Source organism: Albidovulum sediminicola, from assembly GCF_025751575.1.
In the GTDB taxonomy this organism is placed as follows: domain Bacteria; phylum Pseudomonadota; class Alphaproteobacteria; order Rhodobacterales; family Rhodobacteraceae; genus Albidovulum; species Albidovulum sediminicola.
Genome location: NZ_JAOWLA010000007.1, coordinates 170,499 through 215,929, shown reverse-complemented (window position 1 = coordinate 215,929; position 45,431 = coordinate 170,499). Strand labels below are relative to the sequence as shown.

The 45,431-nt window shown below is 66.6% G+C and carries 41 protein-coding genes and 1 pseudogene (1 of these 42 only partly in view); 16 read left to right on the top strand and 26 right to left on the bottom strand.

Annotated elements, in window-relative coordinates:
* Nucleotides 1-245, top strand: a pseudogene (locus OE647_RS09635) (hypothetical protein); the annotation flags it as partial.
* Nucleotides 246-396: 151 nt separating this feature from the next.
* Here the strand turns inward: OE647_RS09635 and OE647_RS09630 are convergent.
* The 3 genes from OE647_RS09630 to OE647_RS09620 are packed head-to-tail and all read right to left on the bottom strand — an operon-like array spanning nucleotide 397 to nucleotide 3,841.
* Nucleotides 397-1,674 carry a glycosyltransferase gene (locus OE647_RS09630; protein ID WP_263721519.1) on the bottom strand — a complete coding sequence of 426 codons (1,278 nt, stop codon included), beginning with the start codon at nucleotides 1,672-1,674 and terminating at the stop codon, nucleotides 397-399.
* Nucleotides 1,671-2,732 (bottom strand): glycosyltransferase 61 family protein, encoded by a 1,062-nt coding sequence (locus OE647_RS09625; RefSeq protein ID WP_263721518.1) that lies wholly within the window; start codon nucleotides 2,730-2,732, stop codon nucleotides 1,671-1,673. Before OE647_RS09625 ends, OE647_RS09630 begins: the two co-directional genes overlap by 4 nt.
* On the bottom strand, nucleotides 2,729-3,841 hold the full coding sequence (locus OE647_RS09620; protein ID WP_263721517.1) for a DegT/DnrJ/EryC1/StrS family aminotransferase: 1,113 nt from the start codon (nucleotides 3,839-3,841) through the stop codon (nucleotides 2,729-2,731). The genes OE647_RS09625 and OE647_RS09620 overlap by 4 nt, the downstream gene beginning before the upstream one ends.
* A gap of 476 nt (nucleotides 3,842-4,317) precedes the next feature.
* Here OE647_RS09620 and OE647_RS09615 point away from each other — a divergent pair, with 476 nt between their 5' ends.
* Entirely contained in the window at nucleotides 4,318-6,195 is a 1,878-nt protein-coding gene (locus OE647_RS09615) for a PhoX family protein (protein ID WP_263721516.1), read from the top strand.
* 148 nt (nucleotides 6,196-6,343) lie between these two features.
* On the opposite strand, the gene OE647_RS09610 is transcribed toward OE647_RS09615, so the two are convergent.
* Nucleotides 6,344-7,522 (bottom strand): nucleotide sugar dehydrogenase, encoded by a 1,179-nt coding sequence (locus OE647_RS09610; RefSeq protein WP_263721515.1) that lies wholly within the window; start codon nucleotides 7,520-7,522, stop codon nucleotides 6,344-6,346.
* Between the two features lie 201 nt (nucleotides 7,523-7,723).
* On the opposite strand from OE647_RS09610, the gene OE647_RS09605 reads away from it, so the two are divergent.
* The gene (locus tag OE647_RS09605) at nucleotides 7,724-8,770 is read left to right on the top strand and encodes a radical SAM protein (RefSeq protein WP_263721514.1); all 1,047 of its coding nucleotides are present in this window, start codon (nucleotides 7,724-7,726) and stop codon (nucleotides 8,768-8,770) included.
* 16 nt (nucleotides 8,771-8,786) lie between these two features.
* On the opposite strand, the gene OE647_RS09600 is transcribed toward OE647_RS09605, so the two are convergent.
* The 3 genes from OE647_RS09600 to OE647_RS09590 are packed head-to-tail and all read right to left on the bottom strand — an operon-like array spanning nucleotide 8,787 to nucleotide 11,172.
* Nucleotides 8,787-9,722, bottom strand: coding sequence for a hypothetical protein (locus OE647_RS09600; protein WP_263721513.1), 936 nt, complete (start codon nucleotides 9,720-9,722; stop codon nucleotides 8,787-8,789).
* Complete coding sequence (locus tag OE647_RS09595) at nucleotides 9,719-10,141, bottom strand: hypothetical protein (protein ID WP_263721512.1); 423 nt, start codon at nucleotides 10,139-10,141, stop codon at nucleotides 9,719-9,721. Before OE647_RS09595 ends, OE647_RS09600 begins: the two co-directional genes overlap by 4 nt.
* Entirely contained in the window at nucleotides 10,138-11,172 is a 1,035-nt protein-coding gene (locus tag OE647_RS09590) for a glycosyltransferase (RefSeq protein WP_263721511.1), read from the bottom strand. Before OE647_RS09590 ends, OE647_RS09595 begins: the two co-directional genes overlap by 4 nt.
* A 174-nt stretch (nucleotides 11,173-11,346) precedes the next feature.
* Here OE647_RS09590 and OE647_RS09585 point away from each other — a divergent pair, with 174 nt between their 5' ends.
* From OE647_RS09585 to OE647_RS09575, 3 genes are read left to right on the top strand one after another with little or no spacing between them, the layout of a single operon-like run.
* Nucleotides 11,347-11,724 (top strand): hypothetical protein, encoded by a 378-nt coding sequence (locus tag OE647_RS09585; protein ID WP_263721510.1) that lies wholly within the window; start codon nucleotides 11,347-11,349, stop codon nucleotides 11,722-11,724.
* 12 nt (nucleotides 11,725-11,736) lie between these two features.
* Nucleotides 11,737-12,249: a hypothetical protein gene (locus OE647_RS09580; protein ID WP_263721509.1), complete on the top strand. Its 513-nt coding sequence runs from the start codon at nucleotides 11,737-11,739 to the stop codon at nucleotides 12,247-12,249.
* Nucleotides 12,250-12,268: 19 nt separating this feature from the next.
* Nucleotides 12,269-14,464, top strand: coding sequence for a glycosyltransferase (locus tag OE647_RS09575; RefSeq protein ID WP_263721508.1), 2,196 nt, complete (start codon nucleotides 12,269-12,271; stop codon nucleotides 14,462-14,464).
* Nucleotides 14,465-14,468: 4 nt separating this feature from the next.
* Here OE647_RS09575 and OE647_RS09570 read toward each other — a convergent pair whose 3' ends face one another.
* Together OE647_RS09570 and OE647_RS09565 are read right to left on the bottom strand one after the other, a co-directional pair.
* Nucleotides 14,469-15,773, bottom strand: coding sequence for a glycosyltransferase family 2 protein (locus OE647_RS09570; protein WP_263721507.1), 1,305 nt, complete (start codon nucleotides 15,771-15,773; stop codon nucleotides 14,469-14,471).
* Nucleotides 15,766-17,562 (bottom strand): glycosyltransferase family 2 protein, encoded by a 1,797-nt coding sequence (locus OE647_RS09565; RefSeq protein WP_263721506.1) that lies wholly within the window; start codon nucleotides 17,560-17,562, stop codon nucleotides 15,766-15,768. The genes OE647_RS09570 and OE647_RS09565 overlap by 8 nt, the downstream gene beginning before the upstream one ends.
* 154 nt (nucleotides 17,563-17,716) lie before the next feature.
* On the opposite strand from OE647_RS09565, the gene OE647_RS09560 reads away from it, so the two are divergent.
* Nucleotides 17,717-20,740: a caspase family protein gene (locus tag OE647_RS09560; protein ID WP_263721505.1), complete on the top strand. Its 3,024-nt coding sequence runs from the start codon at nucleotides 17,717-17,719 to the stop codon at nucleotides 20,738-20,740.
* Nucleotides 20,741-20,761: 21 nt separating this feature from the next.
* Here OE647_RS09560 and OE647_RS09555 read toward each other — a convergent pair whose 3' ends face one another.
* From OE647_RS09555 to OE647_RS09535, 5 genes are all read right to left on the bottom strand, one after another.
* Nucleotides 20,762-21,445 carry a fumarylacetoacetate hydrolase family protein gene (locus tag OE647_RS09555; RefSeq protein WP_263721504.1) on the bottom strand — a complete coding sequence of 228 codons (684 nt, stop codon included), beginning with the start codon at nucleotides 21,443-21,445 and terminating at the stop codon, nucleotides 20,762-20,764.
* Nucleotides 21,446-21,531: 86 nt separating this feature from the next.
* On the bottom strand, nucleotides 21,532-22,533 hold the full coding sequence (locus tag OE647_RS09550) for a glutathione S-transferase family protein (protein ID WP_263721503.1): 1,002 nt from the start codon (nucleotides 22,531-22,533) through the stop codon (nucleotides 21,532-21,534).
* 11 nt (nucleotides 22,534-22,544) lie between these two features.
* Complete coding sequence (ygiD, locus tag OE647_RS09545; protein ID WP_263721502.1) at nucleotides 22,545-23,369, bottom strand: 4,5-DOPA-extradiol-dioxygenase; 825 nt, start codon at nucleotides 23,367-23,369, stop codon at nucleotides 22,545-22,547.
* A gap of 51 nt (nucleotides 23,370-23,420) precedes the next feature.
* Nucleotides 23,421-23,843, bottom strand: coding sequence for a DoxX family protein (locus OE647_RS09540; RefSeq protein ID WP_263721501.1), 423 nt, complete (start codon nucleotides 23,841-23,843; stop codon nucleotides 23,421-23,423).
* 24 nt (nucleotides 23,844-23,867) lie between these two features.
* Nucleotides 23,868-24,443: an NADPH-dependent F420 reductase gene (locus OE647_RS09535; RefSeq protein WP_263721500.1), complete on the bottom strand. Its 576-nt coding sequence runs from the start codon at nucleotides 24,441-24,443 to the stop codon at nucleotides 23,868-23,870.
* A gap of 127 nt (nucleotides 24,444-24,570) precedes the next feature.
* Here OE647_RS09535 and OE647_RS09530 point away from each other — a divergent pair, with 127 nt between their 5' ends.
* Nucleotides 24,571-25,467, top strand: coding sequence for a LysR family transcriptional regulator (locus tag OE647_RS09530; RefSeq protein WP_263721499.1), 897 nt, complete (start codon nucleotides 24,571-24,573; stop codon nucleotides 25,465-25,467).
* A gap of 58 nt (nucleotides 25,468-25,525) precedes the next feature.
* Here OE647_RS09530 and OE647_RS09525 read toward each other — a convergent pair whose 3' ends face one another.
* Together OE647_RS09525 and thyX are read right to left on the bottom strand one after the other, a co-directional pair.
* Nucleotides 25,526-27,538 (bottom strand): DEAD/DEAH box helicase, encoded by a 2,013-nt coding sequence (locus tag OE647_RS09525; protein WP_263721498.1) that lies wholly within the window; start codon nucleotides 27,536-27,538, stop codon nucleotides 25,526-25,528.
* A 161-nt stretch (nucleotides 27,539-27,699) separates the two neighbouring features.
* Entirely contained in the window at nucleotides 27,700-28,605 is a 906-nt protein-coding gene (gene thyX / locus OE647_RS09520) for an FAD-dependent thymidylate synthase (RefSeq protein ID WP_263721497.1), read from the bottom strand.
* 154 nt (nucleotides 28,606-28,759) lie between these two features.
* On the opposite strand from thyX, the gene OE647_RS09515 reads away from it, so the two are divergent.
* Genes OE647_RS09515 through OE647_RS09505 form a run of 3 tightly spaced genes read left to right on the top strand, consistent with a single transcriptional unit; the run spans nucleotide 28,760 to nucleotide 30,557 of the window.
* Nucleotides 28,760-29,188 carry a VOC family protein gene (locus tag OE647_RS09515; RefSeq protein WP_263721496.1) on the top strand — a complete coding sequence of 143 codons (429 nt, stop codon included), beginning with the start codon at nucleotides 28,760-28,762 and terminating at the stop codon, nucleotides 29,186-29,188.
* Complete coding sequence (locus OE647_RS09510) at nucleotides 29,155-29,865, top strand: DUF1194 domain-containing protein (RefSeq protein ID WP_263721495.1); 711 nt, start codon at nucleotides 29,155-29,157, stop codon at nucleotides 29,863-29,865. The genes OE647_RS09515 and OE647_RS09510 overlap by 34 nt, the downstream gene beginning before the upstream one ends.
* Nucleotides 29,862-30,557: a DUF1194 domain-containing protein gene (locus OE647_RS09505; RefSeq protein WP_263721494.1), complete on the top strand. Its 696-nt coding sequence runs from the start codon at nucleotides 29,862-29,864 to the stop codon at nucleotides 30,555-30,557. Before OE647_RS09510 ends, OE647_RS09505 begins: the two co-directional genes overlap by 4 nt.
* 45 nt (nucleotides 30,558-30,602) lie before the next feature.
* Here OE647_RS09505 and OE647_RS09500 read toward each other — a convergent pair whose 3' ends face one another.
* From OE647_RS09500 to OE647_RS09490, 3 genes are all read right to left on the bottom strand, one after another.
* Nucleotides 30,603-31,100 carry a winged helix DNA-binding protein gene (locus OE647_RS09500; RefSeq protein ID WP_263721493.1) on the bottom strand — a complete coding sequence of 166 codons (498 nt, stop codon included), beginning with the start codon at nucleotides 31,098-31,100 and terminating at the stop codon, nucleotides 30,603-30,605.
* A gap of 75 nt (nucleotides 31,101-31,175) precedes the next feature.
* Nucleotides 31,176-31,451, bottom strand: coding sequence for an FAD assembly factor SdhE (locus OE647_RS09495; RefSeq protein WP_263721492.1), 276 nt, complete (start codon nucleotides 31,449-31,451; stop codon nucleotides 31,176-31,178).
* A complete protein-coding gene (locus OE647_RS09490; RefSeq protein ID WP_263721491.1) occupies nucleotides 31,448-31,843 on the bottom strand; it encodes a helix-turn-helix domain-containing protein in 396 nt (131 codons plus the stop codon). The genes OE647_RS09495 and OE647_RS09490 overlap by 4 nt, the downstream gene beginning before the upstream one ends.
* An 83-nt stretch (nucleotides 31,844-31,926) precedes the next feature.
* On the opposite strand from OE647_RS09490, the gene OE647_RS09485 reads away from it, so the two are divergent.
* The 3 genes from OE647_RS09485 to OE647_RS09475 are packed head-to-tail and all read left to right on the top strand — an operon-like array spanning nucleotide 31,927 to nucleotide 34,263.
* Nucleotides 31,927-33,129, top strand: coding sequence for a pyridoxal phosphate-dependent aminotransferase (locus tag OE647_RS09485; RefSeq protein ID WP_263721490.1), 1,203 nt, complete (start codon nucleotides 31,927-31,929; stop codon nucleotides 33,127-33,129).
* Between the two features lie 44 nt (nucleotides 33,130-33,173).
* Nucleotides 33,174-33,797, top strand: coding sequence for a class I SAM-dependent methyltransferase (locus tag OE647_RS09480; RefSeq protein WP_263721489.1), 624 nt, complete (start codon nucleotides 33,174-33,176; stop codon nucleotides 33,795-33,797).
* Nucleotides 33,798-33,855: 58 nt separating this feature from the next.
* Complete coding sequence (locus OE647_RS09475) at nucleotides 33,856-34,263, top strand: hypothetical protein (protein WP_263721488.1); 408 nt, start codon at nucleotides 33,856-33,858, stop codon at nucleotides 34,261-34,263.
* A 4-nt stretch (nucleotides 34,264-34,267) separates the two neighbouring features.
* On the opposite strand, the gene OE647_RS09470 is transcribed toward OE647_RS09475, so the two are convergent.
* The 3 genes from OE647_RS09470 to ppk2 all read right to left on the bottom strand — a co-directional run bounded on the left by OE647_RS09470 (nucleotide 34,268) and on the right by ppk2 (nucleotide 37,339).
* Nucleotides 34,268-35,632 (bottom strand): MATE family efflux transporter, encoded by a 1,365-nt coding sequence (locus OE647_RS09470; protein ID WP_263721487.1) that lies wholly within the window; start codon nucleotides 35,630-35,632, stop codon nucleotides 34,268-34,270.
* A gap of 46 nt (nucleotides 35,633-35,678) precedes the next feature.
* A complete protein-coding gene (locus tag OE647_RS09465; RefSeq protein ID WP_263721486.1) occupies nucleotides 35,679-36,212 on the bottom strand; it encodes a GNAT family N-acetyltransferase in 534 nt (177 codons plus the stop codon).
* 134 nt (nucleotides 36,213-36,346) lie between these two features.
* The gene (gene ppk2, locus OE647_RS09460; protein ID WP_263721485.1) at nucleotides 36,347-37,339 is read right to left on the bottom strand and encodes a polyphosphate kinase 2; all 993 of its coding nucleotides are present in this window, start codon (nucleotides 37,337-37,339) and stop codon (nucleotides 36,347-36,349) included.
* 241 nt (nucleotides 37,340-37,580) lie between these two features.
* On the opposite strand from ppk2, the gene OE647_RS09455 reads away from it, so the two are divergent.
* The gene (locus tag OE647_RS09455) at nucleotides 37,581-38,225 is read left to right on the top strand and encodes a glutathione S-transferase family protein (protein ID WP_263721484.1); all 645 of its coding nucleotides are present in this window, start codon (nucleotides 37,581-37,583) and stop codon (nucleotides 38,223-38,225) included.
* Nucleotides 38,226-38,236: 11 nt separating this feature from the next.
* Here OE647_RS09455 and OE647_RS09450 read toward each other — a convergent pair whose 3' ends face one another.
* Entirely contained in the window at nucleotides 38,237-38,830 is a 594-nt protein-coding gene (locus OE647_RS09450) for an SAM-dependent methyltransferase (protein ID WP_263721483.1), read from the bottom strand.
* Between the two features lie 123 nt (nucleotides 38,831-38,953).
* Between OE647_RS09450 and parE the strand changes: the two genes are divergently transcribed.
* Nucleotides 38,954-40,909 (top strand): DNA topoisomerase IV subunit B, encoded by a 1,956-nt coding sequence (gene parE, locus OE647_RS09445; RefSeq protein ID WP_263721482.1) that lies wholly within the window; start codon nucleotides 38,954-38,956, stop codon nucleotides 40,907-40,909.
* 803 nt (nucleotides 40,910-41,712) lie between these two features.
* On the opposite strand, the gene OE647_RS09440 is transcribed toward parE, so the two are convergent.
* The 3 genes from OE647_RS09440 to OE647_RS09430 all read right to left on the bottom strand — a co-directional run.
* On the bottom strand, nucleotides 41,713-43,722 hold the full coding sequence (locus OE647_RS09440) for a putative 2-aminoethylphosphonate ABC transporter permease subunit (RefSeq protein WP_263721481.1): 2,010 nt from the start codon (nucleotides 43,720-43,722) through the stop codon (nucleotides 41,713-41,715).
* Nucleotides 43,715-44,845, bottom strand: a complete 1,131-nt coding sequence (locus OE647_RS09435; protein ID WP_263721480.1) for a putative 2-aminoethylphosphonate ABC transporter ATP-binding protein — start codon at nucleotides 44,843-44,845, stop codon at nucleotides 43,715-43,717. The genes OE647_RS09440 and OE647_RS09435 overlap by 8 nt, the downstream gene beginning before the upstream one ends.
* Before the next feature lie 73 nt (nucleotides 44,846-44,918).
* Nucleotides 44,919-45,431, bottom strand: the 3' portion of a protein-coding gene (locus OE647_RS09430) for a putative 2-aminoethylphosphonate ABC transporter substrate-binding protein (RefSeq protein WP_263721479.1). It continues 510 nt past the right edge of the window; 513 of the gene's 1,023 nt are visible here — the last part of the coding sequence; its start codon lies beyond the right edge, outside the window; its stop codon occupies nucleotides 44,919-44,921.

Genomic DNA, 45,431 nt, shown 5'->3' with positions numbered 1-45,431 from the left:
CGCGCTTCGTCGAACACCTCCGGGAACGGTTCGTCGAACCTATGCGCATGGCACGGCACGAACATGACCACCGTGAAACCGACGACTACGCGGAAGAGTTCATCCGCGCCGTGATGCAAATTGGAGACCTTCCCCCCGCAGCGGGGCCTGACGCCGCGCGATCCGGAAAGCTCCGCGCCAGCCCCATTGCCCAAACCGCCCAAACCAGCAATACTCGAACACGATGTCTTGCTCTCGCTGGGTGAAAGTTGGGCACAACGCCAGCGGCTACCAAAACTCCATCGCTTTCGCGCGGGCGGCTCGGCAAGTGCGCTAAACGCTCTCCATAAAAGTCGTGCAAGTCCAGAAATCGATCTTAAGACTACTGGCTGTGTCAGTAGTGCTTCATTCGCAAGGTCACTCCCGCGACGTCACCTTGGCGAGTTCAGTTGAGCGATCATCAAATGCACCGGAGTCCTCGGCCCGGAGAGCGGCGGCCTCCGGCAATCGGCTGCTGCGGATCAGATGCCGCACCCGATTTCGGAACGTTTCCTCGAACACATTGCTGAGCGCGAAGTCGCGCGCGCGTGCCGCATGGCTGGCAATTTCCGCGCGGTTGGCCGCCAGGCGCGCGATTTCTGCGGCAAGTCCCTCGGCATCAAACAGCGGGACGATCCAACCCGTTCCCGACTCGCGCACGATCCCCTGGAATGCTTCGTTGGCATAACCCGCGATCGGCACACCGCAGGACATCACCTCGGGATAGGTGCTGGAGGGATCACCCTGCACATGGCAGCAGACGAAAAGGTCCGCGTTTTCCATGAGATAGGGAATCCATCCGGATCGGAAATCCAGCGCCCCCCGCAAGAACACCCGATCGGAGAGCCCCTGGTCCCGGATCATCGCAGCGAGCGTGTCCTTCAACGGGCCGGTGCCGAAAATGTCGAGTTGGAACGGTACGCCCAAACGGCTCAGGGTCGCGGCGACTTTCGGCAGTTCCAGGACACCCTTCATGGGCAAGAGCCGACCGCCAAAGACCAGTCGCAGGGGCTGTCCCTGTTGAATGCCGTCGAGTTTCCGCTTCAAGGCGTCTGAAGAAATGACCTCGTCGCGACGTACGCGGTTGTCGAAAAACAGCATGGTGTTCCGGTTGAGCCCGGCATAGGCCTCGAAAGTCGGTGTCCCGCTGCACTGCAGCCCAGTCGCGTCTCGCAAAAGACGGCGACGGATGCGTTCGTTCCGCCACAGCCAGACGGCACGGCGCAAACGGATGACCGGGTTGGAGACTTCGGAACCCAGAATCTGGAGGTCGGTGCGCAGGGTATATTCACTGACGAAAATGATGGGCACGCCCAGCTTGCGGCACAGGTCGGCCGCCTCCGCCTCTTCGCGGCTAAGATAGGCGAGTACCGCGGCCGCGGAGGCGAGCCTTCGGGCCAACCCTTCGGTCGTATCCGGGCGCAACTCCAGCCCGGTTTCGGCGTCGCCCGGAAAGTACTCCACGGGATCCATGTCCGTGATTGGGTCCGACGACAGCCTGGCCAGCGTGGTCACCGGCCCGGGCCAAGTCCGCGCGTACTCCGCCACGCCCCCCATGTATTTCTCGGTTAGCACAAGGCCGCCGCGGGGTCCGCGTTGCGCCGAAACCGCGGGCAGCATGATCAGTTCGCGGCTCCGGTCGGGTAATGAATTCATGCCACCAGCTCCAGCACCCGCTTCAACTCTTCCAGATCGGCGCGAAATCCGCCCTCGGCCGGGTGGGCCACAAGGAAACCGAAGGCCATTTCCATGCGGTCGGCATACTCCTTGTAAGGCAGGGCGAACCTGTCGGGCGGCTGGATGACCACGAAGGCGCCTTTGTCGGCCAGAGAATAGATCGCGTGGGCCAGGTGGCTGCCTTCGACAGCGACGACAACGCGGGCGTCCAGCGCACGCGCCGAGATTTCAGCTGGCTCCATCCCGGCCGGATCGATGATGTCGAACCCCAAGCCGGCCAGCATCGATGCGACCTCGGCCTCATTGACCAGCGTCCGGCTCTCGCCGTCCGTACCACGCATGAGGAAAATGCCCGGAGCCGGACGATCGGGCCGGCTGTCTTGCAAAGACGCGCGCATCCTGCGGCGCAGTTCGGCATAGCGGGCGGCCTTAAGCGAATTCTGGGCGAAATCGACGTAAAGCGTCAGTTCCTTGATCGCCGCGTGAACAGGCAGATCGGGCGCTGGCAGGTCCAGAAGCGCGCGATATCCCGCCGCGTGGCGCATCGGCTTTCCTGGCGCGCCCAGTCGCGGCGCGTCGGAGTCGGGCAGCATCTCCAGCGGAAGATTGTCCTGCAGGAAGTTGCCGAAGTAGTACGCCCCGGACCAGGTCATCGCCAGATGCGCCACCTCGTAATGCTGGCGCGAAGGCAGATTGAGCAGGTTGAACTGCGACTCGCCCAAGCCGATGGGGTAACGAAGCCCCTTGCAATAAAGAAACCCTCCCGCCAGAACGACGTCGCGCAGCACGACGGCGCGGCTTGCCGCGTGCGTGACCGACCGGCCTTCGAGCAGAACTTGCTCGGTTTCCCAGTCGCGCCAGGGCGAGAGCGCCGTGACCCGGTCGAGCGCCCCGGGGCAATAGACCGCAGGGGGGCAGGATGTTGTCTCTTCCGGGCAGAGTTCGCGGGTCTCGACCGCGACCTCCGCAAGCGACTGGCCGCGCCCATGCAACACGCGATGGATTGCCCAGGGGAACATGGCGCGGTTCAGGGTCATGGTGCCGACACCAATCCAATGATGCGGTCCTGATCCGCCTCCGCGAGGTCGGGATATAGCGGCAAGCACAGGATCTCGCGCGCCGCCCGGCGCGCCCGTGGCAATTCGCCAGCGGAGGCTGACGGCAATTCGCAGTACATCGGCAAGTCCGCGATCGGCGGATAAAAGTAGCGGCGGGCAAATATTCCCTCATCGCGTAGCCGCTCGTAAAGCCCGTCTCGGGAAAGCGGGTAGTCCGGGCTGACCAGGATCGGGAAGGCATAGGCGTTCCGGCCCGGGATCGCGGGATCGCACAGGCAGGTGATGCCGGGCAGATCTTTCAGGCGCGCCCAGTACCTCGACGCCACGACCTTGCGCGCGTCCAACGCAGCATCCATCCGGGGCAGAAGCGCCAGTCCGAAGGCCGCGTTCAACTCGCTCATCTTGCTGTTCAGGCCGACCGAAGTGACCGTGGTTTCATCGACAATGCCGAAGTTACCCATCAGGTCGATGGCATCCTTGGTCGCTGCGTCGGGGCAAATGATTGCCCCCCCCTCGCAGCTGTTGAAGACCTTGGTGGCGTGGAAACTCAGAACCGACAAGTCCCCCACCGCGACCAGGGGCTGGCCGTCGTGGCGCACGGCAAAAGCGTGGGCCGCGTCGTAGATCAGGCGCAGGCCGTGGCGGCGTGCGATGTCGCCCAACGCATCGGTGTCACAGGGCTGGCCGTAGCAGTGCACCGCCAGGATTGCCTGGGTGCGCGGTGTGATACGGGCCTCGACCGCGGCCGGGTCGACGTTCAGCGTCACCGGGTCAACGTCAGCAAAGACGGGCTCCGCCCCCGCCCAGCGGATCGCATGGCTGGTGGCAACGAACGAGAAAGGGGTGGTAATGACCTCGCCGGTTATGCCGAAGTGCCGAAGTGACAATACCAACGCCATCGAGGCATTGTTCACGATCGAGATGTGCTCAACCCCAAGGTATTCGCCCAGCGCGGCTTCGAATCGCCGAAGCATCGGGCCGTTATTCGATAATATCCGCGTACTCCAGATGTCCTCCAGCAAGGACAGGAAGTCCGGCAGATCAGGCAGCACAGGCCTGGTAACATAGATTGGGCGCGCATATTTCATTCGGGCACTCGTGACCTAAAGGGAACATTGAACAAAATGCTCGCCGGCCGATCGACCCCGGCACTTCGAATCTAACCGACCTTGCGGCGCCCCTCCAAGGAAATGTTCATCTTGCTCTGCCCTGCGGCGCGCGCTTCGGACGTGTCCGATGAGGTTTTGCGCCTCGCCTTTGCCGGCTCTCACGGGTGTAGACGGCGGTCTCAGGGGAACCGTTCCCAGATCCCGCGCCCTGCATTTCTCGCGTTGTAGCGTGTGAGGCGCCCTCCGGCAGGTCGCCCACCATCAGCGCGTGCCACCGCATTCCGACACCGCGCGGACGCCATCTGCGTCCTGCGTGAATCCGGGGCTGCTGGCGGCGCTTTACGCAAGGTTCACCCCGACGTCACAAAAACCGTGCAAAATGTCGCTATCTGCGGCCACAGCGCCTCTGCGAACGGGGGGCTCCAGATGCATCCAAGCCGATTGGGGGTTAACCGATGGCACTCAAGACAACGACCCGCGCCACGCTGCTCGGTGCCTGCGCCATGGCCGCGCTGAGCACGGCGGCAGGCGCACAGGCAATCAGCAACGTTGAATGGATCGGCTCCGATCCCTCGACCACCGCCGAGCAGCTCTCGGACATGTGGACCAATGCCAAGGTCAAGGTGACCTATGATGACGGCAGCACCAATACCTCGGAACTCGGCTACGCAATGCTGATGAGCAGCGAGACCGTCGTGGGCAACAACGCGAGCGCCTCCGGCGTGATCTACGACAAGTACATGACCCCGATTGCGGACCCGACCGCCAATGGCAAGCCGGTGACGCTCGAGACGCCCGATGGCACCATGCTCGCCAATATCGCGGGGAAGATCTACCATCTGTCGAACTGGGAATATGACTGGCTGCTTTCCGATGGCAGCGACTCCTCCGAGGTCATGGGGCCGATCCTGCCCTCCTCCGTCACCCTGACCGAGCTCAGCCAGGATGCCGAGGGCACGCTGACGCCGGTGGCCCAGTACCCGGTCGATTTCTCCGCCGTTGGCGGTCTTGCAGTGTCGTGCAACGCGACCGTCACGCCTTGGGGAACCTTCCTCACCTCGGAAGAAAACTACGACGCCGACGCGCGCCAGATCGAAGCCAACCGCGCCATAGATCCGACCGGCATGTCGGACGTGCTGCGCGGCATCACCAAGTACTACAACCACGGCGTGCCATCGAACCCCTATTACCGCGGCGTCATCCCGGAGGTGAAGGTTGCGGCCGATGGCTCGACGAGCGTGGTCAAGCACTACGCCATCGGCCGAGGCACCTACGAAATGGTGCAGATCATGCCCGATCAGCGCACCGTGATCGGCAGCCATGACGGCACCAACGAACCCCTGACGCTGTTCATCGCGGACCGTGCGGGCGATCTTTCCGCCGGCACGCTTTACGCCGCGAAGTTCGAGCAGGAGAGCGCCGAGAACGGCGGTGCGTTCGCGCTGAGCTGGATCAGTCTCGGCCATGCCAGCGACGACGAACTCAAGGCGCTGGTCGAGGGCGAAATCAAGTTCTCGGATATCTTCGAAACCGCCGACTCCGCCAAGGACGGCTTCACCGAGATCTTCGTCGACAGCGACAAGAACGCGCAATACCTGAAGGTCAAGAACCCGGTCGCCGCGGCATTCCTGGAAACCAAGCGCTATGCCGGCATGCTTGGCGCGGCCACCGAACTGCGCAAGTCCGAGGGCATGGCGCTCGATCCGGCGACCTCCACCGTCTACCTGGCGATTTCGGACATCGGCAAAGGCATGGAAGAGGGCAAGGGTTCCGGCGTCGGCGGCGACCAGATCCGCGTCTCGGGCATGAAGTCGGGTGCGGTCTATGCGCTCTCGACCGCTGGGGGTCAGGCAGACAGCGATGGCAGGGTGATCGACAGCGGCTTCGTGCCGGTCTCCATGGCTGTTCCCGCCGGTCTGATGGGCAGCGATCTCGCCGAAGTCGACGCTCTGGGCAACAAGGCGCATCCCGATGCGATCGCGAACCCCGACAACCTCTACTGGTCGGCCGCCTACAACACGTTGTTCATCGGCGAGGACTCGGGCATGCACATGTCCAACGTTCTCTGGGCCTGGCAACCGGGCATGTCGGCGCCGGTGCGGCTGCTCAACGCTCCGGCGGGCGCAGAACTGACCGGTCTGCGGGTGATCGAAAACATCGGCGGCTTCGCCTATGCCACGACCAATGCGCAGCATGTGGGCGACTTCGAGCCGGGCGATAACGCCGTGCTGCAGCAGGCGGCTGAACTGATCGCCACCAAATGGAACGGCGGTCACAAGGCCCCGCTCGGCTATGTGACCGGCTTGCCGGCCGCCTCGGGCCTGCTCAAGTGATCCAAACGTCATGCACGAACGGAGGGCCGGGCCTTGTGCCCGGCCTCTTTGCTGGCGCCGGCATCTTCGACTGAACCGGACCCAACCGTCCCGCCGCGCCCCGACACCAAGCCCTACCCCCGGCCGCGGCAGCGAGAAGGTTACAGGCCTAGCCTGGACGTACGGTTTGCGCGGCAAGATCGCGGGTGAAGACCCGGTCCGCGACATCGGCCAGATCCGCGTGAAATCGGTTGGCGACGATCACGTCGGCCCGGGCCTTGAACTCCGCCAGCGTGGCGACAACGGGCGCGCCCAGGAAGGACACGCCAGAGAAGGTCGGCTCATGCACGATCACGCCGACCCCCCGGTCCATGAGCCGCCGCACGATCCCGGCGGTCGCACTCTGGCGCCAGTTGTCGGAACCTTCCTTCATGACGATGCGGTAGATGCCGACCACGCGCGGGCGGCGCTCAAGGATCGCCTGGGCGATGAAATCCTTGCGCATCCGGTTCGCCTCGACCACCGCCCCGATCAGCTTCTGGGGAACCTCCTCATAGTTGGCAAGCAACTGCCGGGTGTCCTTGGGCAGGCAGTAGCCACCATAACCGAAGGAGGGATTGTTGTAGTGATCCCCGATCCGCGGGTCCCCGCTGACCCCTGCCACGATCCGGCTCGCGTCCAGACCGTGCGACAGCGCGTAGCTGTCAAGCTCGTTGAAGAAGGCGACCCGCATGGCGAGGTAGGTGTTGGAGAAAAGCTTGACCGCCTCGGCCTCATCCGGATCGACCAGCAGCACCGGCGCGGCGCGGTCGGCCGAGGCCTCCCGCAGCAGGTCGGCGAAGCGGCTCGCCCGGTCGCTACGCTCGCCCACCACGATGCGGCTGGGGTGCAGGTTGTCGTGAAGGGCACGCCCCTCGCGCAGGAACTCCGGGCTGAAAAGAATCCGGTCGCTGCCAAGGCGCTGGCGCAGGGCCCGGACATGGCCCAGGGGCACGGTCGAGCGGATCACCACCAGCGCCTTCGGCGCCATCGCCAGGACATCACGGCAAACCGTATCGACCGAGGAGGTGTCAAAGGCGTTCGACACCGGGTTGTAGTCGGTCGGCGTGGCGATCAGCACATAGTCCGCCCCCCGCGCGGCGGCCTCAAGATCGGTCGTGGCCCTCAGGTCCAGCGGCCGGTTCGCAAGATGGTCCGCAAGCTCGGGATCGCCGGTGGGGCTTTGGCGCGCGTTCAACGTTGCGACCCGCCGGGGGTCGATGTCGACGCCCCAGACCTCATGCCGCTGCGCCAGCAAGACGGCGTTCGCCAGGCCGACGTGGCCCAGCCCCACCACTGCGATCTTCATGCCCCCTGCCCTTTCCCGATGGCTGGCCACCCTGAACGACTTTGGGCCATCGCGGTGGCTGGAATCAACCGCTTGTCGCCCGCACCGATGGGGCCCTGCGCGCCGCGCCCAAACCGGGTCGCGCATTCTTGCGGCGCGTCGGGGTCGCGCGTAACCTTCCCCTGCGGCCACGGCAGGCCAAGGCACAGGGGGCACAGGCAGATGCAGCACGGCGCGCCAGACCGGCTTGCCCGCTACGCGGAGGTCAGGGTGCTGCATCTTGAACCGACCTCACGCTGCCAGGCGGCCTGCCCGATGTGCGGGCGCAACCAGGACGGCGGCAAGCTGCATGACGGTCTGACGCTTGAGGAAATCTCGGGCGCACAGTTCCGCGACTGGTTTCCCGCTGACTTCCTGACCCAGCTCGACCGGGTGTTCCTTTGCGGCAACTTCGGGGAGCCGATCCTCGCGCGCGACTGTCTAGAGATCCTCGCCCACTGTCGCGCGGCCAGCGCCGGGCTGAAGCTGGGGCTCAACACCAATGGCAGCGCCCGGGGGCCGGAGTTCTGGCAGGCGCTTGCGCGGCTGGGCGTGCGGGTGACCTTCGGCATCGACGGCACGACTGACGCATCCCACCGGCGGTACCGGCGCGGCACCGACCTGGACCGGATCCTCGCCAACGCCGTGATCTTCATCAAAGCCGGCGGCCAGGCGGTCTGGGATTTCATCGTCTTCCGCCATAACGAACATGAGGTCGCGCAGGCCCGCGCGCTGGCAGGCACGCTCGGCTTCGCGGAGTTCCGGGTCAAGCCGACCGCGCGTTTCGGCGCCCCCTGGTTCGACGTGCGCGACGAAAGCGGCGCCGTGGTGGACCGGCTGGAACCGAGCCTTGGCCATCACGAACCGCCCGGCGCCCCACGCCGGCCCGACATCCGGGCGCGCCGCATCGACTGTGACGTGGCCCGGCAACGGTCGGTCTATGTCTCCGCCGGCGGGATGGTGTTTCCCTGCTGCTTCCTCGGCCAAAGGCTGATCGACATTCCGGCACCGGACCGGCCCGAGGGACCGCCGGAATCGCGCCAGGCGGAGATCCTGTCCTTCGCGGCCGTGCTCGACAGGATCGGCGCGCGGAACCTGGACCTACGGTCCACGGACTTGCGCACCATCCTCGACCTCCACCTGCCCGCGTTCGAGCGGCACTGGCATGCCGGCGCGGGGCGACTGCTGACGTGCGCGAAAATCTGCGGCACGCACGAGCTTTGCGGCTAGATCCGGCCGGGCGGAGCTACCGGGGGCCGATCCGGCCAATTCTGGGCGGCGGCACATAGGCCTCTCGGGCGGCGCGTGAGCCTTCCTCATCCAGTTCGGACAGGGCAAGGCCAAGCTCCTGGTTCAGGCGGTCGATCAGCCTGACACCCGCATCGGCGAAGGCGCCGGGCCGCGCCTCGAACCGGGCAGCTTCATCGCGCCACAGCGCGGCGATCCCGTCGTAGTCGGACACCAGCGCCATATCCATCCGGTCCAAGGCCGCCATCGCGCAACCAAGGCGCGCGCCGTGGATCGCCCAGGCGCCATTCTCGACATCCGCGCCCACCATGCACCAGATCCTCAGCCGCTCCAAGTTGTCGGCCGAGACATGACGGCGCAACGCCTCCGCCGTCCCCATGTCAGGGCAATCGGAAGGCGCAGGACTGCCCGGTGGCCGGGCAAGCCGCGCCCCTTCGCGGAAGCCTGCGCGAAAGGCGTGCAGGGCCGTTCCCGTCACCGAGGTGCGCGACGGAACGCCCGAGGCCAGCACATAGGGCATCCGCTCGAAAAAGTCGGAGGAGGCCCCGGGCGTACGCAGCGGATCATGCGCCCGGATTTCCCGCAGTGCGGCACGCGGCCAGATCTTGATGCCGCCATTGCCATAGGCCAGCCCGTTATGGGCGATGCGCGCGGAAAATGAGATCACCGCATCCAACTCCGGCGCATTGATCTGCAACCGCCGGGTAAAGAACGTGCTGTCGGTCACGAAGTTGTCGCCGTCGACCGTGACGACCTGTGGCGTCCAGCCAAGGTCGCCCGCGCGGTTGTAGACGGCGTCCAACCCCTTGACCCCATGCACCCGGCCCGCGCGCGGCACGAGCGACTGCAGACGGCGAAAGTTCTCCTCCGCCTCCGGCTCGTCGTAGCTGAGGAAGATGACGGCGATGCGCGACAGGTCGATCAGCAGGCTCATGGCAAATCCAGGGGCGTGCCGTCGGGCGAAAGCGCGGATATGCCGCGTGCGTTCCATTTCCGCGCGATTGCCCGGAACCTGTCGCGGCGGTAGCGGTCCCAGTCGAGGTCCGGCGCAAGGCCCGCACAGGCGGCCGCGTCGGGGACGACCTCCACGATCGCGCCGCTGGCGCGGAACGGGGCGAGATCGAGCGTATCGGTGACGAAGACCGGGATCAGCCCAAGCTCGGCCAAGACCCCGGTCGCGGTGGGGATCAGCGCGCCGATGAAGCCCGCGTCCCGTCCGGTCACATCGACCAGGTGAAAGGCCGGCGCCTTGCCGGCGGCAACCGATGCCTGGACCAGCCGCGCCTCAGGCCGGAAGGGATAGGCGCGCGCCTCCTCCTCCGGGGTTGCGGTGGGCTTGGTCGGCTCGCTCATGGTGCGGCGATCCGCGCGGCGTCAAGCCGGCCGGGCAGGCGGCGGTGGGACAACATCCCGTAGACCGCGCGCCAGAGTGGCCCGATCGTCGACCAGTCGCGGGCAAGGCCGGCCCGCGCCGCCGCGGCCCCACGCCCGGCCCAGACACGCCGCCCTTCCCGCACCGCTTCGCCAAGCGTCGCGGCCATGGCGCCGTCGTCCTGCGGATCATAAAGCCGGCCGGTGACGCGGTCTGTCACCACCTCACGCAAGCCCGGAAGCGCAGGGCCGATCACGGCGCGGCCAAGCCCGAAGGCCAGGTGCGCCGCGGCCGAGGTCAGGCAGCTTTCATAGGGTAGGACGACCGCATCCGCGGCCGCGAAGTAAAGGCCCAGGCGGTCATCGGGCACATGCTCCGCGACACGGATCACGCGCGGGTCATCGGCAAGATCTGGCGCCTCACCGGGCGCCGCCGCGCCGACCACGAGGACGCGGACCAGCGGGTTTTGCGACCGCAAAAGCTCATCGACCGCAGCGCCGGTCCTCAGGTTCGCTCCCTGGCGGCCGAACAGAAGGAAGACATGGTGATCGGGCGCCAGGCCCAGCAGGCTGCGCGCGGCGGCGCCCGGCCATTCCGGGTAGCGCCGTCCATAGGTTCCTTGCCCGATCACCAGGGACTTGCCAAGCTCCGCCTGCCCGACCTCGACGGCGGCCTCCAGCGCAGCGGGCGAATGGAAATGAACGGCCGAGGCCATCGCGGTCAGATGCGGAACGATCTCTGCATGCAGCGGGCGAAAGCGCGGCTCGCGCGGCCAAAGCTCATGCCGCGTCCAGACGAGCGCCCCGCCCGCGGCCAGGAAGTCGTCCAGATCGTCCAGCAGGCGCTGCGCGCCAATGCGGGGATCGCTGCCGGGCGGCAGGCTGCAAAACGGCTCATCCTCCCAGTGCAGATGATAGACGACAGGCTGGGAGGACGCCCGCTGCACGGCCGTCGCCTCGGCGATCGGCGTGGCCTTCATCACCACGCCGGGGCCGACGGCGTCGCGAAGCAAGTCCTGATAAGGATTGAGATTCGTGCGATCGAAGCCGAAATGGACGCGGGGCCCTGAATCCGTTCCTGCCAACTTTTCAACTCGCCCGATAGCCGATGTCATGTTATGGATAGACCTGCGGCGCGAACCTGTCCACCGGGCGCGCCGAGTTGATGCGTTCGAGGGGGTAGGCTGGTGATCCGCGGGATTCACGGCAAGTTGGCGAGCATCTTCGCGGTCCTGATCGCGGCGGTCATGGGCACAGGCGCGCGGGCGGAACAGGCGCCGCCGTTCGCAACCCCGGCGCAAGCCCGCGCCTATCTGAGCCAGAACCCCGATGGCCCTTGGGCACAGGCCGCCTTCCGCGTCATCGCGCTGGCAAGCATCGGGCCGATGACCCAGGGTTTCCCGCAGGACGGCCTGATCGATGGGCTGCTGCGCAAGCGCGCGCCCGACGCCCCGCTGACCGACGCCCAGATCGCCGATCTGATGCAGCTTCTGGCACAAGCCCCGGGCGCGGAGCCGATCATCGTGCCGTCTCGCAGCAACAGCGCCCCGCAACGTGGCTATTGATCGGATGTCGTGATGCGCACCCTTTTCGCCGCCCTTCCGCAGATCCACCGCAGCGCGTCTTTCGGGCGCGCGGGCCTCGTCTTAGGTCTGCTGGCGCTTTCCGCCTGCGCGGTGAAGCCGACGCTGCCAGAGGGCGAGCAGGTTTCGCGCCTGATGGCGCAGGGGTTCACCCTGGCCCAGGACGGGCGCGGGGTGCCCGGACCGAGTGTACTGACCGTCACCGCTGGCGACGCGGATGCGGTGCTGATCTGCACCGACGCGAAGGGCAGTGCCGTGCCGGCAGGCGCGCGCGACCTGACGACCACCGCCGATGGCCTCACGGTTCGCGCGCGGCAGGTGGCGCAAGTGGACGCGCGGGTGCTGGTGGACGACGAAGGCGCGCTTTCGGGGGATTACTACTACACCGTGCGGCGCAGCCTGACGCAGGGCCGGACCCCGCTGGCGGAAGAGGTGGAAAACCACCACTTCGGGCCGGCGGATACCGTCAGGACGAAGGCCCGGCTCCTCTGCCGGCCGCGCGATTGACCGACCAGAGACAATTCGGATGGATGTCAGACGCCCAGTCCTGACCGGCCGGCTGGACGTTGTCGTGGTTGCCGACTTCCGGGTCGGGGACACCGGGGCCGAGGCGAGTGTCGCCCTTGTCGAGGCGCTGAGCCAGGCGGGGCTCACGACCGGCGTGGTCCAATGGTTCGGCTCCGCCGAAGCAGAGCCCGCGCGCATCCATCCCCGTCTGGACGAGGTGATGCAGCACCCAAACGCCCGGCGCATGGCCGCAGGGGGCGCCGCGACCGCTGATCTGATCATCGCGACGGATGCGCGGCTGTTCCTTCATCGCCCTGGCACGCCCTTGAACCTTGATGCGCCGCGCCGGATCGTGCTTTGCCACCGGGCTTTCGCCACGACCCCGGGCCGGGCCGGGGCCGTGCTGGCCCATGCGGCCGAGGCCCTGGGCGGGCCGGTCTGGCTTGCCCCGGCCGCCCCGCCCATGCGCGAGATGCTGGACCGGGTCCTGCCAAACGCGCTGGTGACGCCAGAGGACTGGCCCCCGATCCTGGCGCCGGTTACGGACGGGGAGCCGCCCCATCTGCGCCCAACGATCCCCGCGCTTGGCTGGCATTGCGGACCGACGGGGCGGCCGGTGCCCGAAACCGACCCCGGCCCGCGCGGCATCCTGCCCGACCATCATGACATCGCGCTGAAGCTTTTCGGTCTGCCAGATCACCTGCGCGCCGACTTCGGGGGCCACTTGGGGCCGCTGGAGATCTGGCCACCCCGGCCCGGGCTTCAAGGCGAGTTCTTCCGCGGCATCGACATGCTCGCGGCCTCCGGCGAACCGACCGAGGATCCCTTCCCCGAAGAGGTCATGGCGGCCCTGGCGCGCGGCGTGATCCCGATCCTGCCCCCAGCCTTCCGCGCCTGCTTTCGCGATGCCGCCGCTTATGCCGACGCGACCACGATGGCGCGGACGGCGCTTGATCTTTTCGCCGCCCCGCGCCGAATGGAACACCATCGCGCGGCCGCGGGCCGCATGATCGCGACCGAGCTGTCGGCCGGGGCGATGGTGGCGCGGGTGACCGATGCGATCGGCCCCGCCTTCCGCGCGCCCCTGGTCTCTCGCGCGGCCCTGCGGCCCGAGGTCGGTATCCTGTCGCTGTCCACCAACGGAATCGGCATGGGCCATCTGACCCGGCAGATGGCGATCGCCCGGCGCATGGACCGGCATGTGAGAACCACCTTCCTTGGCCTCTCCTACGCTGTCGGCGTGCCCGCGCAGTTCGGCTATGTCGCGGAATTCGAACAGTTCCACGCCGGGATCGGGCTCGATGACCGGTTCTGGAACCTCACCATGGCCGAGCGGATCGAGGCCGCGCTGGCCTTCTACCGCCCCCGTGTCATCGTGATCGACGCGAACGAACCCTTCCAGGCCCTCGAAACGGTGCGCAGTCGGCATGGTGGGCTGGGCTTCGTCTGGGTGCGCCGGGCCATGTGGGGGGCGGGCCGGGATCGGCTCGCGCTGGACTGGGCGGGGCTTTTCGACCTGATCGTGGAGCCGGGCGACTATGCCGCCGCCTACGACACGGGCCCCACGGTGGCGACCCGTGGCCTCGTGCGCCAGGTCGGGCCGGTCCTGCTGGCCGACCCGTCCGAGGCGCTATCGCGCAAGGACGCGGCGGCGGAGGTCGGGATCGAGCCCGACACGCTGAACGTCCTCCTGATGCCCGGCGCGATGAACAACTTCGATTCCGTCGCCTTCTGGCAGGATGCGGTGCGGGAGCTTTCGTGCTGGCCACGCACAAGGGTCGTGCTGGCGGAGTGGGCGATCAGCGACCGCAAGCTCGATCTGCCGCCCTCGGTCCTGGTGCGCCGGGGCTTCCCGTTCAGCCGCTGGTTCCGCGCCTTCGACTTCTGCCTGACCGCGGGCGGCTACAATTCGTTCAACGAGGTGCTGGCGAACGGGCTGCCCGCGATCTTCGTCCCGAACGAAAACCCGCTGATGGACCGGCAGGACCTCCGCGCCCGCTTCGCCGAACGCAATGGCCTGGGGTTGAGCCTGAGCGTGCGCGAACCCTATCGCCTCGGCGAAGCTCTCGCGCGCATGCGCGATCCGGAGGTGCGGGCGGTCTTCCTCCGCCGGATGGCGGGCCTGCCCGCGCCGACAGGCGGCGCAGAGGCCGCCGAGATCATTCAACACCTCGCCGAGGGCGGGCTCGCGCATCGGCCCGACGCCTGGGCCTGAACCCTCACAGATAACCGAGCTGGCGCATCATGCTCCCGGCGATCCGCCGAAGCGGCAGGTCGGCGGAATCGGCCGGGGCGGTCGCGATGGCGGAATGGCGCGGCAACCCCAGGGCCAGGGGGGGTGTGCGTCCGGTCCGCAGCGCCTCCGACACCGCCAGCAGCCGGGCGGGATCACTGCCGTCCTCGATCCGCCATTCGGCATAGGGCGGCGCCCACATTACCGCCGCCTGCCGGATCTGCGCGACACCGCGCAGCCAGTCGCTGGCCCTGGCACGAAGGGCCTCCGCTCCCCCGCCGGGCGCGGGTAAACCTCGGGGATCTCGCAAGACATGCAGCAAAGGTGTGCGCCCAAGCCACCGCACGTCTGCAGGATCGGCCCCATGGACGGAAATCCGCAGGGTGGGCTCGATTGCCCGCAAAGTCTCAGCTATTAGCCCCACGGCCTCGGCATCAACGCCCGCGACCGTCAGGTCGGGCAAAGGGCCACTGGCGTCCGGCGCCGCAGCCGGCCCTTCGGGGCGTCGGGCGAAGACCGGGATCTCCCCCACCGGGTCCGAAGGGCAGAGCCCCCGGCTCCGCAAGTCGCGCAGGATGGCCGGATCGGGCGGCACGATGTCGTAGCGCTGGCTCGCCATCCGGTTCCCGTGCCAGTGCTTGGCGCGATCGCGTGCCGAAAAGACCCGGCCCAGGTACTGCGCGCGGATATCGTCGAGCGACAGCCCCAGATAGTGGCGCAGGGTCAGCCGCTCCGGCGCGACAAGGGCGGGGTCGGCGGTCACGCAATGGCCGCCGGTCCTGAACCAAAAATCAAGCGGGGCGTCACGCCGGAAGAGCCGCTGCTTCGAATACTTCTCCTCGAACGGAACGTAGCGATGCATCGTCCGGGTGAAGGAACCGGGGTCGTGGTCGTCGTCCTCGGTAGCGGGAAGGAACATGAACTCGGCGCTGTCAAAGGCCATCGCGCCGCTTGTCGCATGACGATCGAGCAGCGCCGCGAAGGAGGTTCCGGAAGGCGGCTCCAGAAATTCGTCGGCGTCGGCATGGAGGATCCATCGGGTGCGGATGCTTTGCAGGATGTCGTGCTTCAGCCGCAGTTGACGCGTCAGGTCGAAGACGCCGGTGAAGGGTTCGTAAAGCAGTTCCGTCACCGGCCTGCCGCGGCGGGCGGCGGCGATCGACCAGGTCGCGTCGTCGGAACCGTGGTCGATGACGACGGTGCGCGCGCCAAGCCCTTCAAGGTGGTCGAGCAGCGCGCCAAGGGTTCCGGCGGCGTTGCGGGCCGTGAGGATCGCGGTCAGGTCAAGCAAGACTGGCCCGCCTTTCGCAGTAAAGCCGCGACACATCCGCAGGGCGCAGCGGATCGCGATCCCGAAGATAGCCAAGGGCCACCATCCGCGCCTTCGCCTCACCAGGTCCTTCGTCCTCCGCGCTATCGTGAAGGATGCGGCACGCGACGGCCAGACAGGCGGCCTCGTCGAAAGTCTCGATCCGCTCGGCGATGTCGGCGCGCTCGCGATGGTCCTCGGTGCGGGCCTGCGCCTCGACAAGCAGCATCAGCAGCTCCGCCGGGTCGGCGCCCTGCGGATTGCAGGCCGCGAGCGCCATGGCCGCGCCGGGCACGCGCGCGTCGGCGGCACGGCGGAAGTGCGCCGCGGCCTTCGCCACGTCGCCCCGGTCGCGGCGCAGACGCCCGGCATCCAGCGCGGCCTCGGCGCGGGCAGAGGCGGCGGCCTCGTAAAGGATGAGGGGATCGTGGCCCGAAGCCCCCGCCCCGGCACCGCCGCCTTCGGCTAGCCGGCCCAGTGCATGGGCCGAAAGGGCATCGCCGCGCCGCGCGCCCTCCTCCAGGAGCCGGGCCAGGGGCAAGGCCAGCGCCCCCGGCGGGACACCGGCAAGGAGCCCTTGCGCGAGGTGCAGGCTGGCGCCCTCCGACCCCGCCTCCGCCGCGCGCAGGATCTGGGCCCGGGTTTGCGCGGCCGTGGCCTGCCCCTCGCTTTGCGCGGCGATGGCGGCGTGGAACGCCCCCTCCGCATCCCCCAGTTCGGCCGCCCGGCGGAATGCGGCCAGCGCATCGCCCGCAACGATCCCATCCGCGCGTGCACGGCCAAGCGCCAGCGCCGCCCCGGCGTTGCCGCCCGCCGCCGCGTCTTCAAGGATGCGCGCCGCCCCGGCGCTCTGCCGTGCCGACCGGCCGAGAAGCCCGCGCGCAACCGAAACCCGCGTGGCCGGCGCGCGGGACAGCGGCAAGCCCAGCCAGCGAAACAGGCCCGCCCGGCGCCGGTAGGCCGCGGGCCGCGTAAGCAGCAGATATTCCTCATGCTTGGCAAGGTTCAGCCGGATCAGATCGCCCAACGCCGAGGGCGGCACCAACCCCGCGCCCAAGGCCGAAAGGCTCATGTCAAGGACGGGAAAGCGGCGAAAGGGCGGGAAGCGGTAGATCCGGTCCACGACCTCCGCATAGGCGATCCAGGGCGTGCGCTCGCGCCGCATCAGCACCTCCGGGATCGCGATCTGGGGGCCTTGGGCCAGCACGCCCAGCATCATCCGCCAGTCGTAGGCGTTCATCATCCGGCGCGGGAAGGCGCGCCGCAGCGACCCGGTGCGGAAAAGCCCGTACATGCGCGTGCCGCCGGGCCTGCGCAGGAAGGTTCGGATACGCTCGGTCCGGCTGCCCTCGATGGCGGAGGTGTCGGGCGGGTCGAGATCCTGTCCGGTTTCGGGATCGAAAAACACGCAGGCCGGAAGGGCGGAAACCGCCGCCGGGGTTTCGTCCAGCGCCGCCACCGTCCGCGCCAGAAAGCCGGGCTCCCACAGGTCGTCCCCGGCCAGCCAGGCGAAATAGGGCGTCGTGGCGCTGGCGAGAAGATCGGCGAAATTCATGTAGACGCGGCGCCGGTCCTGCCGGCGCGCGGAGATGCGCGGATCCGCCGCACAGGCGCGCTGGCAGATCTCCCATGTCCCATCGCTCGACAGGTCGTCCGAGATGACCAGCCTCCAGTCCTCAAAGGACTGCGCCCGCACCGAGGCGATCGCCCGCTCAAGCGTGCGGGCGTTGTTATAAGCTGGTATTCCGATCGTGACCCTGGGTCCGGCCATCTGCCCCTCGCGTTCCGTTTCCGTTGTAGAAAACGCCATCGTGCGCGGCAAGAAAGTTGCGTCACCCTTCGGGGGCGTCGCGGCGGGGTCGCAGGCGATTGCCTCCGATGCGCAGGATCAATAGCATGTTCCCATCAGCTTCGAAGGGAAACCGATGATCCTGTTGCGCAGCGTCTTCCTGACGGTCCTGATTCTGCTGGGCGCCTTGGGCGCCGGCCGCGCCGCAATCGAAACCGCGGCCCCCGGCGTGAACCGGGTGGCGCTTGTCGTGGGCATCGGCGCCTATCAGGAGGCGCCGCCGCTTCCGAACGCGGTCAGCGACGCGCGCGCGGTCGCGGCGGAGCTCTGGCGGTCCGGCTTCGAGGTCATCGAGCTGCTCGATGCAGACATCAACACGCTTCGCGCCTCGCTCCGCGTGGTCAGCGAACGGTTGAAGCCCGCTTCGCAGGTCGCGGTATTCTTCGCCGGGCATGGCGTTCAGATCGACGAGCAGAACTTCCTGCTGGCGCGCGACGTGGAATTGCGGGGCACCGTCGATAACGTCCTGCGCGCGGCGATCTCGGCCAATGAAATCACCAACACCTTCGCCAACTCGGCCGCCGAACTGACCATCGTCATCCTTGACGCCTGCCGGAACAACCCCTTCGCCCCGGCCGAGGAGTTGATGCCGGACGCCCAGCGCGGGCTTCGGGTGGCGACATCGGACGATACGCCGGGCCTTGCGCCGATCATCGTGCGCAGCCCGTCGGAGGTGCTCATCGCCTTTTCCACCAGCCCAGGCAATGTCGCGCTGGATGGGCCGGAGGGTGGACACAGCCCCTTTGCCACCGCGCTGATCCAGAACATCCAGGCGCCCTCCGTCCCGGTCGAGTCGGTGTTCGAGAATGTGCGCGCCGATGTGCTGAAGGCAACCGCAGGGCGGCAGGAACCCTGGATCAGCGACCAGCTTGACCGCGATTTCGTCTTCCGGACCGGCACGCTCGCCAGCGGGCGTGGCCAGGCGAATGAGGTCGATACGCTGGGCCTTCTGCCGCCTTCGCTGGTGATCGAACGGTCGCTTTGGAACACCGCGCAGATCAGCGGCCAGTCCGAGGATATCGAGGCCTATCTGACCCAGTTCCCTGACGGCAGCTTCGCCGACCTCGCCCGTGCGGAACTGGAGCGGCGGACGAAGGTTCTGGCGCAGAATGGCGTCGTTCAGCCCACGGCCTTCACGGCGGACAGCGCCAGCCGGGACATCAAGCTTCTGGCGGGGGTCACATTCCCGGTGGACCGCGCCATCGCACCGGACCTGCTGCAATCGCTGGGGAAGGTCCGCGTCCTGTCCCTGCCGGAATCGCTGGACCTCAGGGACCAGGGGGGCCAACCGATCCATCCGGGGGATGAGGTCGAGGGCACAGGCCTCGCCGCAGCCGCCTTCGTCGTGGGCGAACGGCTGGCGGGTGATATCGGGATGCTATCGCTTGAGGATCTTTCGGGCACGCCGGGCGCGGATCTGGTCTTCTCCGTCTCGGTCGATTTCGACACCTGCGATCTTGTCGCGGGCTACCCGCACGACCCAAACCGGGTCGGGCGCGGCGCGCGGCTCGAACTGATGAAACCGCTGCTCGCCATCGCCGCCTGCCAGAGCGCGGTATCGCGCTTCCCCGACTCGCCCCGCTTCAAGGCGCTTCTGGGTCGCGCCTACCGCAGCGCCGCCGACTTCGACAAGTCCCGGCACTGGAACGATCAGGCCATCGCCGACGGCTATTCCGCCGCCTTCGCGGCCGAGGGCAAGATGCTGCTCCTGGGCCAGGGCGGCCCGGTCGACCTGGAAAAGTCCTTCGACTACTTCAGCCGCGCCGCCGCGCTGGACGACAGTTTCGGCCTGACCGGGGTGGGCGAGGCCTATCTTTTCGGCCGCGGCGTCCCCGTTGACGCAGAGCGCGGGCTAGACCTGATCCGGCAGGCGACCGGGCTTGGCAACGACTGGGCGCACACGCTGATGGGGCGTATCTATGAAAACGGCTGGGGCGGCATTGCCGTTTCGCCAGAGGCCGCCTTCGACTGGTATCGCAAGGCGGCAGAAATGGGCGATCCCTCCGCCAAGCTTGAGCTTGCCGACGCCTATCGCAATGGGGCTGGCACCCCGGTCGACAAGAACGCCGCCTTCAGCTGGATCGAAAGCGCGGCGGGACAGGGCTGGACCTTCGCGCAGGCGCGATTTGGCCTCGAATACGCCAAGGGCGATCTGACCCCGGTGGACGATGCGATGGCGGTCTATTGGTACCGCCGCTCTGCCGATGGCAACGATCCCGAGGGGCAGTATTACCTTGCCAACGCGCTGATCGATGGCAAGGGCACCGACCCTGATCCCGAACTGGGGCTGGCGCTCCTGCAGATCGCGCGGGGGACGGGCCATGTTCAATCGATCCTGAAGCTTGCGGAACTCGCCGAAAAAGGCCGCGCCATGGCGCAGGACCTTCCCGCCGCCGAGCGCTATTACCAGGAGGCCTGGGATGCGGGCTTCATGTCTGCCGGGCGGCCGCTCGCCAAGGCCCGGGCCGAAGGGTATTCGGGCCGCATCGACGGCGAGGGTGCCGTCGCGGTGCTGCGCGAGGTGATCGAGAAGTCGCAAAACAGCTGGGCGATGCGCGACCTCGCGGCGCTTTACAAGGCCGGCAAGGCGGTGCCCCAGGACCCGGCGGAATCCGCCCGCATCACGCAGATGGCCGTCGATGCCGGGAACGAATATGCCCTGCGCGAACTGGCCCAGAACCTGGAGACCGGCTTCGGCGTGAAAGAGGACAAGACGGCGGCCTTCGAGACCATGATCCGCGCCGCGCACAGCCCCAGCGCCTGGGCGCGGCTGGACCTCGCGCGCTATTTTGCACAAGGCGTGGGAACCAAGCCCGACCCGGTCCGGGCCGCCTACTGGTTTGCGCGCGCGGCAAGCGTGGGCGATGCGGGCGCGGCCAAGGCCGCCGCCGAACGTGTCGCCGGGACCGATCCGGACGCGATGATCACGACCCTCGGGCTTCTGTCTCAGGAAGCCACGGGGGCCAAGGCCGACCGGACAACCGCCCTTGCGGCGGGCGAGGCGGTGCTGGCGGCAAGGACCATCGCGCGGGCCGATGAGGCGGCGATCTTCGACGCGATGAAATCGCTGGCCGAAACGGCGCCGTTGCCCGCCAACTAGCCCCTTGGGCCGCGCTTTCGGTCAGACGACCTCGACCGTCAGGCTGCCAAGCCCCTCGATCGTCGCGACCATCGTGTCGCCCGTCACCACGGCGCCGACGCCCGCGGGTGTTCCGGTCATGATCACGTCACCCGCAGCAAGTTCGAAATAGTCGGAGAGGTAGGAGATGATCTCGGGCACCTTCCAGATCATCTGGTTCAGGTCCCCGTCCTGACGCAGCGTGCCGTTGACCTGCAACGAGATCCGACCCTGCGACAGATGGCCGGTCTCGGAGGCCGGATGCAGCGGCCCCACGGGCGCCGAATGCTCGAACGCCTTGCCGATTTCCCAGGGGCGGCCAAGCTTTTTCGCCTCGCCCTGAAGATCCCGGCGCGTCATGTCGAGGCCGATGCCATAGCCCCAGACATGATCGAGTGCCCGGTCGCGTGGGATATTCACCCCGCCGGACTTCAGAGCCACGACCATCTCAACCTCATGATGCACGTCAGAGGTCATGGCCGGATAGGGAAACCGCCCCGACGGGTCGAGGTTGCTTGCGTTCTTCTGGAAGAAGAAAGGGGCCTCGCGGTTCGGATCGTGCCCCATTTCCACGGCGTGCGCCGCGTAGTTGCGGCCGATGCAGTAGACCCGGCGCACGGGGAACGCCCCCGATCCGGCGACGGGGATCGACGCCACGTTCGGCGCCGGGATCACAAGGTTCGACATCGGGGCCCCTTCTCAAGCACGGTGCGGCACGGCACGCGGCAACCTATGGGGACGGGCCGCCTGCCGTCAATCCGGGGGCACTCACCTCAGGACGCCCGCCGCGCCTCGGGCCATTGATCCGCGCCTGCGGCCGCGTTCAGCCAGGCCCGCACATAGGCGGGGCCGGTCGGAACGATGCCGGAGGGGTTCAGCGCCTTGATGGAGTAGTAACCACGCGCGATGTGATCCAGATCCACCGTTTCGGCAACGCCCGGCAGGGCAAGCATCCGCTGCACGAAGGCCGAAAGGCGCGGATAGTCCGCGATCTGGCGCCGGTTCGTCTTGAACAGCCCGTGATAGGCGGTGTCAAAGCGGATGAGCGTCACGAAGGCGCGGATGTCGCTTTCCGTCGGCGCGTCGCCAAAGAGGAAGTCGCGGGTCAGCCGTGCCTCAAGCTCGTCGAGCATGTCGAAGACATCGGCGACCGCCTCCTCATAGGCCAGTTGGGTGGTCGCGAAACCGGCGCGGTAGACCCCGTTGTTCAGCTTCCGGTACAGGCGCGGGTTCAGCGCGTCGATCGCAGCGGCCTGCGCGGCGGGATAAAGGCGCAGATGCGACGGGACCAGATGTTCGAAGGCGGTGTCGAAGATCCGCACGATGTCGGCGCTTTCGTTGTTCACCATGACGTTGCGGTGTTGGTCCCAAAGCACAGGGACGGTCGCGCGCCCGGTGTAGTGGGGATCGGCGCGGGTATAGATCTCGTGCAGGTGGCGGACACCGAAAAGCGGGTCCTCCTCCGCGCCGGGACCGCCACCGAAACGCCAGCCCTGATCGGTCAGTTCCGGGTTCAGGACGGTCACCGGAATGACCTGGTCGAGACCCTTGAGCTTGCGCGCGATCAATGTCCGCGAGGCCCAGGGGCAGATCAGCGCGACATAGAGCCGGTAGCGCCCGGCCTCGGCGGCGAAACCGCCCTCGCCGGTCGGACCGGCGCTGCCGTCCGGGGTGATCCAGTTGCGAAACTCCGACACCTGCCGGATGAAACGGCCCTGATCGTCGGCTTTCTGGACCGGTTGCCAGTCCTCGGTCCATTTTCCATCGACAAGCATGGCTTTTCCTTTCAGGCGGTGTGAAAAACGAAGGAGCGCATCGAGACCGACCCGAGGTCGATCGAAGCGTTCATGAAGGTCAGGTCGTCGCGTTCGTCGGACGCGCCCGCCACGGTCAGCGCGGGCATGTAGTGATCGACCGTCGGATGCGCCATCCTGAGGAGCGTCCCCAGCCCTTCGTGATCCGCCAGCGCCGCGAAGTCGCGCGCCACCAGACGATCGGTGAACAGCCCGTCGAATTCGAGGGCGAAGTCCAGCGGCTGCCCGCCAAAGCGCATCGTGCGCAGGTTATGGACGACGTTGCCCGACCCGAGGATCAGCACCCCCCGGTCCCGCAATTCGGAAAGCGCCTGGCCGACCTCAAGCTGGTAGTCGAGCCCGCGCGTCATGTCGATCGAGACCTGGAAGACGGGGACATCGGCGCCGGGATACAGAAACTTCAGGATCGTCCAGGCGCCGTGGTCAAGGCCCCAGGTGTCGTCCTCTGCGCCGTGGTGGCTGGCCAGAAGCGTGACGACTTCTCGCGCAAGCTTCGGATCGCCCGGCGCCGGATAGGTTTCGCGGTAAAGCGCCTCGGGGAAGCCGTAGAAATCGTGGATGGTGCGCGGCAGGGCGGAGACATCGACAAGGGTCGTGCCCCGGCTCATCCAGTGCGCCGACACCACCAGCACCGCCTTGGGGCGCGGCAGGTTACGGCCAAGCTCCGACCAGGCGCGGCTGTACTGGGTCTCCTCGATGGCGTTCATCGGGCTGCCGTGACCGAGAAAGACGAGCGGCATGCGCGCACTCGGATCAAGGCTGTCGCGCAGGTTTCTCAGGGCGTGTGCGGTGCTCATGGCGACGCTCCGGCAAAAGGGATGGGCCGCCCTCAGGGCCGGCCCGGATGGTCAGGCGAACTGGCCGAGGGCGCGGTCCAGGACCGGCAGGCGGAACGCGAAGGCGCCACGGCCAAGAAGCGCGATGGCAAGCTGCGCGACGCTCCAGAAGAGCGGGAATTCCCAGCCGCCGCCGGCGCTCGAGAACATCCAGCCGTTGCCGGCATGGGCCCAGGTCGCGCCCAAGAGGACCGGGATCAGCGCGAGCGAGACGACGCGGGTGCCGACGCCAAGGATCAGCGCGGCGCCGCCGCCGACCTCGGCCAGGATGGTCAGGTAGGCGAAGATGCCAGGGAGCCCGAGGCTTTCGAAGTACCCGACGGTGCCGGGCAGGGTGAAGACGAAGACCTTCAGCAGGCCATGCGCCACGAAGAGGCCCCCGCTGGCAACGCGAAGAACGAGGGCGGCGTAGTCGGAAGCGGTATTCTGAGTCATCTGATTTCTCCGGGAAAGGCGGCGTCAGGCCGCGAGAAGTTGGGGTGCGATTTCGGTGCCCTTGCCTAGGACATAGCCGAACTGGATGTTGAGGAAGCCAAGCGGCTCCAGGTAGCGGGCGTTCTTCAGCGGCCCGGCATCGACCGGTTCAAGCCCGATCCCGGCCGCAAGCGCCTTGACGGTTTCGCGGGCGCCTTCGTCGTCGGAGGCCACAAAGGTCTGAAGCGGCTGCGCGCCGATCTTCAGGCCGCTGGCGTAGTGCTGGGCGAAGATCGTGTTGAAGGCCTTCACGACCGAGGCGCCGGGCAGAAGCCGTGCGATCTCCTCGGCGGCGGAGGTCAGGTGGCCGACCTGGAGGCCCGAGAAGTCCTCGGTCACCGGGTTCGACACATCGACCACGACCTTGCCGGCGAAACCGGCGCGTCCCGCCAGATTGCCAGCGGCGCCGTAGGGCGTTGCCAGGATCACCACCCCGGCGGCGCCGACGGCCTGCGCCAGATCGTCGTCACGCCCGACGACGGTGACGTCATGCCCGGCCCGCGACAGGACCCCTGCCAGACCGGAGCCGACGTTTCCATTTCCAATGATAGCGATGTTCATCTGCTGTCCTTTCCGGGCCCGGCTGGGCGCCTTTTGACTGCACTGAACCTAGTCCTTGCAGACCATCACTGAAATGGAGATTATATGGAATGACTGCCCACATTTTGTTCTCAATAGGGTTGAACCGATGGACACGATCGCGCAACTCAGGGCCTTTGTCGCGACGGCGCAGACCGGCTCCTTCACCGCTGCTGCCGACCAGCTTGGGACCTCGAACCGGCTGACCTCGAAGTATGTGGCGGAACTTGAGCAACGCCTTGGGCTGCGTCTGTTCCAGCGCACGACGCGAAAGGTCGGCCTGACGCCTGCGGGCGAGGACATGCTGGCGCGGGCACCCGCCCTGCTGGACGACCTCGATGACCTGCTGAGCGGCGCGTCCGAAGGGTCGCGCGGGTTCACCGGCGTCATCCGCATCACGGCCCCTGTGACCTTCGGGGAACTCTATGTGGCAGGAATGCTGGGGCGCTTTGCGGAGCAGCACCCAAACCTGACCATGGATCTGCGGCTTAGCGACCGTTTCGTCGACCTCGCGGCCGAGGGGATCGACCTTGGCTTCCGCATCGGGCGAACCGACACGCTGTCGATCAAGAGCCGCAAGCTCGGCACCTTGCAGACCTTTCTGGTGGCAAGCCCCGATTACCTCGCCCGGTCGGGAACGCCCCGGACGCCCGAGGAGCTTGCCGCCCATGCCTGCATCGTCGACACGAACCGCCGCGATCCCCGGCGCTGGACCATGGAGCACGGCGGCGAAGAAATCGCCGTGGCGGTCGAAGGCCGGTTCCTCGTCAATTCAGCCCGCGCCGCCTGCATCCTTGCGGCGGAAGGAAAGGGGATCGCCTTCGCGCCCAGGTTCGCGGCCTGCGAGGACCTGGCCGCCGGACGGCTGACGACACTGCTTGACGACTACACCGGCGCCGCGGCCCCGGTCAGCGCCGTCTACCTCGAAGGGCGAAGGCTGCCTCGGAAGATCCGCGCGCTGATCGATTTCGCCTCCGCCGACATCCGCTCGGCAGACCTACTGTGACGAAGCCGGGCCAACGCCCAGGCGCGTCGGGACTGACGCGCAAGCCCCCCTCCCCGACCTAGCGCTTGCGCGGGCGCGGCGCGTCCTGGCCGCCCGCGCGCGGGCCGGCGGGCTTGCGCGGCTTTCCCTTGGCCGCCCATTTGGCATCGCCCTTGGTGCCCGTGGGCTTGTGCGCGGACTGGGGCTTCTTGCCGGGTTTCGGACCTGCCTTCGGCTCATACTTGGCCTTGCGCTTCTTCGGCGCGCCTTCGGTCGACGCAGGCATGGGGGCCGCGCCGTCATCGGCGTGCCAATCGGACGCCGGCGCCGCGTCCTTGCGGGGCTTGCGGTCCTGCCAGGGCTTGCGATCCTCGCGCGCCGGCGCTTCCCGGTTCCAAGCGCCCGGTGCGGGTTTCGCGGGCCTGGGTTTCTCGTGCCTGGGCTTCGCGGGTCCGGCGTCGTCACGCGCCCGGAAAGGCTTGCCACCTTCGGGGCGCGGTTTGCGCGCGGGCCGGGCGAACTCCGGCAGCCCGTCGAGCGCACGCACCCGAATGCCGTCAGAGATCTCGCCGTCCGGGCCAAGCGCGGCCATGAGTTGCCCGACGCTCGCCTCCGCGATCTCGACGAAGGACTCGGTGTCCTGAACGCGGATCGCGCCGATCGCGGCTTTCTCCAGGTCTGCGCTGCGCCGCAGAAGCGGCAGAAGCCAGCGCGGTTCCGCCCGCGCGTCACGCCCGACCGAAAGCGCGAACCAGCGGCTGGGGCCGAAGTCCTTGTGATCGCGCGGGGCGGGCATGTCGGGGGGCAACAGGTCCTCGGGCGCGGCATGGCGCGACTGGTGAAGGCGGTAGAAGGCCGCTGCGACCGCCTCGGCCCCGTGGCGCGACAGGAGCTTGGCGGCGAATTCCGCCTGGTCGTCGGTGATCGGGTCCCGCCATGCCGGATCGGTCAGAAGGCGTTCCTCGTCACGGCGGATGATCTCATCGGCCGAGGGCGGGACCGTCCATTCAGCCGTCAGCTTCGCCCATTTCAAGAGCCGCTCTGCTTGCTTGGCCACGCGCGGCGGCACGATCAGGGCCGAAATCCCCTTGCGCCCGGCGCGCCCCGTCCGGCCGGACCGGTGCAGCAGGCTTTCGGTATTGGTGGGAAGGTCGGCATGAACGACGAGGTTGAGGTTCGGCAGATCGATCCCGCGCGCGGCGACATCGGTCGCCACGCAGACCCGCGCGCGCCCATCGCGCATCGCCTGTAGGGCATGGCTGCGCTCGGCCTGGCTGAGTTCGCCCGACAGGGTCACGACGGCGAGGCCACGGTTGGTCAGGCGGGCACTCAGATGGCTGACCGCTGCACGGGTATTGGCGAAGACGATGGCGCTTTCGCTGTCGTGATAGCGCAGCAGGTTGAAGACGGCATTGTCAGCGTCAGAGGCCGCGACGCGCAACACCTTGTAGCTGATGTCGGCATGCTGTTCGGACTTGTTGATCGTCGAGATCCGCCGCGCGTCGCGCTGGAATTGTTCCGCCAGCTTGGCGATCATCGGAGACACGGTGGCCGAGAACAGAAGCGTGCGGCGCTCCTCGGGCGCGGAGCCCAAAAGGAACTCCAGATCCTCGCGGAAGCCGAGGTCCAGCATCTCGTCCGCCTCGTCCAGGACCACGGCCCGGATATCGCCCAGGTCAAGCGCGCCGCGACGGACGTGATCGCAAAGCCGGCCCGGCGTGCCCACGACGATATGCGCGCCGCGTTCCAGCGCGCGACGTTCCTGGCGCGCGTCCATGCCCCCCACGCAAGAGGCGACGACCGCCCCAGTGCGCGCGTAAAGCCAGCGCAGTTCCTGCATCACCTGGAAGGCCAGTTCGCGTGTCGGCGCGACGACAAGGGCCAGCGGCGTCGCGGCGGGGCCGAACCGCTCCTCCCCCCCGAGGAGGGTCGGCGCGATGGCAAGGCCGAAGCCCACCGTCTTGCCCGAGCCGGTCTGGGCGGAAACCAGCAGGTCCGCCTCGGCCAGATCGGGCGCGCTCACGGCCTCCTGCACGGGGGTGAGGGTATCGAAGCCGCGTTCGGCGAGGGCTTCGGAAAGGGCAGTGATCATGGCGTCCAGAATCCAACAGGGGCGGCGGCAGGCGGCAGTTGCCGCCCAAACGACAGGGAAGCCGCGTCTGTAACGGGGCTTTCAGCAGAAGTATATCTGCCATTTCGCGTAGCGGGCGGAAAAGCGTCAGACGCCGCCAGATTAGCCCCTGCGGTCGGCCGTCAGCCCCAGACCGCCTCGAATTCCCGCCACTCGCCCTTCGACATGCCAGAGCTTTCCTGCGTCACCGCCTCGCCCGCCAGGCGCCGCTTCAGCACCTCGACCCCCTTGGCCGAGACGGTCGCGCCGCCCATACGGTAGTCCTCGAACGCCGCATAGGCGAGCGGGACCCAGTCCTTGACGATGCCGCACATCGTCTCGGCATAGGCGCGGATCTCATACTGCGCATGGGCGTCGGCCCGCAGGCGCAGGAAGTGGAAGAGGTTGTGCAGATCGACCTTCCAGTACCACTGGGTATAGACGTTCGCGGGCAGGTTCATGCGGGCAAGCTCTCGGGCAAGGCCCTTCTGACCCTCCTGGCTCAGCATGTTCTCATAATGATCATAGGCGCGCATGGCGTCGTCGCGCAGGATGTCGAGCACGCGCTGCGCCTCATCGCCCTCAAGCAATTCGCCGCGGCCCTGGTTGTTCACCGTCGATTGCGCGGCCAGTTGTTCGGGCGCGGGAATGTAGAATTCGCGGTCGAGGATCGAATAACGCGCGGAGTATTCGTTCACGTTCGCGGTGCGATGACGGATCCATTGGCGGGCGACGAAGACCGGCAGCTTGACGTGGAACTTGACCTCGCACATCTCGAACGGGGTCGAGTGCCAGTGCCGCATCAGGTAGCGGATCAGCCCCTCGTCGTTCTGCACCGCCTTGGTGCCGCGTCCGTAGCTGACGCGCGCGGCCTGCGTGATCGCCGCGTCGTCGCCCATGTAGTCGATGACGCGGACAAGGCCATGGTCCAGCACCTCATGCGCGACATAGAGGTGGCGCTCCATGCCCTCCGAGGTGGCGCGCAAGGTGGGGCGCGTGGTGGCGCGGGCCTCGGCGATCTCGGCCAGTTGTTCGGGGGTGAGGGTCATCGGGGCATCCTCCGGATCATCGAATCGTCATACACCTTATCTTGATGCGGCGGCGCGCAACACCACGATGGAATGTATGGGGCCGCTTTTTTCCGTATGGCTTGGAAAACAGCGGCGGGGTGCTAGTCTGGGCGGTGAAGAAAGGCGGTCACCGATGACGATCCGATATCTGCACACGATGGTCCGGGTTCTCGACCTGGAAAAGTCCATGGCGTTCTACACACTCCTCGGGCTGAAGGAGACCCGGCGCTGGGACAACGAGGGCGGGCGCTTCACGCTCGTCTTCATGGCCCCGCCGGGCCAGGAGGACTGCCCGGTGGAACTGACCTGGAACTGGGATGGGGACGAGGGGTTGCCCTCGGACAGCCGGCATTTCGGGCACCTCGCCTATGAGGTCGATGACATCTACGCCACCTGCGCGCATCTCCAGGCCAACGGGGTAACGATCAACCGGCCACCGCGCGACGGGCGGATGGCTTTCGTGCGCTCCCCCGACAACATCTCGATCGAACTTCTCCAGAAAGGGCAGGCGAAAGCGCCGGCGGAACCTTGGGTCAGCATGGGCAATACCGGGCACTGGTAGCGGCAGCGACGCTGGCGCTTTGGGCGGGGCCCGGCTGGGGCGCCTGCCGGCTTGCGCTGGCGCTCGGGTTCGACGTGTCGCGCTCGGTCGATGCGCAGGACTACGCGATCCAGCGCGACGGCATCCTGGCGGCCCTCGCGGCACCGGAAATCGTCCGGGCGCTTCTGGGGTCGGAGGACCACGTTCGCCTGGCGCTTTACGAATGGTCGGGACAGGGGGCGCAGGCGATGGTCCTGGACTGGACGGAAGTGACATCGCAGGCCGACATCGACGCGATCTCGGCGCGAATCGCCGCTTATGCCCGGTCCGAAGACAGGCTACCCACCGCGCTGGGAGAGGCGCTGGATTACGGCCTCGACCTGTTGAACCGGGCGGGCGACTGTCCGGCCCGCACGCTCGACATCTCGGGCGACGGGCGCAACAACGATGGCGACGGTCCGGACATTGTCCGGGCGCGCCGCGACCCGGGTGGCGTTCTGGTCAACGGGCTCGCGATCGGCGGTCACGAGGCGGATATCGCGGTCTACTATCGGGAGCACCTGATCAGCGGCAAGGGCGCCTTCGTCGAGGTCGCGCGCATCCATGCCGACTTCCCCCGCGCCTTTCGCCGCAAGCTGGAACGGGAGTTGACCGAACAGCTTCTGGGCCGCGTCGAGACCCGAGGGGATCGAGGGTGAGGGCCTTGGCGATCGCGCTGGCGCTGGCCGCGCCCCCCGCAGCGGCATCGGACTGCCGCCTCGCGCTTGCCTTGGGGCTCGATGTCTCCGCCTCGGTCGATGCGCAGGAATATGCGTTGCAGCGCGACGGGCTGGCGGCCGCTCTCCTGTCTCAGGAGGTGAAGGAGGCGCTGTTTTCCGTCGACGGCCAATGGGTTGCGCTCGCCGTCTATGAATGGAGCGGTCGCTGGCAGCAGGCGATGGTGCTGGACTGGACCCCGATCCGGGACGAGGCCGACCTGACCCGCGCCGCCGAAGGGGTCGCGGCGGCAGAGCGCAGCTTCGACGAATATCCGACCGCCCTTGGCGCGGGCCTCGGCTACGGGGCCATGTTGCTCGGCCGGGCTCCGGACTGCGACCGCCGCACGCTCGACATCTCGGGCGACGGGGTCAACAACGAGGCCTTCGCCCCCTCCGACGCCTACCGGGCCTTTCCGTTCGGCGACACGCTGGTCAACGGGCTCGTCATCACAGGCGCGGACCCGGACGTGGTGCCGTTCTACCTGTCCAACGTCCTGCGTGGCCCCGGCGCCTTCCTGGAACAGGCGGGTGACTACGGCGACTACGAGGCCGCGATGGCGCGCAAGCTGCGGCGGGAGATCGGGTTCGCGGTCATCGGGTTTCGCGAAAGCGCCAAGGGTGACGAAGGTTAACGGCGGCCTCCGCCGGCATTCGCGCCGGACGACCGGCCCGGTCCACTAGTAGATGTAGCGGATCTGGTCGCTCCAGTAACGCTCCAGCCGTTTCAGCGTGGTATTCGTTTCTTCCGCGGTCAGCCGGGCGATCAGGCCGCGCGCCTCCATCGCCTCGGCATGTCGGCGGAAGAGCGCCGCGACGGTATCACGCACCCGCCGCCCCTCGCCCGTCAGCCGCACCCGCACCGAGCGGCGATCGACGGTCGAACGTTCATGATGCATGTAGCCACCCTCGACCAGCTTGCGTAGGTTGTAGCTGACGTTCGAGCCCTGATAGTAGCCACGGGTCTTGAGTTCGCCCGCCGTTACCTCCGAATCGCCGATATTGAAGAGCAGAAGGGCCTGAACCGAGTTGACCTCAAGAATGCCAAGCCGCTCAAACTCGTCCTTGATCAGGTCAAGAAGCAGGCGATGAAGCCGTTCGAGCAGGCCCAGCGTCTCCAGATAGCCCCTCAGGAACCCAGCCTGCGGGGTCTCCTCCAGGGTTGCATGAATGGTCATCCGCACCTCCGCAGTCCGTTGGTCACGGTGCAGACTGCGGCCGAAAGCCGAAATTTTGGTTAAATGCGCAGGGCCTCAGCGCGCCGGGCCATGCCGGGCCCGGGCGAAGGCCGAAATTTCCGCGACGATGGTCTGGAGACCCGGCGGCGCATCGGCGCCGCCGGTCATCCAAGGGTAGATATCCTGGTCGTTCTCGGCCAGGAGCCTTTCATAGAGGTCAAGCGTCTCGGGCCGCATCGAGGCCAGATGCGCGTCGGCATAGGGGCCAAGGATCAGGTCCATCTCCTTGGTTCCCCTACGCCAGGAGCGCATGGACAGGCGTTTGAGCCGGGCCTCGTGCGGTTCGCTCATGCGGCCTCCTGCGCGACGATCCGCTCCAGCCGGTTTTGCAGTTCGGCGACGCGCCCCGCGATTTCAGCCGCGTCGCGGCGCAGCACCCGCAGGTCGCCCAGCAGGCGGGGTAGTTCGCCCCCGTCATTGGCGCCCGGCGCGGCGACGCCCTGCCCCCTGCCGGTCAGAAGCCACATGAGCGAAACGCCAAGCATCCCGGCCATCATCTGAAGTCGGTTCGCGCGGGGTTCCATGGCGTCCTCTTCCCAGTGGCGAACCGTCCTGAGCTTGACGCCCAGGCGCTGCGCGAATTCCTCCTGTGCGAGGCCTTGTGCCTCGCGCGCGGCGGCCAGCCGGTCGCCAAAGGTGGCGATGTCGTTGGCGTACCATCCGTCATCGGTTACGTCGGACATGATATCTCCTCTCGTTGCCGCTTGATCAGTTTCAGGCGCCAACCTATGACATGACCCCGGCAATTACAAACCGGAGAACCCCGATGGCCTTCCTGTCCGACACATTGGCCCGCGTCAAACCGTCGCCCACCATCGCCGTGACGACCAAGGCCCAGCAGCTGAAGGCCGAAGGCAAGGACGTGATCGGCCTCGGCGCGGGCGAGCCCGACTTCGACACGCCGCAGAACATCAAGGACGCGGCCAAGCGCGCGATCGACGCGGGCAAGACGAAATACACCGCCGTCGATGGCATCCCCGAACTGAAGGCCGCGATCTGCCGTAAGTTCGAACGCGAGAACGGGCTGAAGTACACGCCCTCGCAGATCACGGTCGGCACCGGCGGCAAGCAGATCCTCTACAACGCGCTGATGGCGACCTGCAATCCGGGCGACGAGGTGATCATCCCCGCGCCCTACTGGGTCAGCTATCCCGACATGGTGCTGCTGGCCGGCGGCACGCCCGTCACGGTCGAATGCGGAATCGAAACCGATTTCAAGCTGACGCCCGAAAAGCTTGAAGCCGCGATCACGCCGAAGACCAAGTGGTTCATCTTCAACTCGCCCTCGAACCCCACGGGCGCGGGCTACACGGCGGCGGAGCTGAAGGCGCTGACCGACGTTCTGATGCGCCACCCCCATGTCTGGATCATGTCGGACGACATGTACGAACACCTCGTCTTCGACGACTTCAAGTTCGCGACCCCGGCCGAGGTCGAACCGGGGCTTTTCGACCGCACGCTGACCTGCAACGGCGTGTCGAAGGCCTATGCGATGACGGGCTGGCGGATCGGCTACGCGGGCGGGCCGGTGCAACTGATCAAGGCCATGGGCACGATCCAGTCGCAGTCGACCTCGAACCCCTGCTCGGTCTCCCAATACGCTGCGGTCGAAGCGCTGGACGGGCCGCAGGGCTTCCTGACGGACAACAAGGCGCTGTTCCAGCGCCGCCGCGACCTGGTCGTGTCGATGCTGAACCAGGCGAGCGGCATCACCTGCCCGCGGCCTGAGGGCGCCTTCTACGTCTACCCCGACATCTCGGGCTGCATCGGCAAGACCTCGGCCGGCGGCACGGTCATCAACGATGACGAGGCCTTCGCGGCGGCCCTTCTGGAGGAAACCGGCGTCGCGGTCGTCTTCGGCGCGGCCTTCGGCGTCTCCCCCAACTTTCGCGTCAGCTACGCGACCTCGGACGCGGCGCTGGAGGAAGCCTGCCGCCGCATCCAGAGCTTCTGCGCCGGCCTGACCTGATCGGGGCGAGGCGGCATCACTCAGGGAGGAAAAGGAGGCCCGTCATGGTGAAATCTTCGCGCTTCTGGGACCGTGCCGCCAGGAAATACGCCGCCGCGCCGATCGCGGACATGACGGCCTATGACTATACGCTTGGCCGGATGCGGGAACGCCTCCGGCCAACGGACCGGGTGCTGGAGATCGGATGCGGCACGGCCAGCACCGCACTTCAGCTTGCCCCCTCGGTCGGTCACTACCTCGCGACCGATTATTCGGCGGCGATGGTCGAGATCGGCCGGGCGAAATGCGCCGAAGCCGGGCTGAGCAACCTTGAGGTGGCGCAGGCGAGCCTTGACGACGGGCGCCTTCCCGGGGGGCAGTTCGACGTGATCCTGGCGCTGAACATGCTCCACCTCGCGGACGATCCGGCGGCAGCCATCGCGCAGATCCGCGACCGTCTAGCCCCCGGCGGTCTCTTCATCTCGAAGACCGCGTGCCTGTGCGGCCCCTGGCGGCTCATGTGGCCTGCCGTGTCGCTCATGCGGGCGATCGGCAAGGCGCCGCCGGTGCACTTCTTCTCGCCCGGTTGGCTCGAAGGCACGGTGCGCGCCGCCGGGTTCGACATCCTGGAATCAGGCGATTTCCCCAAGCGCCCGCCGCGCCGCTTCATCGTCGCGCGCAGGCGCTGATCGGGCTTTGACAGCCTGCGCGGGCCTGCCTAGTCTGACCGCGACAAGGGGCGCGGAAATGAACGATCTGCCAGAGCTTTACTTCCGCATCCGCGAAAACGGCGCGGCGGTGTTTCGCATCGACACCGAGAACCGCATGCGCCGGATCGAGATGGAGCAGATCGCCGTCGTCAACACCCGCAATGGCGAGATCAAGCCGCAGGGCGGGCGGGCGCTGCCCGACCACGAGATGGCCCGGATCCGGGACTGGCTGCGCGACCGCCAGGCGCTTCTGGCGCGGCGCGACACCGACGACATTCTCAGGACCGTCGACCATCTCAACCAGACCGCGCACTGGGCGCAGACGCGGGCGAGCGATGCGCAGCTGGCGCAGGTGACAGACGCGCTCTTGCTGGCGATGCACGACCTGCGTTCCGTCCTGGTTCGGAAGAAGGCGGAGCGGGCAGACCCGGATCAGGCAGGCTAAGCGGTCAGGCGGGCTGGACCTCGGAGCCGCGCCAACGCCAGAACCGCAGCATCAGCAGCACCGCCGCGACCACGAGCCCCACCACGAGACCGAGCCACAGACCAATGCCCCCCATGCCGAGCCTGAAGGCCAGAATGTAGCTCACCGGAATCCCGATCAGCCAGTAACTGACCGAGGCGATGATCATGGGCACCCGCGTATCGTGAATTCCCCTCAGCAGCCCCAGCGCCATGACCTGCGCGCTGTCGGCCATCTGGAAAAGCGCGGCCACCGCCAGAAGCCCGGTCGCATAGGCGATGATCTCGCCCCCCTGGGGGTTAGCGGGGTCGAGGAACAGGCCGATCAGCAGCCCGGGAAAGGCCAGAAAGACAATCACGGTGGCCATGGCGAATCCTGTCGACATCACGATTGCCACGCGCGCGCCGTCGCGCAGCCCCTCGACATCGCCCATGCCAAAGGCGCGCCCCGCGCGGACCGTCGCCGCGTTCGACAGGCCGAGGTGGACCATGAAGGTGATCGCGGCAAGCTGCAGCGCGATCCCGTGCGAGGCAAGCTCCACCGCGCCGATCCAGCCCATCATGATCGCCGCCGCCTCGAAGAGGCCGCTTTCGAAAAGGCCCGTCAGGCCGATTGGCCAGCCCAGCCGGAAGACCTGTCTCAGAACCGTGCCGTCCGGACGCCAGAACCGCACGAAAAGATGGAAGCGGCGCAATTCGTGGTGGAACGAGGCATAAAGCGCAAGCAGCCCCATCATCAGGAATTGCGTCGCGACCGAGGCGATGGCCGCCCCCTTTACCCCCAGTTCCGGCGCGCCCCAGTTGCCGAAGATCAGCAGCCAGTTGAGGAAGATGTTCAAGAGCACCCCCGCGAGGGTGGCCCAAAGGACCACGCCCGCGCGCTCAAGCGCCGAGAGCAGGCTTCTGAGCGCGACCACGACCAGGGCGGGCAACATGCCAAGCCCGGCGATGCGCAGGTAATCCTGCCCCAACTCCGCCACGCGCGGCTCCTGCCCCACCGCATGCAGCAGGCGCCCCGACCACCAGAAGAACGGCACCGTCAGCAGCGCGAACCCAATCGAGAGCCAAAGCCCCATGCGGGTATCGCGGCGTACCTGCACCTCGTCCCCGCGCGCCAGTGACGAGGCGACCATGGGCATCACGGCCTGCGCAAAGCCCGATCCCAGGATGAAAACGACGAAGAAGGTCGACGATCCGATGACGACGGCGGCAAGCTCGACCGTGCCGTACCGCCCCACCATGACGGTATCGGCCACATGCAACGCCATTTGCGCGATGTTCGACCCGATGAGCGGCAGGCCCAAGGCCAGAAGCGCCCGCGCCTGCGCCGGATATGAAATAGACTTAACCATCACAGACCCTTACAGCCGCACCGGGGCCGGGTCCAGCGGGATGACCTCAGCCGGCGCGCCGCCGCAGCAGGCCCAACAAGCTGCGCCACCCGCCCCGGCGTCTGAGCCGAGCATGGACCTCGGCGATGCACGGGTCGCCGCTGTCGCGCAACTCAAGCCCCGACCGCGCCGCGATCCGCCGCATCGCGGGGTTGGCCTTGCGGAAATAGAGATGCATGTCAGCGAAACCGCGTCGCCGGCCCTCGGCCAGCGCGGCATCGACAAGCGCCTGCCCTATGCCGGCATGACGATGGGCCTCATCGACCGACAGGGCGATTTCGCCCTCGTTTCCCGCCTCGCGCCAGCGGTAAAGTTCGGCAACGCCGACAATCGCGCCATCCTCCACCGCATCGATCACGACCTCCGGCACTGCGGTCTCGGCGTAGCGCTCAAGATGGTCGTCCGACACCAGGGTGAAGAAACGGTTCAACCGCGCCTCCGGTCCGAGGCCCAGAAGATGTGCCTTCAGGCGCGCGCGCCAGCCCGGATCTGCCGGCGAGTGCGGCACCAGACGGATGCCGTTGACTGGAATTGCGGCCATGGCGGCCCCCTGGCAGGCGCCGCCATGCTGCGGCGCAGCATGATGATGGGGCCTGAACACGCGCCTTGCCAGCCCCGCCCGCGCAGGGCTGCCATGCACGGTCCTCAACCCCGGCAGACGGCCGGGGCGTTGTTTCAGGGCTTGCTGCGCCGAAGATCGGGATGGAGCGAGGCGCCCAGAATATGTTCCGCATGCTGGACGACATGGCTGGCGCGTCCGACGATCATCGGGTCTGGGGGCGTGACGACGGTCAAGTCCTTGTCCGGGTAGTCGAGCGACGACAGGAAGTGCTTCATGCAGTTCAGCCGCGCGCGTTTCTTGTCGTTCGACTTCACGATGACCCAGGGCGCGTCCGCCGTATCGGTATAGAAGAACATCGCCTCCTTCGCCTCGGTATAATCGTCCCATTTGTCGAGCGAGGCCTTATCGATCGGCGACAGTTTCCACCGTTTCAGCGGGTCGGTTTCACGCGCCGTGAAACGCCGGCGCTGCTCGTCCCGCGTGACCGAGAACCAGTACTTGTAAAGCCTGATCCCGGAACGGACGAGCATCCGTTCGACCTCTGGCGCCTGACGCATGAATTCGAGGTAATCGGTGGGCGAGCAGAACCCCATGACCCGTTCCACGCCCGCGCGGTTGTACCAGCTGCGGTCATAGAAGACCATCTCGCCCGCTGTCGGAAGGTGCTGGATGTAGCGCTGGAAGAACCACTGGCCCCTCTCCACATCCGAGGGCTTGTTGAGTGCGACGACCCGGGCGAAGCGCGGGTTGAGATGCTCCATATACCGCTTGATGGTGCCGCCCTTGCCGGCCGCATCGCGCCCCTCGAAAAGGATCACGAATTTCTGCCCGGTCTCCTGCGCCCAGATCTGGACCTTCAGAAGCTCGGTCTGAAGCCTGGCCTTCTCCTCTTCATAGGCCTTGGTCGCTAGCTTGTGGGCATAGGGATACTTCCCGGTTTCGAACGCATGCCGGATGGCGTCGGCATTCACGACCGGAAAGGCCTTGGGCCCTTTGCGTGCGGCGGGCGCGGCTTCGGCGGGCGGGGCTTCAGCCTGCGGGGCGTTATCGGGCAGGGCGGTGGGCTTGGCATCCTTGGCGGCAGCGACTTCAAGCGCTTTGGTCATGGTTATTCCTTCCTGTTGCCAATGGCGGACAACTTTCATGGGCGCCTTCCGACCGCGCCATGACTCGTGTCAAAAAACGCCTGCTTCGCTTGAGAGAATCCGGCCTTTGCCGCGTCGGACGACGCTTATCGGAAACCGGATGGACGCACGGGGGTGATGGCGCTTCGCTCGACCGGGCCTTAAAGAGGATTTGACCGCGAGGCCCGACCCGAGGGCCTGCGGATTTCACGGGAGGTGCTTCATGCTTCGTCTACACGGCGTCTATCGGTCGCGCGCCGCGCGCAACATCTGGCTGCTGGAAGAACTCGGCCTGCCCTATGACCATGTTCCCGTGGTCCAGCGCTACCGGCTGACCGACGAAGAGGCCGCGAACCGCCCGCACACCCAGACGCCAGCGTTCAAGGCGCTTTCACCCGCCGCGGCGGTCCCGGTGCTGGAGGATGACGACCTCGTCCTGTCGGAATCGATGGCGATCAACCTGCACCTCGCGCGCACCCGGGGCGGCGATCTTGGCCCCCGCGACACGAGGGAGCAGGCGCTGATGGACGAATGGTCCTTCTACGCCATCACCGCGATCGAGCCCCCGGCGCTTGAGGCGCTTTATGCCGACCAGGCGACCGAGGCCGGGCGCGCGGCCGCGACGGCAGCGGCCGACAGGCTGCGCCGCCCCTTCGCCGTGCTGAACGGCGCATTGGAGGGCAGCGGCTGGCTCGTCGGCGGGCGCTTCACCGTGGCCGACATCAACATGGCGGAGGTCGTCCGCTACGCCATGGCGCTCCCTGGGTTGATCGAGGCATTCCCGGCGATCGCCAACTGGATCGCCGGGCTTCACGCAAGGCCCGCTTTCCAGAAGATGTGGCAGGCGCGCGAGGCGGAGACGTTGTGACGCCCCCGGGGTCAAAGGGGCTTGCGCGCGATGAAGTCTATCAGCGCCGAGCGGCCGGAATGGCCGCGCCCCTCATCGACATCGGCATCAAAGTCCTCTGCCCGCAGGATTTCATAACCGGCAAAGCCGCGGCGCAGCAGGTCGAGCGTGTACATGTTTTCCCGGTAGGGCGGCCCGCCGGTCCCGTATTCTACCTGGCGCGGCGCGTAGCCATGCAGCAACAACAGCCCGCCAGGCGTCAGCGCCCGGTCGATCCGCTCGAACAACTGCGGTTGTCCGGCGGGTCCGACAAACTGGATGAAAATCCCTGCGACCACATCGAACCTGCGCGACCAGTCCCAATCGTCCAGATCACACAGCTGGAATTCGACCGCGACACCCCGCGCCTCGGCCAGTCTTCGGGCCTTGGCAACCGCATTGGGCGCTGAATCGAAGGCCGCGACCTTAAGCCCTTGCCCGGCCAGCCAGACGGAATTGCGCCCTTCGCCGTCCGCGATGACCAGTGCCGTCTGCCCCGGCGCGATACAAGGGCGCGCGCGATGCAGGAAATCGGCCGGCTCGGTCCCGAAAAGATAGTCGTCGCCCGCGTAACGATCATTCCACATGCCACACCCCCGATCCTGCCCGTGATAGTTCCGCGACCGGCCCACGGGATCAAGCCCTGACCGCTTGCCCCTGCCCTGCCCCCGTGGTCTAATCCCCGGCCAACCAGAGCAAAGAGCAGTGCCATGCCGAACGACCTCCTGTCCGCGCGGACGGACGATTACAACGCCCATTCCATTGAGGTCCTCGAAGGTCTGGAGCCGGTGCGCAAGCGGCCGGGCATGTATATCGGCGGCACCGACGAACGCGCGCTGCATCACCTGGTAGCCGAAATCCTCGACAACTCCATGGACGAGGCGGTGGCCGGCCATGCCACGCGGATCGAGGTCGAACTGCACGCCGACTACGCCGTCACCATCCGCGACAACGGCCGCGGCATCCCGATCGACCCGCACCCGAAGTTCCCCGGCAAGTCCGCGCTTGAGGTGATCCTCTGCACCCTGCACGCGGGCGGCAAGTTTTCCGGCAAGGCCTATGAGACCTCGGGCGGCTTGCACGGCGTCGGCGCCTCGGTCGTCAACGCGCTGTCGGATTCCCTGGTGGTCGAGGTCGCGCGCAACAAGGAACTGTTCGAACAGCGGTTTTCACGCGGCATTCCGCAAGGCCCGGTGCAAAAGATCGGCCAGGCGCCGAACCGCCGCGGCACCTCCGTCACCTTCCACGCGGACGAAGAGATCTTTGGCCATCACCGCTTCAAGCCCGCGCGGCTGATGAAGATGGTGCGCTCCAAGGCCTACCTGTTCTCGGGCGTGGAGATCCGCTGGAAATCCGCGATCGAGGATGGCGAGACGCCGAGGGAGGCCGTCTTCCACTTCCCCGGCGGCCTGGCCGACTACCTGGGCGAAAGCCTGAATGGCTCGACGACCTATGCCGACCGGCCCTTCGCGGGCAAGGTCAGCTTCCAGGACAAGTATGGCGAGCCCGGCAGCGTCGAATGGGCGATCAACTGGACGCCCTCCCGCGACGGGTTCATCCAGTCCTACTGCAACACGGTCCCCACGCCCGAGGGCGGCACGCATGAGGCCGGGTTCTGGTCGGCGATCCTGAAGGGCATCCGCGCCTATGGCGACCTGGTCCGGAACCGCAAGGCCGAGACCATCACGCGCGACGACCTGATCACCGGGGGCTGCGCGCTGGTCTCCTGCTTCATCCGCGAACCGCAATTCGTGGGCCAGACCAAGGACCGGCTTGCGACCGAGGCCGCCGCGCGCATGACCGAGGGCGCGGTGCGCGACCATTTCGACAACTGGCTGGCCTCCGACACCAAGTCGGCGGGCGCGATCCTCGACTTCCTGGTGCTGCGGGCCGACGAACGCCTGCGCCGGCGCCAGGAAAAGGAAACCGCGCGCAAATCGGCGACCAAGAAGCTGCGGCTGCCGGGCAAGCTGGTGGACTGTTCGGCCACCAATCGCGAGGGGACGGAGCTTTTCATCGTCGAGGGCGACAGCGCGGGCGGCAGCGCCAAGATGGCGCGGGACCGCACGACGCAGGCGCTTCTGCCGCTTCGGGGCAAGATCCTGAACGTCCTTGGCGCGGCCTCCGCGAAAATGGGCCAGAACCAGGAGATCAACGACCTGTGCCAGGCGCTCGGCTGCGGGATCGGGACCAAGTTCAACCTGGATGACCTGCGCTACGACAAGATCATCATCATGACCGACGCCGACGTGGACGGGGCCCATATCGCCAGCCTGCTGATGACTTTCTTCTTCACCCAGATGCGGCCGATGATCGACAAGGGGCACCTCTACCTCGCCTGCCCGCCGCTTTACCGCCTGACGCAGGGCGCGCGCCGCATCTACGTCGCGGACGATGCGGAGAAGGAGCGGATGATGGAGAAGGGCCTGGGCGGCAAGGGCAAGATCGACGTGCAACGCTTCAAGGGCCTGGGCGAGATGGACGCCAAGGACCTGAAGGACACCACCATGAACCCCGCCACGCGGAAATTGATCCGCGTCAGCATCGACGAGGACGAACCGGGCGAGACCTCGGACCTTGTCGAGCGGCTGATGGGCAAGAAACCCGAGCTGCGGTTCCAGTATATTTCAGAGAACGCGCGGTTCGTGGAGGAGCTGGATGTTTGAGGATAATTAGCAGGATGCCCTACTGGCTTCGCTCAGCTTTATATGTGCTAACATATGTTTTAATTTGGGTGAGTTTTTGCTTGCCACATGTTTTTCAAAATAGACCAGAATCGTTTCAATCATCAGGAACTTTAATCATTGCATGGACAATCCTTTTTATATCTAGGTACCGCGTACGGTACGAAGACTCGCACAAGTCCGCAGAATGGACGGCAATGGTCGCCGCGGTGAATAGGCTCGAAGCCCACAGGAGGATGAACGAAGATCGCTTAAACCTTACGTTTGACCTGCACTCGCTTCAGATCAGCAGGGTTCTGAGAAAGCTCAAGCTAAAGAATGAACTAAAACTAAGCACAGAATCTGAAATTCGGAAACTAAGTAAGAGCATCTCAAAGAGGATTTCTGGTCGAAAGACTTTTCCGCCACCACTAGAAGATGCCTCTCTAAGAGCAGCGATTGCACATCTTCAGAGAAGCCGAAGGGAAATATTGCCCTGGAGCAGGTTAATTTGGAGGGTCGAAATGTTCTTTCTTGCACTCGGCACATTGCAGTCGGGTTATGGAGGACAGTGGGTCACGCTTATCGACGCATATTACAATTTTGATTAGTATGCGTTGGGCATTTGAACTCGTCTCCGCCCGATTTGTCCTGCGGAAAATCGGGCCGCGCCCGCCCAGGCAGACGCGCCCCGATTACGGGCGCACCGCGATATCTGATAACCCCTTGCCCTGCGGCTTGCGCCTCCGGGCAATCGGACCTGCCGAAGGTCCACTGGACCTTCGGCCAACGGTCCTCCGAAGTGCCTACCTCACCCGCCAGGCCTGCGTGCGTCTCAGGATGCTCCGGGAGGCGAACGCGTGCAGGACCCTTGCCGTCGCGTTGGTGTAGAAGATCATCATGCCCATCGCGGCGGCGGGCGCGATGTCGCCCGCGTCGTCCATGTTCAGCACCGCGACCGAGGCCAGCGCCGTGTGGGTGGAGTAAAGGAACACCACCGCCGACACCGTCGTCATCGCGTTCACGAACATGTAGATCGAGATATCGAGGATCGCGGGCAGGCAGACCGGCACCGTGACGCGGGCAAAAAGCCTCCAGAACGGCTGGCGGAGCGAGGCGGCGACGGGCTCGAACTCCGCGTCGATCTGCTTCAGCGCGGTCAGCGCGGTCAGGTGGCCCACGGTGTAGAAATGCGTGACGGTCGAGACGACGAGGATCGCCATGGTCCCGTAGATCCCGTTCAGCGGATTGGCGGGGTTGTTGAAGAAGAAGATGTAGGCCAGCCCCAGCACCATCCCCGGAATGGCCATCGGCAGCATCGCCAGGAACTGGAACACCGCCCGGCCGGTTTTGAAGCCGTCGATCTTCTCGACCATATAGGCGCCGGTGAAGATGATCGCGGTGCCGATCACGGCGGTCAGCGCGGCGAGTTCGAGCGAGTTCCAGTAGGCCCCCCAGCCGCCGCCATCCATCTTGTTGAAGTCGTAGTTGCGCAAGGAGAAGCTGAGGTCATAGGGCCAGTAGTTGATCAGCGCCGCGAATTGGCAGACGCCGATGATCCCGGCGATGAAGACCCCCATGGCCGCGCACCAGGCCAGCATCGCCATGTCGAAGCGGCGGTTCGGCTTCGGCTCATACGGCACCGAACGGGCGGAGAGGAGCGAGACCTGTTTCTTCTGCACCTGCCGATCGACCACGAAGGCGACGATGGCGGGGATCAGCAGGACGACGGAAACGACGGCCCCCATCTCGAAATTCTGCTGGCCGATGACCTGCTTGTAGATGTCGATGGCCAGCACGTTGTACTGCCCGCCGATGACCTTGGGCAGGCCGAAGTCGGTGATGACCAGCGTGAAGGTCACGAAGGCGGCGGAGATCAGCCCGTAGCGCGCCCCGGGGATCGTCACCGTCCAGAAGGTGCGCCACTTCGAGGCGCGAAGGGACTCCGCGGCCTCGTACTGCCGCTGGTCGGAGATCGAAAGCGCGGTCGAGATGATGATCAGCGCATGCGGGAAGGTGAAGAAGACCGAGCCGATAACGATACCCAGGGGGCCATAGATCGACTGCCCGAACAGAATCCCCTTCAGGAAGCCCTGATTGCCGAACATGTAGATCAGCGCGATCCCGGGCAGCAGCGACGGCACTAGGATCGGCATCATCGCAATTAGCCGGAACGCCCCCTTGAACGGCATGCAGGACCGGTTGATCGCGTAGGCGAAGCCGAAGGCGAAGATCACCGTCAGCACGGTCGAGATCGTGGCGATGTAAAGCGAGTTCTCGATGGAGGAGAACAGCACGGGGTTCGAGAAATACTCGGTGTAGTTCTGGAGTCCGGTCGAGGCCACCGGCCGCAGGTTGATGCGGCGAAAGGTGTTGCTGTCGAACTCCTGCCATTCGGTCGAATTGCGCAGATCAAGCCCGACAAGATAGGGCGCGTTGTCGGCAACGCCGCGGATGCGGTACTTGACCGGGCTGCGGAAGCTGAAGTCGGGGAAGAAATCGGTGACGGACAAGCGGCCGTCGGTGCTGGAGGCAAGATCGGCGTCGCTGAACTTGCCGAGTTGCGCATTCAATGCGGCGGCGCTCACCGGCTCGCCCCAGACGGTCCCGCTTTCGTCACTGACCTGGAATTCGTAGCGCGCGAGGTCGAAGCTGTAGGTCACGAAGCTTTTCGACAGCATCGCGTAAAGCGGCAGCGCCAGCGCCACCATGAGGTAAAGCGCGATGACCCCCATGAAGGCGCGTTTGATCCAGCCGTCGCTGTCGATCCTGAGACGGATAGCGCGGCCGGCGGGAAGGGAGGGCGCCTCAGCCATTGTCGCCCCCGCGGGCAAAGACAAGAACCCGCTCGGCGGGCAGTTCGACCGTCAGCCCCGCCCCGACCGAGAGGTCCAGGCGCCGCACTGCGTTCATCGAGAAATTCGCGACAAGCGGTGTCGCCCCCAGCGCCGGGCTGCTCAGATGCGTGCGCCAATAGGAGCCGAGGAACTCCATCGCCTCGATCCGCACGGCAAGGTGGTTGGGCAGGGGCGCACCGGCGTGCCCGCCGGCATGGGGCAGCACATCCTCGGGACGCACCGCCATGGTGACGGCGGCACCTTCGGCAAAGCCGGTCGCCTGGGTTGCCAGCGTCGTGTCGCCGACCCTGACGGAGCCGCCGGAGAAGGTCGTGGCGACGCGGTTCGTCTCGCCGATGAAATCGGCCACGAAAAGCGTCGCGGGGTCGCGGTAGATCTCTGTCGGGGTGCCGATCTGCTCGATCCTCCCGTGGTTCATGACCACGATACGGTCGGCCATCGACAGCGCCTCTTCCTGGTCGTGGGTCACCATGATGGTCGTGACCCCCAGCTTGCGCTGAAGTTCCTTGATCTCGTGACGCAAGTGGACACGCACCTTGGCATCCAGCGCCGAGAGCGGCTCGTCCAGCAGCAGAAGGCCGGGCTTGATCGCGATGGCGCGCGCCAGGGCGATCCGCTGCTGCTGGCCGCCGGAGAGTTGCGCGGGGTATTTCTTCGCCTGCTCGGGCAGACCGACCAGTTGCAGCAACTCCTGCACCCGCGCCGTGATTTCGGCCCTGGGGCGTCTGGTGTTCTCAAGCCCGAAGGCGATGTTTCTTTCGACTGTCAGGTTCGGGAACAGCGCGTAGGACTGAAACACGATCCCATAGTCCCGCTGCGAGGCGGGCAGGTCCGAAATGTCGCGCCCGCCCTGCCGGATAGACCCGCGCGTCTGCGGGTCCAATCCCGCGATCGCCCTGAGAAGCGTGGTCTTGCCGCATCCCGAAGGCCCGAGGAAGCAGATGAACTCCCCCTGCGCGATGGTCAGCGAAACGTCCCGAAGCGCCAGGAAGTCGCCAAAGGCTTTCCACAGCCCCTCGATCTCAAGATAGGGCTCTTCAGCCGCAGCAGTGACCTGCGCCTCGGCTTTGGGTTCTGTCATGTCTTCCGTCCGGTCGATGCGGTCGCGAAAAGGGGCGCCGGACTGGCGGCGCCCCGTGCGAGGATGGTCGTGATCAGCCCTTCGGCTCCGATTTGGAGTCGTAGCGCTTGGACCACTCCTCCAGGATCGCGGCGCGGTTGTTTGCCGCCCATTCGAAGTCGTTGTTGATCATCTTTTCCGGGATATTGGCCGGGAAGTGTTCGACGGGCTTGGCGATACCCGGGATGCCCACGACGGCGTAGCCAACGTTGTACATCTCCATCGCCTTGGGCGTGACCGACCAGTCGACCAGGGTCTTGGCAGCCTCTTCGTTGGCGGTGCCCGCGACAATGGCGGTCGCCTCCATGTCCCAACCGATGCCTTCCTCGGGGATGATGATCTCGACCGGCGCGCCGTTGGTCTTTTCCTTGGCGCCGCGGAAAGCGAAGGACACGCCCATCACGGTTTCACCCGCCGCCGCCATCTTGCACGGCTTGGAGCCGGAGTGCGTGTAGGCCGCGATATTGTTGTGAAGCGAGTCCATATAGGCCCAGCCGCCCTCTTCGCCCATCATCTGGAGCCAACTCGACACGTCGAGGAAGCCGGT

What these genes read in the sequence shown, in the direction of transcription:
- ppk2 (WP_263721485.1), bottom strand. Translation starts at nt 37,339, where the DNA reads ATGACCAAAGCGCTTGAAGTCGCTGCCGCCAAGGATGCCAAGCCCACC.
- OE647_RS09455 (WP_263721484.1), top strand. Translation starts at nt 37,581, where the DNA reads ATGCTTCGTCTACACGGCGTCTATCGGTCGCGCGCCGCGCGCAACATC.
- OE647_RS09525 (WP_263721498.1), bottom strand. Translation starts at nt 27,538, where the DNA reads ATGATCACTGCCCTTTCCGAAGCCCTCGCCGAACGCGGCTTCGATACC.
- OE647_RS09495 (WP_263721492.1), bottom strand. Translation starts at nt 31,451, where the DNA reads ATGAGCGAACCGCACGAGGCCCGGCTCAAACGCCTGTCCATGCGCTCC.
- ygiD (WP_263721502.1), bottom strand. Translation starts at nt 23,369, where the DNA reads ATGAGCACCGCACACGCCCTGAGAAACCTGCGCGACAGCCTTGATCCG.
- OE647_RS09630 (WP_263721519.1), bottom strand. Translation starts at nt 1,674, where the DNA reads ATGAATTCATTACCCGACCGGAGCCGCGAACTGATCATGCTGCCCGCG.
- OE647_RS09575 (WP_263721508.1), top strand. Translation starts at nt 12,269, where the DNA reads ATGGATGTCAGACGCCCAGTCCTGACCGGCCGGCTGGACGTTGTCGTG.
- OE647_RS09610 (WP_263721515.1), bottom strand. Translation starts at nt 7,522, where the DNA reads ATGAAGATCGCAGTGGTGGGGCTGGGCCACGTCGGCCTGGCGAACGCC.
- OE647_RS09600 (WP_263721513.1), bottom strand. Translation starts at nt 9,722, where the DNA reads ATGAGCCTGCTGATCGACCTGTCGCGCATCGCCGTCATCTTCCTCAGC.
- thyX (WP_263721497.1), bottom strand. Translation starts at nt 28,605, where the DNA reads ATGACCCTCACCCCCGAACAACTGGCCGAGATCGCCGAGGCCCGCGCC.
- OE647_RS09490 (WP_263721491.1), bottom strand. Translation starts at nt 31,843, where the DNA reads ATGTCCGACGTAACCGATGACGGATGGTACGCCAACGACATCGCCACC.
- OE647_RS09450 (WP_263721483.1), bottom strand. Translation starts at nt 38,830, where the DNA reads ATGTGGAATGATCGTTACGCGGGCGACGACTATCTTTTCGGGACCGAG.
- OE647_RS09565 (WP_263721506.1), bottom strand. Translation starts at nt 17,562, where the DNA reads ATGGCCGGACCCAGGGTCACGATCGGAATACCAGCTTATAACAACGCC.
- OE647_RS09465 (WP_263721486.1), bottom strand. Translation starts at nt 36,212, where the DNA reads ATGGCCGCAATTCCAGTCAACGGCATCCGTCTGGTGCCGCACTCGCCG.
- OE647_RS09625 (WP_263721518.1), bottom strand. Translation starts at nt 2,732, where the DNA reads ATGACCCTGAACCGCGCCATGTTCCCCTGGGCAATCCATCGCGTGTTG.
- OE647_RS09605 (WP_263721514.1), top strand. Translation starts at nt 7,724, where the DNA reads ATGCAGCACGGCGCGCCAGACCGGCTTGCCCGCTACGCGGAGGTCAGG.
- OE647_RS09615 (WP_263721516.1), top strand. Translation starts at nt 4,318, where the DNA reads ATGGCACTCAAGACAACGACCCGCGCCACGCTGCTCGGTGCCTGCGCC.
- OE647_RS09540 (WP_263721501.1), bottom strand. Translation starts at nt 23,843, where the DNA reads ATGACTCAGAATACCGCTTCCGACTACGCCGCCCTCGTTCTTCGCGTT.
- OE647_RS09550 (WP_263721503.1), bottom strand. Translation starts at nt 22,533, where the DNA reads ATGCTTGTCGATGGAAAATGGACCGAGGACTGGCAACCGGTCCAGAAA.
- OE647_RS09500 (WP_263721493.1), bottom strand. Translation starts at nt 31,100, where the DNA reads ATGACCATTCATGCAACCCTGGAGGAGACCCCGCAGGCTGGGTTCCTG.
- OE647_RS09560 (WP_263721505.1), top strand. Translation starts at nt 17,717, where the DNA reads ATGATCCTGTTGCGCAGCGTCTTCCTGACGGTCCTGATTCTGCTGGGC.
- parE (WP_263721482.1), top strand. Translation starts at nt 38,954, where the DNA reads ATGCCGAACGACCTCCTGTCCGCGCGGACGGACGATTACAACGCCCAT.
- OE647_RS09530 (WP_263721499.1), top strand. Translation starts at nt 24,571, where the DNA reads ATGGACACGATCGCGCAACTCAGGGCCTTTGTCGCGACGGCGCAGACC.
- OE647_RS09475 (WP_263721488.1), top strand. Translation starts at nt 33,856, where the DNA reads ATGAACGATCTGCCAGAGCTTTACTTCCGCATCCGCGAAAACGGCGCG.
- OE647_RS09515 (WP_263721496.1), top strand. Translation starts at nt 28,760, where the DNA reads ATGACGATCCGATATCTGCACACGATGGTCCGGGTTCTCGACCTGGAA.
- OE647_RS09595 (WP_263721512.1), bottom strand. Translation starts at nt 10,141, where the DNA reads ATGAGCGAGCCGACCAAGCCCACCGCAACCCCGGAGGAGGAGGCGCGC.
- OE647_RS09440 (WP_263721481.1), bottom strand. Translation starts at nt 43,722, where the DNA reads ATGGCTGAGGCGCCCTCCCTTCCCGCCGGCCGCGCTATCCGTCTCAGG.
- OE647_RS09620 (WP_263721517.1), bottom strand. Translation starts at nt 3,841, where the DNA reads ATGAAATATGCGCGCCCAATCTATGTTACCAGGCCTGTGCTGCCTGAT.
- OE647_RS09535 (WP_263721500.1), bottom strand. Translation starts at nt 24,443, where the DNA reads ATGAACATCGCTATCATTGGAAATGGAAACGTCGGCTCCGGTCTGGCA.
- OE647_RS09480 (WP_263721489.1), top strand. Translation starts at nt 33,174, where the DNA reads ATGGTGAAATCTTCGCGCTTCTGGGACCGTGCCGCCAGGAAATACGCC.
- OE647_RS09580 (WP_263721509.1), top strand. Translation starts at nt 11,737, where the DNA reads ATGCGCACCCTTTTCGCCGCCCTTCCGCAGATCCACCGCAGCGCGTCT.
- OE647_RS09435 (WP_263721480.1), bottom strand. Translation starts at nt 44,845, where the DNA reads ATGACAGAACCCAAAGCCGAGGCGCAGGTCACTGCTGCGGCTGAAGAG.
- OE647_RS09470 (WP_263721487.1), bottom strand. Translation starts at nt 35,632, where the DNA reads ATGGTTAAGTCTATTTCATATCCGGCGCAGGCGCGGGCGCTTCTGGCC.
- OE647_RS09485 (WP_263721490.1), top strand. Translation starts at nt 31,927, where the DNA reads ATGGCCTTCCTGTCCGACACATTGGCCCGCGTCAAACCGTCGCCCACC.
- OE647_RS09555 (WP_263721504.1), bottom strand. Translation starts at nt 21,445, where the DNA reads ATGTCGAACCTTGTGATCCCGGCGCCGAACGTGGCGTCGATCCCCGTC.